At 45.8% G+C, this 56,015-nt stretch carries 37 protein-coding genes; 31 read left to right on the top strand and 6 right to left on the bottom strand.

Annotated elements, in window-relative coordinates:
• The 9 genes from JAO78_RS15495 to JAO78_RS15460 form a co-directional block, all read left to right on the top strand.
• Positions 1–1,008 (top strand): HNH endonuclease (locus JAO78_RS15495; RefSeq protein WP_226752277.1); only part of this gene is annotated, 1,008 nt, incomplete at its 5' end.
• Positions 1,009–1,227: 219 nt separating this feature from the next.
• Positions 1,228–1,953 (top strand): hypothetical protein, encoded by a 726-nt coding sequence (locus JAO78_RS15490; RefSeq protein WP_226752276.1) that lies wholly within the window; start codon positions 1,228–1,230, stop codon positions 1,951–1,953.
• 179 nt (positions 1,954–2,132) lie between these two features.
• The gene (locus tag JAO78_RS15485; RefSeq protein WP_226752275.1) at positions 2,133–2,369 is read left to right on the top strand and encodes a class I SAM-dependent methyltransferase; all 237 of its coding nucleotides are present in this window, start codon (positions 2,133–2,135) and stop codon (positions 2,367–2,369) included.
• Between the two features lie 391 nt (positions 2,370–2,760).
• Positions 2,761–3,312 carry a demethoxyubiquinone hydroxylase family protein gene (locus JAO78_RS15480; RefSeq protein ID WP_226752274.1) on the top strand — a complete coding sequence of 184 codons (552 nt, stop codon included), beginning with the start codon at positions 2,761–2,763 and terminating at the stop codon, positions 3,310–3,312.
• On the top strand, positions 3,282–3,518 hold the full coding sequence (locus tag JAO78_RS16895) for a DUF8622 domain-containing protein (protein ID WP_500786070.1): 237 nt from the start codon (positions 3,282–3,284) through the stop codon (positions 3,516–3,518). The genes JAO78_RS15480 and JAO78_RS16895 overlap by 31 nt, the downstream gene beginning before the upstream one ends.
• Positions 3,494–3,859, top strand: coding sequence for a hypothetical protein (locus tag JAO78_RS15475; RefSeq protein WP_226752273.1), 366 nt, complete (start codon positions 3,494–3,496; stop codon positions 3,857–3,859). The genes JAO78_RS16895 and JAO78_RS15475 overlap by 25 nt, the downstream gene beginning before the upstream one ends.
• Before the next feature lie 19 nt (positions 3,860–3,878).
• On the top strand, positions 3,879–4,070 hold the full coding sequence (locus JAO78_RS15470) for a hypothetical protein (RefSeq protein WP_226752272.1): 192 nt from the start codon (positions 3,879–3,881) through the stop codon (positions 4,068–4,070).
• 231 nt (positions 4,071–4,301) lie between these two features.
• Positions 4,302–4,958, top strand: a complete 657-nt coding sequence (locus JAO78_RS15465) for a GDSL-type esterase/lipase family protein (RefSeq protein WP_226752271.1) — start codon at positions 4,302–4,304, stop codon at positions 4,956–4,958.
• Between the two features lie 280 nt (positions 4,959–5,238).
• Complete coding sequence (locus JAO78_RS15460; protein WP_226752270.1) at positions 5,239–6,141, top strand: hypothetical protein; 903 nt, start codon at positions 5,239–5,241, stop codon at positions 6,139–6,141.
• Between the two features lie 76 nt (positions 6,142–6,217).
• Here JAO78_RS15460 and JAO78_RS15455 read toward each other — a convergent pair whose 3' ends face one another.
• Complete coding sequence (locus JAO78_RS15455) at positions 6,218–7,411, bottom strand: glycosyltransferase (RefSeq protein WP_226752269.1); 1,194 nt, start codon at positions 7,409–7,411, stop codon at positions 6,218–6,220.
• Positions 7,412–7,840: 429 nt separating this feature from the next.
• Between JAO78_RS15455 and JAO78_RS15450 the strand changes: the two genes are divergently transcribed.
• The 14 genes from JAO78_RS15450 (at position 7,841) to JAO78_RS15385 (ending at position 31,165) form a co-directional block, all read left to right on the top strand.
• Positions 7,841–9,889, top strand: a complete 2,049-nt coding sequence (locus tag JAO78_RS15450; RefSeq protein ID WP_226752268.1) for a TonB-dependent receptor — start codon at positions 7,841–7,843, stop codon at positions 9,887–9,889.
• Positions 9,890–10,208: 319 nt separating this feature from the next.
• Complete coding sequence (locus JAO78_RS15445; RefSeq protein ID WP_226752267.1) at positions 10,209–10,406, top strand: hypothetical protein; 198 nt, start codon at positions 10,209–10,211, stop codon at positions 10,404–10,406.
• Between the two features lie 96 nt (positions 10,407–10,502).
• Positions 10,503–11,084 carry a class I SAM-dependent methyltransferase gene (locus JAO78_RS15440; protein WP_226752266.1) on the top strand — a complete coding sequence of 194 codons (582 nt, stop codon included), beginning with the start codon at positions 10,503–10,505 and terminating at the stop codon, positions 11,082–11,084.
• Positions 11,084–13,492 carry a DEAD/DEAH box helicase family protein gene (locus tag JAO78_RS15435; protein ID WP_226752265.1) on the top strand — a complete coding sequence of 803 codons (2,409 nt, stop codon included), beginning with the start codon at positions 11,084–11,086 and terminating at the stop codon, positions 13,490–13,492. Before JAO78_RS15440 ends, JAO78_RS15435 begins: the two co-directional genes overlap by 1 nt.
• A gap of 691 nt (positions 13,493–14,183) precedes the next feature.
• Positions 14,184–15,062, top strand: a complete 879-nt coding sequence (locus JAO78_RS15430; protein WP_226752264.1) for an NAD(P)-dependent oxidoreductase — start codon at positions 14,184–14,186, stop codon at positions 15,060–15,062.
• Between the two features lie 192 nt (positions 15,063–15,254).
• Entirely contained in the window at positions 15,255–17,525 is a 2,271-nt protein-coding gene (locus JAO78_RS15425; protein ID WP_226752263.1) for a chondroitinase-B domain-containing protein, read from the top strand.
• A gap of 45 nt (positions 17,526–17,570) precedes the next feature.
• On the top strand, positions 17,571–19,745 hold the full coding sequence (locus tag JAO78_RS15420) for a heparinase II/III domain-containing protein (RefSeq protein ID WP_226752278.1): 2,175 nt from the start codon (positions 17,571–17,573) through the stop codon (positions 19,743–19,745).
• A 5-nt stretch (positions 19,746–19,750) separates the two neighbouring features.
• Positions 19,751–20,095, top strand: a complete 345-nt coding sequence (locus JAO78_RS15415; RefSeq protein ID WP_226752262.1) for a cupin domain-containing protein — start codon at positions 19,751–19,753, stop codon at positions 20,093–20,095.
• Positions 20,096–20,097: 2 nt separating this feature from the next.
• The gene (locus JAO78_RS15410; RefSeq protein WP_226752261.1) at positions 20,098–21,405 is read left to right on the top strand and encodes an MFS transporter; all 1,308 of its coding nucleotides are present in this window, start codon (positions 20,098–20,100) and stop codon (positions 21,403–21,405) included.
• Positions 21,406–21,409: 4 nt separating this feature from the next.
• Positions 21,410–22,342, top strand: coding sequence for a sugar kinase (locus JAO78_RS15405; protein WP_226752260.1), 933 nt, complete (start codon positions 21,410–21,412; stop codon positions 22,340–22,342).
• A 48-nt stretch (positions 22,343–22,390) separates the two neighbouring features.
• On the top strand, positions 22,391–23,041 hold the full coding sequence (gene eda, locus JAO78_RS15400; RefSeq protein WP_226752259.1) for a bifunctional 4-hydroxy-2-oxoglutarate aldolase/2-dehydro-3-deoxy-phosphogluconate aldolase: 651 nt from the start codon (positions 22,391–22,393) through the stop codon (positions 23,039–23,041).
• Positions 23,042–23,181: 140 nt separating this feature from the next.
• Positions 23,182–24,075, top strand: a complete 894-nt coding sequence (locus JAO78_RS15395) for a polysaccharide lyase family 7 protein (RefSeq protein ID WP_439647516.1) — start codon at positions 23,182–23,184, stop codon at positions 24,073–24,075.
• 277 nt (positions 24,076–24,352) lie between these two features.
• On the top strand, positions 24,353–27,391 hold the full coding sequence (locus JAO78_RS15390; protein ID WP_226752257.1) for a TonB-dependent receptor: 3,039 nt from the start codon (positions 24,353–24,355) through the stop codon (positions 27,389–27,391).
• A 123-nt stretch (positions 27,392–27,514) separates the two neighbouring features.
• Complete coding sequence (locus JAO78_RS15385) at positions 27,515–31,165, top strand: VCBS domain-containing protein (RefSeq protein WP_226752256.1); 3,651 nt, start codon at positions 27,515–27,517, stop codon at positions 31,163–31,165.
• Between the two features lie 133 nt (positions 31,166–31,298).
• Here the strand turns inward: JAO78_RS15385 and JAO78_RS15380 are convergent, their stop codons facing one another.
• Positions 31,299–32,741, bottom strand: coding sequence for a polysaccharide lyase family 7 protein (locus JAO78_RS15380; protein WP_226752255.1), 1,443 nt, complete (start codon positions 32,739–32,741; stop codon positions 31,299–31,301).
• A gap of 493 nt (positions 32,742–33,234) precedes the next feature.
• On the opposite strand from JAO78_RS15380, the gene JAO78_RS15375 reads away from it, so the two are divergent.
• Positions 33,235–36,171 carry a TonB-dependent receptor gene (locus JAO78_RS15375; protein WP_226752254.1) on the top strand — a complete coding sequence of 979 codons (2,937 nt, stop codon included), beginning with the start codon at positions 33,235–33,237 and terminating at the stop codon, positions 36,169–36,171.
• A gap of 187 nt (positions 36,172–36,358) precedes the next feature.
• Here JAO78_RS15375 and JAO78_RS15370 read toward each other — a convergent pair whose 3' ends face one another.
• The 3 genes from JAO78_RS15370 to JAO78_RS15360 form a co-directional block, all read right to left on the bottom strand.
• Entirely contained in the window at positions 36,359–37,099 is a 741-nt protein-coding gene (locus JAO78_RS15370) for a FadR/GntR family transcriptional regulator (protein ID WP_226752253.1), read from the bottom strand.
• 161 nt (positions 37,100–37,260) lie between these two features.
• Positions 37,261–38,340, bottom strand: coding sequence for a transglycosylase SLT domain-containing protein (locus tag JAO78_RS15365; protein WP_226752252.1), 1,080 nt, complete (start codon positions 38,338–38,340; stop codon positions 37,261–37,263).
• 206 nt (positions 38,341–38,546) lie between these two features.
• Complete coding sequence (locus JAO78_RS15360) at positions 38,547–38,897, bottom strand: hypothetical protein (RefSeq protein ID WP_226752251.1); 351 nt, start codon at positions 38,895–38,897, stop codon at positions 38,547–38,549.
• Positions 38,898–39,039: 142 nt separating this feature from the next.
• Here JAO78_RS15360 and JAO78_RS15355 point away from each other — a divergent pair, with 142 nt between their 5' ends.
• From JAO78_RS15355 to JAO78_RS15325, 7 genes are all read left to right on the top strand, one after another.
• Positions 39,040–40,173 (top strand): EAL domain-containing protein, encoded by a 1,134-nt coding sequence (locus JAO78_RS15355; protein WP_226752250.1) that lies wholly within the window; start codon positions 39,040–39,042, stop codon positions 40,171–40,173.
• 65 nt (positions 40,174–40,238) lie between these two features.
• Positions 40,239–40,901: an ABC transporter ATP-binding protein gene (locus JAO78_RS15350; protein WP_226752249.1), complete on the top strand. Its 663-nt coding sequence runs from the start codon at positions 40,239–40,241 to the stop codon at positions 40,899–40,901.
• Complete coding sequence (locus JAO78_RS15345; protein WP_226752248.1) at positions 40,876–43,278, top strand: FtsX-like permease family protein; 2,403 nt, start codon at positions 40,876–40,878, stop codon at positions 43,276–43,278. The genes JAO78_RS15350 and JAO78_RS15345 overlap by 26 nt, the downstream gene beginning before the upstream one ends.
• Positions 43,279–43,284: 6 nt before the next feature.
• Positions 43,285–44,328, top strand: a complete 1,044-nt coding sequence (locus tag JAO78_RS15340) for a lipocalin-like domain-containing protein (protein ID WP_226752247.1) — start codon at positions 43,285–43,287, stop codon at positions 44,326–44,328.
• Positions 44,329–44,639: 311 nt separating this feature from the next.
• Positions 44,640–45,734 carry an efflux RND transporter periplasmic adaptor subunit gene (locus JAO78_RS15335; RefSeq protein ID WP_226752246.1) on the top strand — a complete coding sequence of 365 codons (1,095 nt, stop codon included), beginning with the start codon at positions 44,640–44,642 and terminating at the stop codon, positions 45,732–45,734.
• Positions 45,734–48,835, top strand: a complete 3,102-nt coding sequence (locus JAO78_RS15330; protein ID WP_226752245.1) for an efflux RND transporter permease subunit — start codon at positions 45,734–45,736, stop codon at positions 48,833–48,835. The genes JAO78_RS15335 and JAO78_RS15330 overlap by 1 nt, the downstream gene beginning before the upstream one ends.
• Positions 48,836–49,147: 312 nt before the next feature.
• Positions 49,148–50,407 carry an OmpP1/FadL family transporter gene (locus JAO78_RS15325; RefSeq protein WP_226752244.1) on the top strand — a complete coding sequence of 420 codons (1,260 nt, stop codon included), beginning with the start codon at positions 49,148–49,150 and terminating at the stop codon, positions 50,405–50,407.
• A gap of 292 nt (positions 50,408–50,699) precedes the next feature.
• On the opposite strand, the gene JAO78_RS15320 is transcribed toward JAO78_RS15325, so the two are convergent.
• Positions 50,700–56,015 (bottom strand): type I secretion C-terminal target domain-containing protein (locus JAO78_RS15320; protein ID WP_226752243.1); only part of this gene is annotated, 5,316 nt, incomplete at its 5' end.

Genomic DNA, 56,015 nt, shown 5'->3' with positions numbered 1-56,015 from the left:
AAAACCGGAACAGGTGGCCGGACAAACCGAAATACGCAAAAACTGATATTCACCAAGTATTTTGACCGTTTACGTTCAGAAAACGATAAAAACTCACCCGAAATTCCCTTCTTCTATTTAACCTCTGAAGGATTTTGGCACTTAAAGCCAAAATCTGGAATAGCTTTACATGAAATTAAAGCATTCAGTTACGGTAAGGTTGCTTTTGCCTTTTTTGATACCGAATTGTTCGAACTTATGAAAAGTAGTGTTGTGCGATCCGATCTAAGATTAGCTCTAACACAGAACTTAACGCGCTTACCAGAACTCTATCAGCGTTGGCTTTTGGGTATGGGTAAATCAGAGAAAACGGCGAAAAGTTACTTGGGTGCTGTTGGCGGCGTATTAAATGAGATGGCGTTTCGGCATCAACTTACCTTAACAGAATTAACGAAAATTAATTCGTTTCATGAATATCAGTTGGTGACTACACCTTTATATATCCTTGAAGAATTCAGAGAAAAAGATCAGCGTGGTAACAAAATGTACAGTTGCGCGTTGAGATCTTATGGTGAATTTTTGGCTGAACTTGGTCAGATCGATGTTACCGTTGATGTTGAAGAGATTTTAAAAAGCGAAGAGTTAAATTCAACGCAAAAATCAGTTTTAGTCAGTGCCAGAGTGGGCCAAGGACAGTTTAGACAAAGCCTTTTGTTAGAATGGGAAGGCTGTGCGGTAACCGGTTACCCTATGCCAGAAATGCTTGTTGCCTCGCATATTAAGCCATGGCGAGCATCGAATAACACCGAACGGCTAGATCCCGCTAATGGCCTTTTATTAATGGCTAACTTAGATAAAGCATTTGATCGAGGTTTTATATCGTTTGCAGATAACGGCCTGATCATGATTGCCCAAGCTTTGGAGCAGCCAGAAGTTCTGGGTGTTAGGCCTGACATGCGTTTAACGTTGCGACCAGCAAATCGCAAGTACCTTCACTATCATCGAGAGCTTTACCAAGAACGTTTCTAAATTAGTAATAGCTCAAGCCTAATATAACGTCCTCCATGCTTGTAATAAACAGTTTATTTTTAAAAAATAGCGAAGCCACTAAATGGGTACAGCTTGCTTGATTTTCATTGCAATTAATCGCAAACAGCAGGGCCGTCTTTTAGCTGAATTGTTACGGCGTGTTATAATTAGCGCCGATGTAAATAAGCGTTGAATTGATCGAAGGCAAGGAGCCCGAACATGAAATGGATATTGGTTGCAGTACTCATGCTTATTCATAATCCCCTAATCGCTTCAACTAAGTATTCCCAAGCGCAATGTAATGAGTTAAAAAAACAAAGAGAATACATTCGTAAGCGCATGAATGCAGGCTATGGTGTTGCTGAAGGTAATTGGTTAAATGAGCGAGACCGCGAGTTATTTCAGACCATCGGCCTGCGTTGCAATCAAGCATCTTCGCCTGTAAGTCATTCACCGCAAAACACTTCAGAAAATATCTACACACCTATGAGTACGATGTTGTCTGAACCGGCAAAGTCAGCACTGAAGGATATGCCCGATTGGTCGGCACAAAATGCTATTTTTAGTGGAAGCAAAGCGGCTGCTTGGGCTGATTTCTACCAAGTGCCAACGCATTGTCGGCAAAAAAACTTGTCTGAAACTGACTTTGTAAAATGTGCAGACCATAAAGCGGAACAACGCCAGCAATTCATCACAAAATGGGAAAAACAACAACACACTGTCGTTAACATTACCCCTGCAATTGAACAAAACGATCAGCAGATACAACAAGCCACTTTTGCAATTCTCGAGGCCTATATAGCTGAAAATAAAAATTTAGAATTGCCATCAAGCCTAACCCTAAGTGTGCAAGCTGAAAGCGATTATCAGCGGCACTTTAGATGGTTTGGCTTATCTTTTGTTGTGCTGCTGGCGGCGGGTGGATGGTTGATATGGCGAAAGTGATGTTGATGAAAGCAGGCTAAGCACGTGTCAAAATTGCTTTAGTGCGCATATTTATACGTTGCTCAAATCACACTTTATTGATAATACTAAACAACATCATGGATTGAGACGGTTTTATGTCGGTGAGTTATTACGATCAGTAAGCTGCGAGCTTTGCGCATGACACCCTCAGTGTCGATATGACGTTGCTTTATGACGAGTTTTTGCCGCTGCTGGCGCCGGGTAGTGTTATCGTCGATGCCGGTTGCGGTGCAGGTAGGGATAGTCGCTTTTTCCTGTCTAAAGGGTTTCAGGTATTGGCCTTTGATGCCAGTAAGGCGCTGGTCGACATCGCTGAACAAGTTACCGGTATCGCGGTGGCACATAGTACCTTTCTTCGCTTTACCCCTCCGATCAACGTTGATGTGGTAGCTTAAGTAAAGTGCGACACACAGGTATTTATTCTCAACACTGTGTGTCATAACAATGTTACTGATTAGCATCATGACAATAGGTGAATTTTGTTGAATGTTCAGTTTATAACCTCACAGATCTTACGAGTACTTTCTGAATTCCAGTCATGATGGATGATCTTACTTCCTCCCGCACGCATAAAAACAAATAGCTAACAATGAATCGCTTAAATAAACAAGTGTGTAATTGCATCCGCGATATCGCGTTTATAAGCTGCAAAAGGGGTCTCGTGATTGAAGCAAGGCAAAAAGAGTTAGCGTTTAGTAATGGTAACTCGGGATCATCCAAAATGCGGATAATCTAAACTTGGGAAGCTATTCATTGGGCAAAATTGTAAACATGGGTGAAGAGTGTATGGGAAAAGTCTCGACATCGCGTTTACCTAAGCATATTCGGTCAGAGCTTCGCGCCAGTCACGCTGGCGAGTTTGGGGCAGTCTGGATTTATCGCGGTATTCTGTGCGCGAATTTAATTCGTCAAGACGCGCAGATAAAATCATTTGCTTTGCAGCACTTGGCCACTGAAAAGTCCCATCTGGCAGGTTTTGCAGCTAATATCCAAAGGTATCGCGGTAGTTTGTTGCTGTTTTTCTGGGGGATAGCGGGCTTTGTTACGGGTGCTCTGCCAACGCTCTTGGGAAGAAACTGGATGTTTTATACTATTTTTTGCGTTGAGTCTTTTGTCGATGAACATTATCGCGAGCAGCTTAAATTATTTGATCATGAATGCAATTCATTCGTTAGGGGATTTTCTCAGCAGATGGCGGCGTTTCATGCTGATGAAACAAAGCACCGAGATGAAGCTCTGCACGCAATGACAAAACAACCAAGTAAAGCAATGCGTTGTTGGGGCCGTTTAATTGCCTACGGTTCTCAATGGGCGGTGAAAGCCGCCAGACTTATTTAGGCCGAAACATGGGTAAAGTGTCTCGTGAAAGAGCATCAAAGGCTTGCGGTATCTGTGAGTCAATGGCTCATAGCGTGTTATACCGAGTGAAGGCCATGCAAAGCCAGACTTGGATCTTGGTCTGCAAACAGTGTCAAGAGCGACTGAAGCAAACCAGTGAAGGTTATCACTATGGCGGTACGTGGAAGCAAAAGAAGCGAAATTGATACTCATGCTAAAAAACAAAACCATCAATCACACTCGCGAGCAATGGGTAGATCAGTACCGCTATTTAACTCAGTTTATTATGCCCAAAGAAGCGCTTGATAAACGACACGATTGGCCGATTAAGCACGACCATTGTTTTCAACGCGTTGTGCTTGATAATGTCTGCAACGGCGCTTGGTATGACTACATTAAGCAACCTGCATATCGGCATTTAAGTGCTGCGCAGGCGCAGGCTGCCGTCAAGCTATGTGAAGACATTCTTGCGGGTGAAGTGGATTTACATTGCTTAAATAAACGGTCTTTGAGATGGAGACAAAAGCAAAGCAGCTTTGCTTTTTAGTGATGACAACGACGAGAATATGAGTAAAAGAACCTCCCCTAGAGATGCTAAGCACGTGATCACGGCCGACGATGTGGACGACATTGTGTCTGACAAACGCAGCAACTGGCGAGCAAGCGCTGCAAAAGCACGACGCCGGCAGAGACGTTACAAGCGTATGCTTACGCAAGAGTTATTACTAGATGCACAAGCCGACTTATCCAAAACCTAAGCAAGTTGTAATGTCATGCTATGTGTAATGCAAACTCAGCACACCACACATCACCTGCGCCAGCGGTGACAATCTCTTTATCCAAATTCACTATTTCACCATGAAAAACGGAATGACTTGGCACAGTACCAACATTTCTGGATACCATAGCTTATAAGAGGAATAATAAAAAATGATCTGTACGGTCTGCTACTCTGTGCTCTGTTGCCAATTGCTGCTGCGGAGATTAGCTTGAACATTACCACTTATGTCAATTACGAAAAGTATCAGCAGGCTAACCAGCAATTTATAGCGAATTACCCGCAGGGCGCACTGGTGGTATTTATGGGCGACTCCATCACTGAGTTCTGGCCATACCAACGCCCGACGTTTTTTGCGCAAAATAACTTTATCGGTCGAGGCATAGGCGGCCAAGTTAGCCATCAGATGTTGCTGCGTTTTCGAGAAGATGTGCTTAATCTGAAACCGCAGGTAGTAGTGATCCTCGCTGGCACCAATGATATTGCGCAAAACAGCGGCGCCATTGATTTACCCCGCGTAGCCGACAATATTTTCAGTATGGCCGAATTAGCGTGCGCTCACGGTGTTAGTGTCATTCTGTGCTCGGTATTACCGGCCAGTGATTTTCCGTGGCGCAGCGGTTTGCAGCCGGTGCACCGTATTGTTGAGCTTAATCAGCTGATTAAGCAGTACGCAGTGCAACACCAAATTCCTTATGTAGACTATTACGCAGCCATGAATGATGGCAAAGGTGGCTTGCGGGTGCCTGATTTCACCAATGCAAAAGATCTTGTGCATCCCAACGCCGCAGGTTATGTGATGATGGAGTCGTTAATTGCGCCAGTGATTGCAAGTGTGCTTGAAGCCCGCAGTAACGAGTTAATCTAGGAGCCTTAATGATCAGTTATTATTGCAATATTAAAAAAAGACTGTCAGTTTATTTTACAATAAAAACTCTTTTCTTTTTAATGTCCATATAAGCAATTGAAAAGTAAGAGTAAAAAAATATGGTACAAATATTGAAGATAAATTCTGCGGAAAAAGTGTTTTAAATGCACTAACTGCTCTAATCAATTCACCAGTCTAGATAGCATGCCTAGTATTAATGGCGCTCATACCATTTGATGTTACAGGTTGAAACTAGCGTTTTTAGTATGAGGGTTTCTTTATGTTTAAACGAAGTAAGATAGCTTGTGCAATAGGTTTTGCTTTCTGTGTAGTTGGTCCGAATGCCAACGCAGGCATCATAAGTGTTGCGTTAGACGCAGATGTTAAAGTAGAAGTGCCATTAGGTACATCACCAGAATCAAATTCTGATACCAACGCAGTTGAAGTTGATACATTTATACGTCGAGAAAGTGGCTCTTCTTATGCGCAGTCAACCGCTCGTGCATTGAGTACGGGATGGTTTTATGCAACCTCTCGAGCTATACAAAATGCTTCGAGTAGCGCGACTATTCTTCAAAAATACGTTTTTCAGAATGACGGGGATGATGGCTTTTTCGATTTTAACTTTACCGTCGAGAATGGTGGACTAGATATTTATTGCCAAGGCGATGGTTATGGGGAGGGCTACGGTGACGGATATGGCGATGGCTACGGTGACGGATATGGCGTTGGCACCAATAGTTGCGATACGACCCTTGCTAGCACCGCCGGCTACAATGCCAATATCACTGTTGGATCGACTAGTCTTTGGAGCAGCGCTGCAACCCTTATCTGGGATGTGAATGGGTACACTTTAAATACTTCCGGCACCTTATTAAGTGATGCCTTTTCGCCAGGAGATTCTTACTTTGGCTGGGGCGAGCGCAGCTTTAATGTTGACCTTGGATTTATCGGTGCCAATCAAACTATTGAGATAATCTACTCAATATCGACGATATCGTTGGCAAGTGATGGTTTGAACGCTTATGCGCAGTTCAATGACCCGTTTAGTTTTAATCGCTCGCCGAGTGCTGTTCAGCGTTCTACTACCACAAGCGTAGGTGAACCAGGTTCCATTGCTTTACTGAGTCTGTCACTGCTCGGCTTGGCCGTACACCGCAGGAAATTACGCAACCAGAAATAGCGAATAAACGAATCGCTCTCGCCAGCAAACACTGTTAACTCAGCGAGAAGGCAGTTGCGTTCTCAGTGTTTGCTGTTCATTTTAGCAAGCGTGAACATTGATCAAGAATGCTCGCGATTGCCTCTTCATGAAGGTAGTGACTGTATTTTTGTTTAACCCGATTAAGCCTATCGGCTAAGTCTTTATTGTTAAGCGCAAAATGAATCGCACTATCAATATCAATTTTTGAATCTGCGTTTAAAGCAATGCTAAGTTTTTGGCTACTGGTTTTTCGTGCCAATATATTTTGTTCCAACTGGTAAGGTAACAACAGATTGGGTTTGCCGTGCAGTATTGCTTCACCGACTAATCCGTGACTCGCGTTGTTAATCAACAATGCCGTTTGTTCAAAGATTTTCGATATGTTGACCGGGCGATCATATAACTCAATATTTGTTGATTCCTGAATACTGCTGGCCAGTTCCGCTGGGGCCTTAGGAATGAATAGAACACTTTTTATTGACAGTTTTGCCAGTGACTTTATTAAAGGTACTAGCAGTTGTGTTCTAGGCTGCAAATAAGCGAAAACCACTTTTTGAGAAGGCTTTAAAGGTACAGTGATCCCCGTATTAGTTGTGTTTCTTGGTCCATAGTATTCGCTATCGCCAGATCGTTGGTAATGATCTATCTCACTGAATGTACATAGAAAATGCGTTGAATCTCGAAATAGGTCATACAAAACATTAATTGAGTTTCTTCCATATGCCTTTAACACAAGGTTAATGTTTTCAACAACGGTCAAATACCGCTGATTTACATCTTGCGTAGTAATAGCGTCGGTTTGTTGAAATAAAACGGGTCCTTTGGTGTCCGGGGGTAAGAAAAAACCATTGCCGAAAGTACAGCTTTGAATATCTAAGCATTTACACACCAACAAGGCTGTAGGGCTATGATCACAAATGACCAGATCCGGTTTTATTAGTTCAAACAAGTTGCTCCAGCCTTTCGTCAAACCAAGTAAGCTCTGATCTGATTCATAACCTAAATCGTGAATGATATCGCTGTAACTGTAAGTGGCTGTTAATCGCTCGCGTCGTTCTGATAGTGATATCGGACTTTGATAAAAAGTCACATCAAGTTCGCTCAATACTTGTTGTACAGACGCAAGGTTTCTGCCAACGATAGATACCTTCATGTTTTGAGCCAATAAACCGATGGCTAAAGCTCTGAATCCCATAACGTGGCCTAGCGCAGCGCCAAGCTCCCAAGCAATGACAATGTGCTTTTTCAATGGTTAGCCTCCGATAAACGACACTTACAACGCATGGTCTTAGCATAATCGATTCTTGTGAAAAGAATCATTTTTATGTTTTCTTGCTTCGGTATAAGTAAGCTTAACGGTATATTCCACATCTTGTCTGATCGAACAAGTAATCTGCGTAGTGTTAAAGCGAGTATAAAGTTTGTAATTAAATTTAGTGCTGCCGTGGGTATTGTCATGCAATACCTTAATTTACGGAGTTTTCGTGTTTGAGTACTGACTGATAAAAATCTCATTTACGATCTGAGGTTATGCTTACTGGCATTTTTCGAGATGATTGTTTAGTAAGTTAAGCGAGTTTATCGCTAGCTTGTCTACTCACTTATAGCGCTTATTACTTCAGTATCATCCCTTAATAAATTATACGTATTACCATTACTCCACGGTTAAGGGCAAACCATGCATAAACCCGTTATTCTTATTTTTAGTGTTTGCAGCCTGTTTTCATACTCTAAGAGCCTACAAGCTGATCCTTTGTCATCACATGCCATTGAGAATATTTTAATTAAAGGTCGGCAGATAGACTTACTTGGTCACAGCAGTAGCGCATCTGAAGGCATTATTGGTAATGCCGAGATTTTAGATCGGCCTTTATTGCGTACTGGGGAAATTTTAGAATTTATACCAGGCATGGTTGTGACACAGCATAGTGGTAGCGGCAAATCTAACCAATATTTTTTAAGGGGCTTTAATTTAGATCATGGTACCGATTTCTCGAATTTTGTAGATGGTATGCCAGTCAATATGCGCAGCCATGGTCATGGCCAAGGTTATACCGATTTAAACTTTATTATCCCCGAGATTATCAGCCAAATTGATTATCAAAAAGGTACCTACCTTGCCAACAGCGGGGATTTTTCTGCCGCAGGCACAGCACGTTTTGGTCTGCAAAATACTACCCCGAACGAAATCTCATTTACTCTTGGAGAGAATGCCTATCAACGTGTTTTAGCAAAAGGCAGCTTAAATACCGCGCAGGGCAATTTGTTATTAGCGTCAGAGCTGCAAGGCTATGATGGCCCATGGCAAGATATTTCTGAAGACACGCGTAAAGTAAACCTGCTAAGTCGCTACAGTCAACGCCTTGAAAACGGCCAGTTTGCACTCACCGTTATGGCGTATGACAATAGCTGGAACGCGGCTGACCAAGTGCCCCAACGGGCCATTAACGACGGCTTGATTGATCGTTTTGGTTCGCTAGATACTACCTTAGGGGGAGAAAGCTCACGCTACAGCGTGTCTGGCAGTTGGCTTAACGATAACTGGCAGGCGAACGCTTATATTATCCGCTCAGAACTCGATTTATGGTCAAACTTTACTTATTTTCTATCTGATCCGCTAAATGGCGATCAATTTGAGCAAACAGATTCTCGGACGATTTACGGTGGGGAAATAAGCCGTAATTGGCATCAACATGTCGGCAGTATGGCTGCAGAGTATGTTGTAGGTGTGCAAACCCGTATTGATGATATTGCCGAGGTAGGTCTTTACAACACGCAAGCCCGCCAAAGACGGAATACCGTGCGTGAAGATGCCGTATTACAGCGTAGCATTGGTTTGTTTAACCAAAACACCTTTACGTTAACCGAACAATGGCTTCTGCATATTGGTGCCCGATATGATGTGATGCGCGCCCGTGTAGAAAGTAATGAAGAGGTAAATAGTGGTAAGTCATCCGAAGGCATTGTTTCGTTTAAAGGCGGCCTTAGTTATCAAATGAGCCACAATTGGCAAAGCTATTTTAATGTGGGGCAAGGTTTTCATTCTAATGATGCTCGTGGCACTACTGCAACTCGCGTACCCCAGACGGATGAAGCCGTTGAGCCTGTTGATTTTTTAGTGCGTAGCAATGGCGCCGAGCTAGGTATTCGTTATTTTGATAGCGTTACCTTCAATGCTTCAGCAGCACTATGGTACTTAGATATGGACTCAGAATTATTATATGTGGGTGATGCGGGTACCAACGAGCCTAGCCGTGCATCACGACGCTATGGTTTAGAGATTGCAGCATATTATTGGTTGAATAACCGCTGGAGTATAGATACTGAACTCGCACTTACTCGCTCACGGTTTACCGAAGAGGCAACTGATGAAGGTGAGTATATTGATGGTTCATTACCGATGGTATTCAGCATGGGGCTTATCTATAAAGCGGATGACGTTTGGCAAACGAGCTTACGGCTGCGCCATTTTGGTAAGCGCACACTAGACAGTTTTAATGAACAACGTTCTGCATCGTCTACCGTGCTAAATGGTAATCTAAAATACAACTTGTCAAAATGGCGTGTTTCAATTGATCTCCTTAACATACTAAACAGCAAAGCCAGTGATATAGAATACTTTTATGCGTCAAGATTAAACAATGAAGCTGCAGAAGGCATTGAAGATCGTCATATACACCCTATGGAGCCAAGAACCTTAAGGATTAGTGCAACTTATGCTTTTTAAAACTACCACAATAACGAAAATAAAAAGCACGAATGACCAAAATCACAGGATGTTTTGGTCAATTTACGCTACAGCGTAACAAAGAATTGAGTTTGGTTCATGGCGTGAATAGAGTGGGTATTTAGAGTAGTGCTAATACCTAAAGCCATCTAAGAAGTGTTGAAAAATTCGACACTAGAACTCATCGGTTACGACTGTTGAATTCCCGATTTTGTAACATATTTGTCGGGCTCTAAATCACAAAAGCGCAATGGTGAACTGATCGAGCCCCATTCAATAATTAAGAGTGTTGAATTGACTGAAGGCAAGGAGCCCGAATATGAAATGGATATTGGTTGCAGTACTCATGCTTATTCATAATCCCCTAATCGCTTCTACTCAGTATTCTCAATCACAATGTAAAGAGTTAAAAGATCAAAGAGAATACATTCGTAAGCGCATGAATGCAGGCTATGGTGTTGCTGGCGGCGGGTGGGTGGTTGATATGGCGAAAGTGATGTTGATGAAAGCAGGCTAAGCACCTGTCAAAATTGCTTTAGTGCGCATATTTATACGTTGCTCAAATCACACTTTATTGATACTACTAAACAACATCATGGATTGAGACGGTTTTATGTCGGTGAGTTATTACGATCAGCAAGCTGCGAGCTTTGCGCATGACACCCTCAGTGTCGATATGACGTTGCTTTATGACGAGTTCTTGCCGCTGCTGGCGCCGGGTAGTGTTATCGTCGATGCCGGTTGCGGTGCAGGTAGGGATAGTCGCTTTTTCCTGTCTAAAGGGTTTCAGGTATTGGCCTTTGATGCCAGTAAGGCGCTGGTCGACATCGCTGAACATGTTACCGGTATCGCGGTGGCACATAGTACCTTTCTTCGCTTTACCCCTCCGATCAACGTTGATGCTATTTGGGCGTGTGCTTCGCTGTTGCATGTGCCTAAAGTTGAGCAGCAAGCTACGTTTCAGCATTTAGCGCAATGGTTAAAACCCGAAGGGATCCTGTACTGCTCTTACAAGTATGGTGACAACGACTATGCCAAAGCAGGGCGGCAATTTACTAACGCCAATGAGGCGCGCCTAGCTGCGTTCTTAGATGGTTCTGGTTTGCGTATAAAAAAAGTTTGGATCACCGCCGATGCGCGCCCTGGTCGCGCTGACGAACAATGGTTAAACGCGATTTTGGAGAAAACTGCCTGATGGTGCAGCAGTTATTCCAAGGCAAGGTGCTTACTACAGGTGGCGCAAATGACCCGCTATTACCCAAGTTATTAACGGCAATTAATCACGCCACAGAAGTGGAAATCAGTGTGTCGTTTATTCAGCCATCGGGGTTGCAGTTGCTGTTGCCAGCGTTAACCGATGCGTTAAGCGCTGGCGCTAAAATCAAAATACTGACCTCTGATTATTTGCATATCACCTCGCCAGAGGCATTACGCCAGCTGTTGCTGCTTTGCGAGCAAGGCGCCCAAGTGAAGCTGTTTTGTTGCCAAGCTAACACGCCGTTTCATATGAAAGCCTATATCTTTGTCAAAGGCTATGAGGGGGTGATGGAAGAGGGCTGCGCTTATATTGGCTCCAATAACATTAGCCGTACAGCACTGTTAAATTCTCATGAGTGGACATTACGCCATGATTTTCAGCAGAAATATGCTGTTGAGTGCCAGTTTAATGATATTCGCCAACAATTTGCTGCCATATTTAGCCACCCACAAAGTCAGCCACTGACAGAAGCACTGTGGGCGGCTTATTTGCAGCGCTACCAACAAAATAAACAACAACGCTTACAGTTAGTGGATGCGGTTATTGAAGAAGAGCCGCGTTTTACGCCCAATGAGGCGCAGTTGTTGGCATTAGCGGCGTTAAGCGAAAGTCGGCAACAAGGGTATAAGCGCGGCTTAGTGGTACTTGCAACCGGCATGGGGAAAACCTGGCTGGCAGCGTTTGATGCCAAGCAATTGGCCGCAAAACGTGTGCTTTTTGTAGCCCATCGTGAAGAAATTTTATTGCAAGCGCAGCAAAGCTTTAGCCAGTTAAACCCGAATAAAAGTAGTGGTCTATATCTCGGTTCAGAAAAAGCACCCGAGGCTGACTTGTTATTTGCGTCTATCCAAACGTTAAGTAAAGTAGCGCACTTGCAGCAGTTTAAACCTGATCACTTTGATTATGTGGTTGTCGATGAATTTCATCATGCTGCCAGCCCTAGTTATCAGGCATTGTTACATTATTTTACCCCTGAATTTCTATTGGGGCTAACCGCCACGCCTGAGCGTAGTGATCAGGCGGATATTCTGGCGCTGTGTGATAACAATTTGGTGTTTGAACGCAATCTTGTGCATGGCATCGAAAGCCGTATTTTGGTGTCATTTCATTATTATGGTGTTTACGATCAGTTTGTTGATTACCAAGAGATCCCCTGGCGCAGCGGTAAGTTTGATCCCAAAGCTTTAGACAACGCTTTTGCTACGCGTAAGCGGGCTGCACACATTTTTGAGCACTGGCAAAAACACAAACAACAGCGCACCTTGGCCTTTTGTGTGTCACGCCGACATGCCGATTACATGGCCGAGTATTTTAATGCGCAGGGCATCGCCGCGGCTGCGGTTTACCAAGGTAGTGCATTACGGCGCAATGAAGCATTAAGCCAATTGCAGCAAGCGCAGTTGAGTGTGCTGTTTTCGGTTGATTTATTTAACGAGGGAACTGACTTACCCGCTATTGATACTGTGTTGATGTTACGGCCAACAGAGTCAAAGATTTTGTTTTTACAACAATTAGGTCGTGGGTTACGCCAAGCTGAACACGTCGGCAAAACGCATTTGGTGGTGCTTGATTTTATTGGTAACCATCAGTCATTTTTAAATAAACCGGCAGCGCTGTATAACGTGAGTGGTGTTAAAGCCATTATTAGCACATTGGCAAAGCAGCCGGTGATTGCGCCAGGTTGTTATATTAATTTTGCACCTGAGGTTGTCAACTTTTGGCAGCAGCTAGTGCGTAAAGTGAAAAACACGGCGGCTGAAGATTTTCAACAATTGCAGTTAGAGCTTGGGCATCGCCCCTCTGCGGCAGAGTTTGTGCTAGCAGGGTTCGATATCAAAAAAGTGCGGGATAAACACGGTAGCTGGTTTAACTTAGTGGCAGAGCAAACTGAAGATGCCGAAATGGCGTTGCTGCTTGAACGTTATGGCAGTTGGTTACGCGAGGGGGTCGAAACGACCGGCATGACCAAATGTTTTAAAATGATCTTGCTGCGGGCTTTTTTAGCGTTAGATGGGTTTAGTGCGCCTGTTAGTACTCACCAATTAGCTAAACAAAGCCGGCAACAAATTTGGCGGCGGCCAGATTTAGTAAAGAAAGACGTTCCCGCTGCACTTAGGCAAGACAATAACAGTGAAAAATGGCATCAGTATTGGTATAAGAACCCGATCCATTTTTATGCCAAGCAAGATAAAGCGGCTAGCAAGCCTTGGTTTGTTTTGAATGCAGGGCGGTTTGCCGCTAACTTTGAGGTTCGTCCTGCTGATATTGAAGCGCTCACGGCGTTAACACATGAGTTAATTGACCTGCGATTAGCGCAATATTTATTGCGTGATGCCCTGGTTTGATAAGTCTTAAACACCTTAGTAGGCAAAATCGAGTTGGCTAAAAAGCAGTTCGCTGGGTTAAATCGACATGTTGCCACCAAAATTGCACTTCCTCGAACCACCGCAATGTCTCTTATTGTGTTATGCCGGGTTGAAATGGTGTTCGCTTGGCAATAGCTGCCGCATTAAACCGACATGCGGCGGCCACATCTTGGTATTTTGCATGAATGTCGTCGCTAGATGTACACAACTATCTTACCAATATCTGAATTTAGTTATTACCAAAAAGTTCGCGCTCGCCGCATGGCAGTGTTTTGGTGGTTACCTTGCTCCCTATCTCACTAATTAAAATAATTTATCTTAACTTCCCTTTAAAATCGTGTGTTAGCGGAGAGGGGGCAGACTTTTTTGCATTAATTGAAAAGGGGTTTTTGTGTCTTTACTCCGCTCATTTTTACTTTTGGTAAGCTATGCTTAAGTGCTTTCACCATAATTTAACCAAGAAATTGGTTGACAAATTGGCAAGAAGTAAATAGCTTTGCTGTCATACCGGGTGGTAAGATTATGACTTTAGACAAGCAATTTACGGTCGGTACCTGTTAGTTCTACAACAGCATTTACGCGTTGCAACAATGCAACAATACAGTTTTTTGTGGTGTACAAACGTTTCTTTGCACCATTGTCAGTGCAGCAAAAAAATTAGGGGTGAACAATGTCAAAACCAACGATCGGCTTCATCGGCCTTGGCCTTATGGGCGGCAACATGGTCGAAAATCTACAGAAAAAAGGTTATCAGCTGACGGTAATGGATCTTAACAAAGACGCAGTTGCAGCCTGTGTTGCCAGAGGTGCATCTACAGCCAGCACGGCAAAGGAACTGGCCGCATCAGTTGATATCGTCATGCTTTGTCTCACCACCTCAGCTATTGTTGAAAAAGTGGTTTACGGTGACGAGGGTATTCTCGCAGGCATTAAACCTGGAGCGGTACTGGTAGACTTTGGTACCTCTATTCCAGCGTCGACGCGCAAAATCGGTGCTGACCTCGCCAAAAAAGGCGCGGGTATGATCGACGCCCCCCTAGGTCGTACACCGGCACACGCTAAAGATGGCTTACTGAATATTATGGCTGCCGGTGATCAGGAAACCTTCAACAAAGTGCAGCCGGTGTTGCAAGATCAAGGCGAAAACGTGTTTTATTTGGGCGAATTGGGTGCAGGCCACACCACAAAACTTATCAACAACTTCGTTGGTATGACGACCGTTTGCGCCATGTCTCAGGCATTTGCTATTGCTGATCGTGCTGGTGTTAATCGGCAACAACTGTTCGACATTATGTCGACCGGGCCTTCCAGCTCACCCTTTATGAAGTTCTGTAAGCACTATGCAGTAGACAATGTGAGTGATCTTGGGTTTTCACTGGCTAATGCTAACAAAGACCTTGGCTATTTCCTGCAAATGGTTGAAGACCTTGGTACCGAATCAAAGATTGCCAAGGGCTCATCAAGTGATTTGCAAGCCGCATTCGATGCTGGCATGGGCAACGGCAACGTGCCAGAGATCTTCGATTACTACCGCGAACTTAACAAATAGCGCGATTTGTCAGCCTGTCGACGCTATTCGAGCTATCCATTCCTCGAAGAGGACAGCTGCTCAGTTTTACAAAAGCATCGACGGTGGATCAGGCGCTAATAAGATGGAATTTATTAGCGCAGGAAGTAACTCCCTTACTTCATGCTCTTACAGTAATGAAGCGAGTCTCAGTATTGAGGTGCAAAAACCATAATGCGTTTATTCAAAGATTATCTGCTAAACATGTGCCTGGCTCTGGTATTAGTCCCAGTATCAGTTGCTGCATTCGCTACTGAATATTTTGTCGCGAGCAAAGACGACTACCAGGCGATTTCATCGAAACTGGTTGCAGGTGACAAGATCATCTTGAAAAACGGGGTGTGGACAGACTTTGAGATCCTGCTGGAAGGGCAAGGTGAGGCTGATGCGCCCATAACGTTAACGGCAGAAACCAAGGGCCAAGTGATCCTGTCTGGCCTGTCTAATCTTCGGTTAGCCGGCCAGCATCTAGCCGTTTCTGGTTTGGTGTTTAAAAACGGTTATACCCCCAGCAGTGCCGTTATTGAGTTTCGCAAAAACAGTAATGCGTTAGCCTTCCACTCACGGGTGACGGAAGTCGTTATCGATAACTATAACAACCCGGATAAGCAGGAATCGGATTATTGGGTAGCCTTGTATGGGCAGCATAATCGGTTAGACCACAGTCATTTCGTGGGTAAACGTAATAGAGGCGTTACCATTGCTGTCCGATTAAACAGCGAACAGAGTCAGCAAAACTATCACCAGATTGATCACAACTACTTTGGTTATCGTCCTACCTTTGGCTCTAATGGTGGCGAAACACTGCGTATTGGCACCAGCCATTATTCCCTTACCGATTCTTATACCTTGGTTGAAAACAATTACTTCGAACACACCAATGGTGAAGTAGAAATTATTTCGATCAAGTCCGGCAAAAATACCCTACGTGGCAACGTGTTCTTTGAGGCCCGCGGCACGCTGACCCTGCGCCATGGTAACGGTAATATTGTTGAGCAGAATATATTTTTGGGTAATGGCGTGGAGCACACTGGTGGTATACGTGTTATCAACAAAGATCAGGTGATCCGTAACAATTATCTGCAAGGTTTAAAAGGCTATCGATTTGGCAGTGGCTTTACGGTGCTAAATGGCGTCCCGAACTCGTCAATCAACCGCTATCATCAGGTCGAAAACGCCCTTATCGTTAACAACAGCTTTATAGACGTTGATCATATGCACTTGGCGGCCGGTAGCGATGCCGAACGCACCGCGGTGCCTATTAACTCCGTGATGAAAGATAACCTGATTATCAATACCAATAAACAGCAGCCTTTCAGCCTGTTTGATGATGTAAGCGGCATAAAACTCTCCGGTAATATTGCCAATACCGAGCTGCCAGCCGCGCTGAGCTATGGTGTAAAACGCCAGAACGTCGCTCTTAAAAAAGCTGAAAACGGCCTGCTTTATCCCGTGTCAGGCAAGCTAAACGCTGGGGCGAAGCGCGACTTAAAGGTACTGTCTAAACAAGATACCGGGGCAAGTTGGTATCCGAAATCGCCTGGGTTTGTCACATTTGATTCAGGTCAAACACATCAAGTGGCACAGGGTGCAACGGCTTTATTAGCGGCAATAGACCAAGCCGGTGAAGGTGACGTTATTGTGCTGGCTAATGGTCAATATGATGTCTCAAAACTGATCAAAATTAATAAAACGTTAACCATCAAAGCGGCACAAGCAGGTCAAGCCACGTTAACCTTTGAACGTTCCGCCTTGTTTGAAATTCAGAACGGCGGCAGTTTGAAACTTGAGGGCTTAGTGATCTCTGGGGCAAATAGTCCTGACTCGGCGGGTAATTCTGTGGTTCGAACCCAAAAATGGGGCATGGTTGATAACTACCGCTTTGTGCTGCTGAACTCACACATCTTAGCGCTGGATATCAATCATACCTTTGATTTTTTCGTCACGGGCAAGGGCGCCTTTGCCGATGAGATCAGCCTGATGGGTAACACTTTTGACAATGTGACCGGCGATATTCTGGTTCTTAATACTGAAATTGAAGATTTGGGCATTTATAACGCCGAGTATGTCACGGTAAAAAACAATACCTTTAACAATGTGCAGGGTGCGGTGGTGAAGCTTTATCGTGGTGGTACCGATGAAAGCACATTTGGGCCGCTTTTGCATATGGCAGATAACACGTTAAACCAAGTGGGTTATGGCAAGCGCAACAAAAATAAATCCAGCTTGTATTTGCACGGTGTGCAGGTTGCCAACATTCTGCAAAACACGCTAGTTAAGTCTGCGCCAATAGTGGTAGAGCATACGGTAGGTGAGCCCATAACGGTTATTAAGAACAATCTTTTTGATGCCACACAAGCACCCACTATCACTGAACTCAGAGTTGAAGGGCCGCACACGGCAGTCATTGACGATAACAAAACCCCAAATACTGACAAGAGGTAGCTGCAGATGAACATGTCAAAATTACTGTTAAAAGTAACGTCGCTGATGCTGGTTACCTTGGCCTTTATACTGCCATTTGCTGTGCAAGCGGCTCATCCTAATTTGGTGATTACACCCGCTGATGTGTCTGAGATGCGCAAGGCCATTTCTAAGCCAGGACGATTCTCTAAAGCGTATAGCGATCTAAAAAGCCAAGTTGATCTGCAATTGGCTCAGCCTATCAATGTTCCTGTACCGAAGGACGGTGGTGGCGGTTTTACCCATGAACAGCATAAGAAAAATTATCAGTTAATGTACAACGCCGGCATTGTTTATCAGCTTAGCCAAGATAAAACTTATGCCAATTATGTACGTGATATGTTGCTGGCTTATGCAAAGTTGTATCCAACATTAGATGTGCACCCCGCACGAAAAGTGGAGTCACAAAATCCCGGCAAGCTGTTTTGGCAAAGTTTAAATGAGGCCGTTTGGTTGGTACATACCATCCAGGCTTACGATTTTGTTCATAGTGCGCTCAGTGCACAAGACAGAAAGCGCATTGAAACCAAGCTGCTTAAGCCTGTTGCGCTGTTTTTGTCAGAGGGGCAGCCATCTACCTTTAACAAAGTGCATAACCATGGTACCTGGGCAACCGCCGGGGTGGGGATGGCCGGTTATGTGATGAACGAGCCAGAGTGGGTTGAAAAAGCGCTTTACGATTTGGAAAAATCAGGCAAAGGCGGGTTTTTAAAGCAACTGGAAGAATTATTTTCCCCTCAGGGTTACTACAATGAAGGGCCATATTACCAGCGTTACGCCTTATTGCCTTTCGTTACCTTTGCCAAAGCGATTGAAAATAACGAACCGCAAAGAAAGATCTTTCAGTATCGTGATGGGATTGTATTAAAAGCTATAGATACCACTGTTCAATTAAGTTATGACGGTTTGTTCTTCCCCATCAACGATGCGATAAAAAGTAAGGGTATCGACACCATCGAGTTGGTGCATGGCGTTGCGCTGGCCTACAGCCTAACAGAGGCGCCAGGCTATCTGGATATCGCTAAGCAACAGGATCAGATTATTCTCTCTGGCGATGGCCTAAAGGTGGCGCAAGCGCTGGATAAAGGTTTGGCTGAAGCCTATCAATTTGACGCCGTTGCCTTTGGCGATGGCAGTGATGGCAAGCAAGGCGCGCTAGTGATTATGCGCAGCCAGTTAGCGGGTGATCAGGCCGTACTGTTTAAACCTGCAGCGCAAGGTCTTGGCCATGGCCACTTTGACAAGCTCACCTGGCAGTTTTATGACCTGGGTAAAGAAATTGTCTCTGATTATGGTGCGGCGCGTTTTCTCAATGTGGAAGCCAAATTTGGTGGCCGTTACCTGCCTGAAAACGAGAGTTACGCTAAGCAAACGGTGTCGCACAATACGGTGGTGGTGGATGAAACCAGCCACTTTAATGGCGACGTTGAGGTAGGCAACCAGCACTCGCCTGTACTTAATTACTTTGAAACCAGCCCGTTTGGCTCTGTTACCCGCGCGCATATTGATACGGCTTACCAAGGTGTTCAGTTAAAGCGGACTATGGCGTTGGTTAATTTACCAGAACTTAAAAAATCCATAGTGCTGGATGTGTTTGATGTTGTTGCAGAAAAAGCCCATCAACTTGATCTGCCGCTACATTACCAAGGCCAACTTATTGACACGAACTTTGAATTGTCGGTGAGTACCCAACAGCTTTCGGCGCTAGGCACTAAAAATGGTTATCAGCATCTGTGGCTTAAAGGCCGTGGTTTACCCAAGCAGGGGCTGGCTAAGGTTTCCTGGTTGAATGAGAATGGACGCTTCTATACCCACACTAGTTTAGTCGATGGTCAGGAAGAATTTCTGTTCACCCAGATCGGGGCCAACGATCCTCACTTTAATCTACGCAATGAGCAAGCTTTTGTCCGCAGAGTAGAGAACAGCAAGCAACATCACTTCATTTCCGTACTTGAACCTCACGGCGAATACAATCCAAGCGAGGAATACACGCTAGATGCAGAAAGTCAGCTCACTGAGCTTGGCTACAGCCAACAAGATGAACTGCTGTTGGTCGATATCACTATCGCAGGTAAGTCATACCTGATTGCGATTAACCAAACGGCAGAGGGTTCAGTTAATCAACAATTTCAATATCAACACCAATCGTATGTCATTAACGGTCGACTGGCTGTTTTTGCACTGAACGATGATGAGGAGTAAGACATATGAGCAAGCAAAGTAACCATTTTATCTCTGGTGCTGAGGCCGAGATTGAAGATTTGGGCGGCGGCTTAAAACGTCAGCTACTGGGTTATAACCACGAGCTGATGATGGTGAAAGTGTGGTTTGCCAAGGGGGCCGAAGGTTATGTACACAAACATCGTCATTCACAGGTGACCTATGTGGAAGAAGGAGAATTTCAATTTAATGTTGGTGGGGAAATCAAAGTGATGAAACCCGGCGACAGTTGCCTGATCCCTCCTTTTGTAGAGCACGGTGCAGTATGTCCCAACGGCGGTATCTTAATTGACACCTTCAGTCCGCCCAGAGAAGACTTTCTAGAGGATTAATCATGAAAATTAAAGGTTTACGCTGGTGGGTGGTGATGTTGATCGCGCTGGCGACCATCATTAACTACATTGACCGTCAATCGCTCAGTGTGCTCTGGCCAGCTATTGTAGAGGATTTATTTCCTGAAAAATCGGCACTGGAACGCAAACAAATTTACGCAAACATCTCTGTGGTGTTCGTGTTCGCCTATGCCTTTGGTCAGGCAATCTTTGGCAAGATTTTTGACTGGGTGGGTACCCGCATCGGTTTCGTGCTGTCTATCGGTGTTTGGTCATTGGCGACCATTATGCATGCTCTTGCACAAGGCGTGCTGAGTTTCGCTATTTTCAGGGCGATCTTGGGGGTTGCCGAGGCGGGTAACTGGCCAGGGGCTACTAAGGGTAATGCTGAGTGGTTTCCAATCAAAGAGCGTGCATTAGCGCAGGGTATTTTTAACTCAGGTGCGGCCATTGGCGGCATTATCTCTATCCCATTGATTGCGTTTCTTACCGTTTATTTTAGTTGGCAAATGGTGTTTGTGATTATCGGTCTGGTGGGTTTTCTTTGGCTGGTACCTTGGCTGATTTTAGTTAAAGCGCCACCTGCCATGCATTCATGGATCACCGAAGAAGAACGCGACTATATCCTGACCGGTCAAAAACCGAAACTGACGCCGCAGCAGGCAGCTTTGCCAGAAGAGGCAGAATATAACCCTACTACCAAGGAGCTGCTTTCTCGCAAGGAAAGCTGGGGCGTCATTATTGCCTCGGCGGCCATCGATCCAATTTGGTGGTTGTTTGTGTTCTGGATCCCGATTTACCTGAATGAAGTCTACGGTATGGATGTGAAGTCTATCGGGATCTATGGCTGGGTACCTTATGTGGGCGCCATGTTTGGTGCCTGGTTTGGTGGTTTGCTGGCCCAGAACAGACTGAACGCGGGTTGGAGTGCGGATAAAACCCGTAAACTGACCATCACCTTGGGCTGCTTAATTATGTTGCCATCATTACTTGCGATGGCCGATCCAGGAGAGCCTGTTACTGCGGTGTTAATTATGGCTTTGATTTTATTTGGTTTCCAAACGGCTATCGGTAACGTGCAAACACTTCCTAGCGATCTTTACAGCAAGCGTGCAGTGGGTACCTTAGCCGGGTTTTCTGGCATGGCGGCTAAGTTAGGTGCAGTGGGGCTGACCTCTTTGGTGCCTTACCTTACAGCAGACGGCAATTACACTCCCGCGTTCGTGATAGGTGCAGCATTAGCTATAACCGCAGCTGCCGCGGTGTGGATTTTGATCCCCCGTATCGAACCTTTAAAGAAAGCTGAGTAAGAACATGACGAAGATATTTTTTCTTGGTGAGTGCATGGTTGAACTAAGAGAACTGGATGACTCGACGATGGGGCATTCGTTTGCTGGTGATGTCTATAACTCAGCGGTATATATGAAACGCTGTTTTCCAACAATAACCGTATCCATGATCACCGCCATTGGTCGTGACCGACTCAGTGAAAAAATGCTTAGCCGATTTAAAAGTGAGGATTTAGACACACAATTTGTGTTTCAACATCCAAGCAAAGTGGCGGGTATGTATTTCATTGAGACTGATAGCGCGGGTGAGCGGCGTTTCACCTACTGGCGTAACGATTCCGCCGCCAAAAAAGTGGTGCAGTTTCTAACCGATGATGTAGTTGAACAATTAACGGCAGCAGACATGTTCTTTTTTTCAGGCATTCCGCTGGCCATTATTGACGAAGACAGCCGAGACGCTTTTTGGCAAAAACTGGCTCGCTTAAAGCAAGCTGGCGTGAAGCTGGTGTTTGATCCCAATTATCGGGCGCAGCTTTGGGCGAGCAAAGATGCGGCAATTGAGCAGTTTAATAAAGCCTTTCAAATAAGTGATATCGCCTTACCTGGCGTTGAAGATCTTAGCGTGCTGTATGGCATTGCGTCTGCAGAAGAGGCGCTAGACTTTTGCCAGCAATATCAACTGGAGGAAATGGTGGTAAAAAATGGGCCGCAATCCGTTGTCACACAAATTGGCACAGAACGGCACAGTCACCAGATCACCCCTGTTACCAATGTGGTGGATACCACCTCTGCCGGAGATGCGTTCAATGGCGTTTATTTAGGGGCGCGTTTGTCAGGACGATCGGTCTTTGAAGCGGTACAACTAGGCGCTAAAGCCGCCGGTACGGTGATCCAGCACCCGGGCGCGATAGCTCCTTTGGCAGCATTCAAACAGGCCATGTCTGAAGTAGGCATATAGCTGTTACGGCAAAACAACATACATTATTAATTAAAGAGATATTCAGACATGACGCGTTTTTCTGAACTGATGGCAAAACAGACATTACTCCCTATTATTCAAGCGCAATCACCAAAACAGGGTGTGCAAATTGCCCAAGCTATGGCGGATGCCGGGCTTACTCTGGTCGAAGTAGTATTGAGAACAGAAGCCTCTCTTGCCGCTTTAACGGCGATTAAGCAAGAAGTGCCGCAACTGAAAGTCGGCGCAGGCACGGTGATCGATGCCCGGATCTTGAATCAGGCACTGCAAGCCGGTGCTGACTTCATTGTCACCCCAGCAACCTCAAAGACGCTATTGACTGAATTGGCAAGCTGTGGCGTGCCGGTGCTACCGGGTGTGTCTAATACCGGTGATATTTTGCTGGCGTATGAGCATGGCTACTCGGAAATGAAACTTTTTCCGGCTTCACTGTCGGGCGGGGTACCCTTCTTGCAGGCGGTATCGTCAGTATTCCGGTCGGTTCGTTTTTGTCCGACCGGTGGCGTCAATCAGCAAAATATGCAGGACTATTTGTCATTGAGCAATGTGTTTGCGGTAGGCGGTACCTGGGTTGCACCTGCTAAGTGGGTCGAACAGGGTAATTGGCAAGCCATTACCACCGCCTGCTATCAAGCGCTGAATAGACAAGGTGCAGAAATGACCCATTCAGTGACTTAGAAGCACTCGGGGATCGTCTTGGTAGAGCAAAAGGAACAACAATGAAAACAATAAACCGCATGTTGACGCTGAGCTTAATGTTATTGGCCGTTTTCGTCACTTACGCCAATGAAAATGACGAGAGTGACAGCAATATTGTAATGCCAGTATCCCACCAACAATTAGCGCAAGGGGTATTACTGGGAAATTTTACGCATTTGGATCCTGCGAAAAAACCCAGTGAAAACTTTGATCTGCTGGATTGGAGTTTAACGCTGCCAACGGATCTGAACAAAGATAAAAAAGCCGACATTGTTTACGAGCGGGCATTAGCTGATGGCTTTGAACTGAAACCGTTGTTTTACACCGCCGAGGATGGCGGTATGGTGTTCGCTTGTCCAAATGAAGGTGCCAAAACTTCAAGCAATACCAAGTATGCCAGAACAGAGTTGCGCGAAATGCTCAGGCGCGGCAATACTCAGATCAAGACGCAAGGTATAACCAAGAATAACTGGGTTTTTAGCCAAGCGCACGGTTCAGTTAAACGCAATGCTGGCGCTGTTGAAGGCAGCCTAGAAGCAACACTTGCCGTTAATAGGGTATCGATAACGGGCGATGAGAAACAAGTCGGCAGAGTGATCATTGGCCAGATCCATGCAACAGACGATGAGCCCATTCGCCTTTATTACCGAAAACTCCCTAATAATGAAAAGGGCTCTATTTATTTTGCGCATGAGATCAATGGCGGCGATGACGTCTGGGTTCATATTATCGGCTCGCGCTCCCACACCTTAGTCAATCCCGAAGATGGCATCGGATTGAATGAGAAGTTCAGCTATAAAATTACAGTGGAAAACAGTGTGTTGTTTGTCACTATCATTCGTCCTGGCAAAGCCAATATCACTAAATCCATCGATATGAGTAAAAGTGGTTATAACAGGAATAATCAATATATGTACTTTAAAGCGGGTGTTTATAACCAAAACAATAGCGGCGATCCTCGAGACTATGTACAGGCGACGTTCTATCACCTTGAAAATCAGCACGATAATTAGCCATTTTTGTTGAATGTAACGCTAAATACATAGCCATAAAAAAAGCGCAAGCTGGTTAACCAGTTTGCGCTTTTTTTATGGCGTTTTAGCTGTTTCTCTTTATGGTGTTTTACCTGTTGCATCTTTCAAATTCTCATTGGTAATTATCATTGGTAATATATGTGTTTAATAATTGGTTGATATGATGCTTTGATTTGGTTATATTTCGAACGTTAAATAAATTTCTTACAGGTAACAGGTAAACCTAACCGCACAAAATAATAACGGAGAACAGGATATGTCGCTGATATTTGATAATGATGCAGACAGATGTAAACAAGAGAAACACTTCAGGCTTTCGCCTGTCGCCACAGTGGTAAAAATGGCACTGGTTGTCTCTCTTACCAGTTTTATTGCGATGTCTGCCAAAGCGCAAGAAGCGAACGCTGAACCGAAAAAAGAAGCTGAAAATATTGAAGTTGAGGTGATTGAGGTTATAGGTACCCGTAAAACCATCCAAGACCAAATTGCCATAAAGCGTGAGGCGACTTCGGTGGTTGATGGTTTATCGGCTGAAGATATCGGTGATTTACCTGCACTGTCAATTGGTGAAGCCTTAGAGTCAATAACAGGTGCCGCCTCTCACCGTGAAAATGGCGGTGCGACAGAAATTACGATTCGCGGTTTAGGCCCCTTCTTGAGTGCCACGCACATTAATGGTCGTGAAGCGACAAATGGTAGTGGTGACCGCTCAGTTAACTTTTCACAATTTCCGTCTGAGTTAATGCAAAAAGTGGCGATTTATAAAACTCAGGACGCATCACTGATCGAAGGGGGTGTGGCCGGTGTCATTACCTTAGAAACGCTAAAGCCTTTAGATTACGGTAAACAGCAAATTCAGGGGGAGGTAAAAGTAAATTATAACCCTGATGAAGCTAATATTGACAACTCATTACACGGCAATCTAGGTGGTCGGGTAACATTCAGCCTTGTTGACCAATTTGAGTTTGACAATGGTCAGGCCTTAGGGGTTTCGTTTGGTGTGCAACGTCAGGATATCAGCCAACCTGAAGCGGAATATCGCAGTTCAGGCCCTACTGGCGCTTCTTTGTGGGCATGTTTAAACGATCCCACTAACACCAATGAAGGTTTTTTCCGCAGTACGGCCGGTGATTGCGAAGATCGGGTGGTGGGTAGTAGTAATCAAGGTTATCAAACCGCGATTAACCCCGTGACGGGTGATGCACAAAGTGCGGGTACGCCTTACGCTTGGACGGGTAGTAGCCGTAGTTACCGCCAAAATGAAACGTCTGATGAGCGTGATGCTGTGTTTCTTGCGTTACAATATCGCCCTTCCGATGCGTGGGATATCAACTTTGACGCGCAAATCTCGGATCGTAATCAAGCGGAAGCACGTCATGACTTACTGTTCTTACAAAAGCGCGTTACGCCGGGTGTCACTGGTGAAAATCTGATTGTTAATGATGTAGGCGGCATTCTGCAATGGCAAGGCGAAGAGCGTTTTGAGTCCGCCGGCGAGCAGTTTTCTCGTGAAGAAAATTATGTTGGTTACGGCCTGAATGTTGAACACTTTTTCAGTGACCGCTTAACGATCACGGCTGATTTTGGTTACTCGCAAACCAAACGTGAAGAGTTGCAAATTTCTAACCGGGGTAGAACGATTGACCGGCCCTTTTTAACGTGGGAAATGGGCAAGTATATCCCGCATATTACCGTCACTGATTTTGATGTGACCGACATCTCGAATTTCACAGATAGCTTACGCACCCGTCTTGATAGAGAAGGTGTGCGTGAAAACGAGATTGTTTCTGCACGCTTGGATTTCAAATATGCGCTGGAAAGCAATGTGTTTTCCAGTGTGCAAGGTGGGGTGAGAGCGTCAGAGCTCAGTTTTGTGCAGCTTGGTGGTAACCAAGGTAGTGGTTCACGTACGGAAATATTGCTGGATGAAAGTGCCATATCCGCATTAGACGTATTGCAGCAATGTCAGATCAATTTCCCTGAAACCGACTTATTATCCTCTGTGTCTGATGGCAATCTGATTACCCACATCGACAGTAACGGTAACGTCGTGGCCAGTGGTACGGGTTCATCATGGGCAACTTACGATAATGTCTGTTTCTCACAAGCACTTGTGAATTCAGTTGGTGGGAGCTTTGCCTACCCGGAAGTTGAGTATCAAAACTCGGGAACTCAGGATGTTACTGAAAAAACCCTGTCGGCTTATCTGATGGCCAACTACGATACTGAAATGTTCGGTAAGTTTATTCGCGGTAATTTTGGTGTGCGGCTGGTTGATACCGACGTTACTTCAATTGGTTTTAGAAACAGCTTTGATGTTGTTACCAATGAATTAGGGGTGCTGAGCCTGGTTACCGGCGATTCGTTAGAGTCGATTACTGGCGGCGGCGGTTATACCGAAATACTCCCTAGCTTTAACCTGGTCGTCGATTACAGTGACAACATTTTGCTGCGGGCCGGTATTTACCGGGGCATGTCACGAGCGAACCCCAGTGATATGAGTTATAGCCGCACATTCCAAACGGATGATGATGTAGCGCCAACGTCCTTGGCAGACTTATTTGTCGGCGTGAATGGTTCAGGTAACCCCAATATCAAGCCTCTGATGTCATGGAATTACGACGTCGCATTTGAATGGTATCCTAACGAAGATTCCATCTTCGCGCTAAGCCTCTATTACAAACAATTCCAGGGTGGGTTCCAACAACGCACCGTATTGGAAGACTTTCTTGTTGACGGTCAGACGGTAACCTTGCCGATTACCAATTCGGTCACTACGGACAATGAAAGTGACCTGTATGGCTTAGAGGCGTCAATAGCCTATCGTTGGGACAATGGCCTTGGCGTTAAGCTGGGTTACAACTACGCCGATACGGACTTCGAGTTTGAAGACAGCTTATACGGAAATACCTTTATTACCGATTTAGATGGCACCACGCGTCAATTGACGGCAGGTATTGTGCCACCTGGCTCGGTCCCTGGCTTTTCTGAACATGTATTCAGTGGTCAGATCTACTATCAAATCGGCGATTTTGATACGGCACTTATTTACAAGTATCGCAGTGAATACTTCCAGCCCTATACCACTGACGGAACCCGACTGCGTTATGTTGATGAAGTGGGCGTATGGGAAGCCCGCGCCTCTTACCGCATTAATAAAAATATTCGGGTAAAAGTGGAAGCGATTAACCTGTTCAGTGCACCCAAATCACAGGATTTCTTTGTGCAGGGTAACTTGGGCGAAGTTAACGACTACGGTCCGCGATTCTTTGCCGGTATTAGTTTGAAGTACTAATCGATTCACTAGAGATCTGAATCAGAATGCGGGAGAAAGTCGAAGCCCGCGAGTATTGACTTATATTACTTTTGTTCAGTCACTAAGCCACTTGTTAGTACTGAACCATTAGGAGCAGAAAGCATGTTTAAACAGTCTCTGATAGCCATCATCTTGGCAACCGCTTTGGTCGGTTGTGGTGGTGGTGATAATAACGAACTGGCTGGCAATAGCAGAGGAAGTATCAGTATCAGTGGTGGCGCATTAATCGCAGGCACCACCCTCTCGGCATCGGTAACGGATGCCGACGGCATTAAAAGCGACACCCTAGTTTACCAGTGGTCAACGGGGACGACGGGATCGTCATACACAATCACTGAAGCGGATGAAGGTTCTATCATCTCTGTGTCGGCCAGATATACTGATGAAAAAGGCATTACAGAAGGCGTAGGGGCATCGACGTCTGTGATACTGCCTACCCTGGATGTCAATGCCAATGTGGTAAAAGGGCCAATAGACGCCGCAAATTGCGAAATATTTGCTGTGACTGACACGGGTGTTGCAGCAACACCGGCTCAGGCCACGGCAATCTCCAATAGTATGGGTCGCGTCACTTTTACTAATGTGCATTTTGAAGGTACGGGCTTAATTTCGTGTTCAGGCGGTACCTACAAAGATGAGTCAACCGGCTTAATGCTGGAAGCGCCTACCTTAAGATCGGTGGTGAATGTGGTGGAAGGCACTGCAGATACGCCTGCACCTTCTTATGTTGTGTCGCCTTTAACGGAAATGGCGGTTCAGGCAGCAGGTGCCAACTTAAACACCTTTGCTGAGCGTGCTCGAGTCATCAATGCACGTTTTGGTATTCGTTTTGATACTACAACTGTGTTACCGACCGAGATTGGCGTTGTAGATCTGGGCGCTGCTGGTGCAGCAGATGCTGACCGCTATGGCTCGGTATTAGCACTGTTGTCGCAACTCGATGCCGACAACGTTGACAAAAATATGGCAACGTTAATCGCCGACATCGCGGCTGATTTGGCTGATGGTGCCTTTTCAGAGGGGCTGTTAGCTGCCCTTGAAACGGCCCAGCTTAATTTACAAACTATGTCAGTCATCGCAAATAAAGTGGATGTCTCTTTACTTAATATTATTGGTTCTGCGATTGGCTACAACAACACCCCTGTTGCTGCAATCATTGAAGGGACCTTAAATGGCACCATTCAACATACTGCCACCGAGCCGTTAACGGGTTCTGTTATTGTGATTGACCCGAACTTTGGCGAAGATGAAATTCTGGTACAAAGTAACGAACTGCTTGACTATGGTTCTTTCAGTATCAGTGCCCAAGGCAATTGGTCATACACTGTCGATGTGAACAACGAAACGGTTGCCAGCCTAGAACTTGGCAACTCTGTGAATGATACGGTGACCATCACCTCGATTGACGGAACGACTGCTGAAATCAAGATCCGCATTGCAGCGTTAACGCAGTTAGTGAAGATTTCGGATACGGGTAATGACACTGGTGAAATTCGCTTTAGTGTCAACAGTTTACGTAAAGGTAAACTCAGTGCGTCTTTTGCTAAAGATGAAACCCTGGGCAGTGATGGCAATATAAAAGATGCCTATATTACACTGTATGGTTCTTCTGGTAGTTCCAGTGAGGCGTTGATTGATTTGCGTATTCAGGGTTCGCAAACGGGCAGTGATGGTATGCCCATTGCACCCCGCTTCTTGGTTAGAAACACAGAAAGTGCCGCTTATCCGGGTGTCATCGTTACCGCCCCCTTTGTGGAAGGCGAATTCTATAACGTTGACATTACCTGGGATTTAGATGCCGCTGAGCAATTAACCCTTACGATTAACGATGAAGTGATTGGTGGTGGGGCGTTCTCCACTGCGGCGGTAGTTGATCCTGATTTTGTTAATCTGGAACAGTGGTTCGCCGATGGCGTTAAAGCGGTACAATTTAGATTGGGTGACAATGATCGAACCATCCCTTTTGGTTCTTTTTATGTAGATGATATTGAGGTTTATTCAGACGTTGCAGGTACCACCCGCGTATTCGTAGATGATTTTGAAAGCTACGCCGAGGGTGACACCCTGGATGGTGTCGGCAGTCTTTATAACTTAGCGATCTACTCTGAAGTTGTGGTATTTGATGTTGGGGATGGCACTGTTGAGCCAACGCCAGCCGTTTTCTTTGACTTAACGGCGTCTATTGCAAGCAATGCTACTGCAGCCTTGACCGGAACCGTTACTGTGGTTGACCCAGATGAAGGTGAAGCCTTTATTATGCCAGCCTCGCTCCGCAGCCGATTTGGCGACTTTGCTATTCTGGAAGACGGTTCTTGGAGCTACTTGCTTGATACGACCAACGCTACCATTGCGGCTTTAGTGAGCGGTGAACGCGAAACCGATACGATCACCATTGAATCTTTCGATGGCACCACCGCAGAACTGGTGATTACCATCAATGGTGTGGGTGGCGAAACCGCAGGCGCCAATAAGGTTGCAGTGATTATTGATACCGATCCAACGGATACTGGCGAGCTACGTTATGCGCTTGGCAGTAATGGCCCACTGGCACAAGGTCGAATTACCGCATCGGTTAAGCGTTTAGATGATGAATTAGGTGATGGTGATGCGTTTATCACGCTATTTAACTCTGCCACCAATAACAATGGTGCGATCTTAGATCTACGTATCACAGACGATAGCTTTGCGGTTCGTAGCCCAAGCAATGTTGATACGTCGGCAGCCACCGTGTTGTTAGATACCTTTATGGACATTGTTATCACATGGGAATATCCAAATGGTAACTTAGAGGTTAATCCGCTGGTAACGGTTGAAGTAGACGGCGTCAGTTTTGTGGCTGAAGGCTTTACACCAGATAACAGTTCTACCGGTGGTGTCACGCACGTTGCATTCCGGTTCGGTGACAATAGTGGCGTACGACCAGAGACGGCTAAATTTACGGTGGATGACTTAGTCATTTACTCGGATAAGGCCGGCAATAATGTGGTATTTTCTGACGATTTTGAGTCATATAACAATGGTGATTCTCTTGGCACAGATAACCCGGCATCACCCTATAACTCAGCAACCTCTGAGGCAAGTATTGAAACTATTGGTGAAGCGAGTGGCCCTGGCACACCGGGCAATAAAATTGCTGAAATACGGGATACCGATCCGACTGACACCGGCGAGTTAAGATATGCGCTTGCCGACAAAGGCCCGCTGGCTGAAGGTCGCTTTGTGCTTGCCATCAAACGTTTAGACGATGAAATGGGTGATGGCGATGCCTATATTACGCTGTTTAATTCTGCCACCAATAACGATGGGGCGATTTTAGATCTGCGTATCACTGACGATAGCTTTGCGGTTCGCAGCCCGGCAGGTGTCGACACCTCCGCAGCCAACGTCTTGCTGGATGAATTTATGCATGTGGTGATTACCTGGAAGTACCCAGGTGGCAATCTTGAAGTGAATCCGGTGGTCACGGTTGAGGTTGACGGTGTGCGGTTTACGGCCGATGGCTTTACGCCAGACAATAACTCCTTCGGTGGTGTCACTCACATTGCGGTAAGATTTGGTAGCAACAGCGGCACCATACCTGCAACCGGTGTGGTATCGGTAGATAATATTGCTATTTATGCCGATGCGGAGGGCAGAACCCTATTGTTCTCAGACGATTTTGAATCTTATGCCGTGGGTGACTCGCTGGATACAGACAATTCTGCGTCACCTTATAACTCAGCCACTAATGAGGCGGTTGTCGCGGTGGAATAACACCTTTACTATACTGCTGGGTGAGCGCTCAGAGATTAAACGTGTAGTGTAAATAGTAAGGCGGGAATTATCCCGCCTTCTTTTTACTGTAACTCAAACCCTTAGTGTTTACGTTACTCGTACAGCGCTTATGTTATTCGCTAGCCGAATATCCGGTGTGACTGTTTTTAATTTCATAGAAGGTGGCTTGAACAAACTCTGCTGGATTGCTTGAATTGTTAACGTTATACACACCCACTTTAAAATAGTGGTACTGACCCGCCTGATCATACAAACTTTCAGCCATATCATACTGGGCCACAACATCGGCCTTGCCTGCACGGCTAATCGTCACGGTGAGTAAGTTGAAATTAACGCTGATGTGATAACTAAACACCTCATTCAGGGCGATTCCCTCCACCGGGTTTGCGGCGGTATTGCTGCGTGAGCCAATCATGTCAACATAGGTTTCAATGTTTCTACCTTGGCTGTCTTTCACCCGGCTCTCATGCGCGAAATAGATAGCACCGCGTTCATTTCCTGGCAGTTTGCGATAGTATAAGCGAACCGGCTCATCATCATTAGCGTGGATCTGACCAATGATTACCCGGCCAATCTGAAAATTTTCGCCAGTGGTGGTAACCTGATTAACCGCCATCTTTACCCGCAAATCGCCGTCATAGCCGCCTGCATTCTGCCGCCCTTGTGCTGAGGCACTGCCAAACACCCAGTTATTTTTATTCACGCCCTGCGTGCTGATACTACGGTCGCCACGGCGTAACATTTCTCTTAGTTCAACCCGCACATAGCTAGTATTGGCAGAGGTTTTAAAGCCATAACTGGGTGAGCGCATCACAATGCCGCCATCAGCTGAGGCATAAAAGAATTCAGAATTGGTATAACCGTTTGCAAGGTCTGTTTCAAAAATGGAGTCAGCGGTGCCACTGTTGTCCTCATCGGTAGGGATGCTCAGGTACCAGTCGATTAACTCGATACCCAATTCATTAGGAAAACGTTCGCTGAAGTTGCCGCCGGCATCTTGGCAATAATGCGCCTGAACTTCAACAATGGCATTATTTTGGTTTTCGTTATTACCAAGCCCGATTAGCTTGATATAGCGGGCTGATGTTGGCTCGATTTTTACTAGTTCAAAACCACTATGTCTGCCGCTGGAATCTGCTTGCGTTAATACGGTGGTCCAACTCGTGTTATCGCTCGAAGTTTCCACAGAAAATCTTGCGATACGTTTATTCCCTTCAAACCATTTAATGGTCAGTGCACCCAGTGTTTTAACGCTTCCCAAATCTAATATTAGCGCGGCATTTCTACCATCGTTTGACCATCTGGATTGGGATGATGTGTTGCCATCAATGGCACTGGATGCTGGATATGCCGAGCTCTCCATGGCGTCAGTGGCAGAGCGTATTGGGTACACCTGATTGATGCATTGCTCAGGTGTGACTATCACAGGGGGTGGGGATGTAATATTGGTGGTATTAGTGTCACTACTGCCACCGCAGGCTGTGACAGCTAGAGCTAAATTTATGGCAATAACGAGTTTGCCGAATTGATGGACTCTTTTTGACCGATAAGACATGCCCTTATCTCCTACTAGAACGATGAATAGAACTTGGTATAAATCTGGCGTTGTGGTGATGTTTGGTATTGCTGGTTATGCCATCAATAATTACCGGTTTATCTTTACTGGTCAACCAATTAATTTGGGTGATGGATGCTGGTGTCACATTTAAACCAATATTTCATCGGTAGCTTGGATATGTTCTTCAGTCGCATAGTCTCTTTAAGGTACCTTAAAAAGTAATTTTACTCATTATGAAACAATATAAATATATGATTTTTATATATTTTTTATGTTGTTTTTAGTTTTTCGCTTATTGGGTGTGAGAGTTTTTTACCAAATAGGTTAACCTTTTGGTTGACCAATATTCTAATAAGGTGTAAACATAAAGCATAATAATAAAATTGCCAGTAGTTGTTCTTTTAAGAATGTTGGCATAAAGGTTCGCGATTAACTTAAGGTCGCAGTTGCGACCCCAAAATATAATTATAATTTTAGACGGGGAACAAAAATGAGACATATGCTATCAAAAATTACCTTAGCGATACTGTCGACAACGGCACTCGGTATCGCGTCTACCGCCAACGCCCAAGAGTCAGAGGTAGAACAAAGCGATATCGAAGTGATACAGGTGACGGGGATCAGAAGCTCCTTAACAAGTGCTTTGGCAGAAAAGCGTAATGCCGGCAGCTTAGTTGAAGTTATTCAAGCAGAAGATATTGGTAAACTACCCGATCAAAATTTAGCGGAAGTGCTGGAAAATATTACTGGTATTCAGATTACCCGCTCAGCGGGTGTCGGTACGGGAGTACAAATTCGCGGTACTGATGCAAACCGCACTGAAATTAATGGTGTATCTACGGTAGGATCGGGTGCAGGGCGCAGTGGTATTGATTTTGAAGATGTTTCTGCATCGATTATTGCAGGTGTCGAAGTCATAAAAGCGCCACAAGCAAAAACGATTGAAGGCTCTGTTGGTGGCACTATTAACTTAAGAACCATTCGCCCACTTGAGTTAAGTGAAACGCTAGCCGCATTTAGAGTGCAAGGTGAAGAAAGCAGTTTATCTACCGATGGCGTTAAACCGCGCTTATCAGGAACCTTTGGTGATAATTGGGAAAATGACAATGGTGAGTTTGGTTTTGTCATTAGTGGCAGTTATGCAGAGCAGGATGTAACCGCATTTCGCCCCCGAGCTGACCGTGATAATCTGGTTCGCTCTGACAGTGGTTTAGCCAGCGCACAAAGTTTCCATTATCTACCCATTCAGTTTCTGATCCAGGATTACGATAACTTTGAATATGAGACAAAAAATTTTGCTGGTTCTTTTGAGTGGGCGCCAAACAGCAACAACAAATTTTGGTTTGATGCGATTATAAATGATCAAGACCGTCGGGAAGAAAGTTCCAGGGTTCAGGCGTCAGGGGTAAGTGATCTTATTGGTGTATCGGTTCCAACTGAATTTGAAACAATTAATTTTGGCTCTTTAGATGGTGTCGAGCTTGGCAGCATTCAAGCCGCACTTAAAGGTATTATTCCGGTTCAGTCTGACGGTTCGGACGGTAATTTACGCTTATCCAGTGACACCAGTTCCCGGGCCACCAAGAGCAAAATATTCCGGCTAGGTGGGGAACACCAGGGGGATAATTTTAAAATAAGTGCCGAGATATCCTCATCTTCATCTGACTCTGCGACCCCCCGAATTGATACTACACTCAATTTTGTCAATCCCAATGCGGCAATTGGGTCAGCTAACGATAATGGTGTCCCGTTTGAGTATGACTTAAGTGGTGGTGCCTTGGCCTTCGGCATTGCATTTGGTGCAGAAAATGCGCCTGCTCCTGCTGATTTGCTTGACCCAGCCAACTACAGGTTGCAAGCGGTAGCAATAGCAAATAATACCAATGAAAATACCGAAGATGCTATGCGTGTTGATTTTAGCTACGACTTGAATATGTCGATTTTTACTACGCTTGACGCAGGTTATCGTTATAACAAGACATCCAGTGTGTCCAACGTTGTGGGCTCGAATCTTAGTTTGTCCAGAATGGTGGATTCTCCCAGTGGCGATTTGTTTGCTGATATTCTGACAACTGGCCCTAATAACTTTAATGCCGCAGATGGCAGAGCGCTTTATATTAAAGATTTTCTGCTGGTGAACTCGGCATTGGTAGGCTCTGATCCTGATCGGGTATTTACTGCGTTAGCTAACGCCATTACTGCCCATGGGGGGACAAGACCACTGAATGCCCCAACGTCATCAGTTGCAGGTTTTTATGATATCAGTGAATCCACTAATGCACTGTATGCTCAGGCAAATTTTGAAACTGGCATGCTTCGCGGTAATCTTGGCGTACGTTATTTAAAAACGGATCTTGATTCAACCGGCAACCGCAGTGTTAACGGAGGTGTCGTCGCAGAAACTAGCTCAAGTGATTACAGTTTTGTGCTGCCGCGGATTAATCTGGCCGCCGATGTAACCGACGATCTGGTGCTGCGCGCTGCTTTTGGGAAGGATATTCGCCGTCCGAATTTTAGTGATCTTTCAACTTCTTATACATTTAGTACTAGCCCTAATCCACCGGTAGCTGGTGGTAATCCTAACTTAAAACCTGAAGTGGTTACATCCTTTGATATTTCTGCAGATTGGTATTTTGCTCAGGCCGCAGTTGTCAGTATCGGCTATTTCCACAAGATACGTAAAGATGTGCATGTGGGGCAACAAGATGATCCTTATTCAGAGCCTGTCACAGGTTATCGTGACATTATTGGTCCAGAGTGTGAGCAAGGTGGTATCTGGAACCCCATTGCGCTGATCAACGTGTTTGGTCCGGTGAGTTCTAACGTAGGTGTTTGTGTACCATTCTCCACTATTATTAATGACACTAAAGAGACTACGCAAAAAGGCATCGAAATGGCATTCCAGTATGATCTTTCTGCTTTCGAAGATCAGCTGGGCTGGGCATCTGGTTTTGGTGTGGTGGCAAACTATACTATTCAGGAATTCTCTGGTGGTGAAGCGGTCAATACCTCGGCCAGTCGTCCTAGTCAGGTCTTTGCTGCGTCAACAGGTGGTACAGGTTCATTGGAGGTGACTGCCGTGCAAGGCTTACTCAACTTATCTGAAAATGCCTACAACTTGACCTTGTATTACGAAAAATATGGCTTGTCTGCCCGGATGCGTTACACCTGGCGAGAAGCGTTTCGTTCAAACGATTTTGGCAGTACATCAAGTTATCCTTGGGGCTTTCCGGTCATTCAGGAAGACCGAGGTCAGCTTAATGCCAGTATCAGTTATGAGGTGAACGATCAACTCAATATTGGCATTGAAGCCGTCAACCTGACGGAATCTGAGGTTCGCCAATCTTGCGTTAATGAAGGCGCGCTACTTTGCTTTCAGGGCTTAACAGACCGTCGAATTACCTTGGGTGCCAGTTACAGATTTTAATTCTACTATCTAGGGCTGGTTGTCTAAGATAACCGGCTCGAGCAAAATCAAAGCAAAAGCACTTGTTAAAGCAAACCAAAAGGTTTGCTTTTTTGCGTGTGGCAAGAAAAATATAAGCTCTGTGTCAGAGCCTATTATGAAGGATAAAAAATAGTGCCAGATGTGAAATGGGTTACGCTAACCGTTACTACTTATTTAAGTGAGAGATAGAATACAAACCGCGGCTTTCATCCGTTTTACGTTTGATCTCTTCCAAGGCTTTAGCTTCACTCGCCTCAAATAAAGCATTGATCAAACGGTCGAAGTGATTGTGCATCGCCGTTCTTGCCGCTGAAGCGTCACGTTTGGCTATGGCGTCATAAATAGCAGTATGTTCTTTGATACGCTGCGCTATACCTTTCGAGCATACATCCTGATAAGCGGCAACGACTTGCGGCTCATTGAGTCTGACTTTCCAAAGGTTGTAAATGGACAGGACAATGGCATTGTTACGTGTTGCACTAGAAATGATCTCGTGGAATTGTTGATCGGCTTCATCAGCCTTATCCAAATCTTCTGAAGATGCCATATCATCCAGAGCCTGCTTGAGCGCTGCAAGCTCGGTGTCGCGGATTTTAACTGCGGCTAACGCTGCTGCTTCTCCTTCTACTAATGCCCGAGCTTGGGTGAGCTCAAATGCGCTGATAGATTCAAGTGAAGGTGCTGAGCCAGCAGAATCAGTGACATAAACGCCTGAACCTGTTTTTACCTCTACTCTGTCTCTCACTTCTAGCGCGATAATCGCTTCGCGTATCGTCGGACGGCTAACATGATAAATTTCAACCAGCTCTCTTTCAGCGGGCAGGCGGCTTCCTGCAGGGTAAACGCCTTTGTCGATCAACGCTTCTAACTTTTCAACAACTGTCCAGAAACGTCTACGTTTCTTCATGATAGGTATCCCTTTAAGTCTTGCCATTGGCCGAACAGGTAATAACGCCGATTATACCCCGAACCTATCAAAAATTCTCAAAATGCCGGCATCTTATTCAGCTAGGGTTACCCTCCACATTAGAAAGTTCTAATTGGCTTTACTAAACGCTGTGGTCTTGTTTAAATCGGTTTTAGCTTTTTGGAGCGCTGCCAAGAAAACAGTTGGGTACTGCTTTGTGACTCTAACAGTTGCAGCGCAATTCTGATGTCGGCAGTGTAATACAGAGACGCGAAGCCAAGCCGATTGCGGCCAAGGTTATGGAATACCATACCAAAAGCAATATCACCGGCACTAAAGTCTTGATGATGTTCAGCAAAATAGGTCGCTGGTTTACTAAGCTCTTCATCGATAAGCAGCGATCTTACTCTGCCGGGGCCGCCGTGATAAGCCTGGATCAGCAGCAGCCGATAAACCTGTTCTCGTTTTTCTTCTGGTAGGTGGCCGAAGCGGGCCATGAATACGGGATGCAACATGCGATGGTTACGTTCAAATAACCAGAGCGCGCAATCGACCTGAGCGATGCGGTGTAACTGCTTATTTTTGGGAACGCCGCAGTCTTTTAATACTTGTGGGGTCAGTTGTAGAATACCTCTAGCATTGGCTTTTGAATGGGCCTCGCGCACGCCACCACTTTCGATAATCAACATACCGGCCAGATCGGCTAGAAGATCTTCTGGCAGGCTAATACGCTTTTGCTGCGCGCGACGGGCATACACCAAGCGCAGGGTGTCATGCAGTGAAGCTTGGTTTTTAGGTGTGCCTACTTTTATACCATCCCAGTTGCCAGACAGCCTACCTTCCGGATGCTTGCCCAGATAACGCGCAATGGCCAACGATAAATCGACATAAGGTTGGTGGCAACGAATCGCGAAAGGATAGCCAAGGGTCTGGGTATTACCTTCCACCCAGGCATGCACCCGCCCTTGTTGTGCCATACCCTGACGAGTTTGATTCAGGATTAACTGGGTTTGCGGCGAATCTGAGGCATCTTCGATAAATTCTAGAAAGTTGCCGCGCATATCAAATAGCAAATGGCGATTGCGCTCGGTACAGTATCCTGAACGCGTCAGGATCCAACGTCTAACGTTCATTACGTTGTCATACACACCTTGGCTTTCGGCATAAGGCTTGCTGCGCACAACGTCAGTCCAGTTCTGGTAAGGTTGCACGAGTTGTTGCCCCAGAGCACTTGCGGACAATAGGCATCCAAATAGTATAGCGGCGGTAACGGGCCAATAGCTGCTAGGTCGCATGGAACCCATATTTTCTCCGGTGTTGCAAAAGCTGGTGCAACGGTTGTTAGCTGAGGTTCAATAGCCAGAATGATGTATACCAGCAACAGTGGGCACTTTGCTAAGTACTGTTACTGACACTGAGTATAATCTACGGCGCCTTTATTTAAACACTAATTAGAGGTTGTGACCTGTAAGCTCACCGAACTGTATTTAGACCATTTGCCTGTCATCCTAGAGGTAAATGGCAGCCCAGAGCGTTCAACTTGATTCAATAAATACTGCTGGTAGCTTTCATCATCGCCATAACGGATCACTGAGGCAGCAATGGTGCTGCTTATATTATCATCAAATTTATTCTCTATGCCGTAATCTGCAGGTACTATTTCGTCAGGATAAAAGCCCTGCAATGGGCTAATAAAGCTTTGGAAAAAACGTGTGCCATCATTAAGCCGAAAGTGTTCAACTCGGGGCGCGAGAGTTAGCGAATGGCCAATCGTTTTGATATTGCTCGAGTTTATCATTAACGCCTTATCTTATGTTGTCAGCAAATATAAAGCCGTTTTGTGCTGGTGCTGCTTTAAGAGCAGCAGAGCAGCATTGTCATGGTCTGAAGTTTTACCTTGCGCGTAAAAAAGCCAATAACGCTTAACTCAAGGGTATGAAATGTATTGTGCAGATTGCGAGTCGGTTGATGACTATTTTTTTGACGACGCCACTTTTTTTTGGATATTCGTGCCCACCACGGAAACCTTCGCCAAACTTGCCAGATACGTTGGCAGTCAAAATTACACGGCAAAACAGATAAGTACACACTGCATCGCCGTTGAAATTAAAGCCGGTTCCATTTCTGCTTTCTTAACGGGTGTTAATGGTGCATTAGAGCAAGCCGAATTAGCCGGCACTAAGTTAACGACGATGGCTGAAGATGCTTTACCGGATATTTCTGCTATGTCGCGCATGACCACCTTTAGTGTGCTGATCAATCGCTTTAAGGCAAAGTGGCTAATCAATAGTATTGAACATGAGAATTATGAAACATGGTTTCAGCCTATCGTTTATGCGCAGTCGGCATTAGAAGATCCCAAAATCTACTCTTATGAAGGGCTGTTTAGGATGCGCGACGAGACCAACAGTATCGTGCCGCCGCAATTAGCCTTTTTGCTTGCCGAACAAGCCGATTTATTGTTTTCATTGGACCTAGTAGCAAGGCGTGCTGCGGTTGAATACTTTGCTGCAGCTAAATTAAAAGGTAAGTTATTTATTAATTTTAATCCCTCCAGCATCTATGACCCTTCATATTGTTTGCGCTCTACCGCCGCTGCCATTTATGAGCTTGGGTTGACGCCTGCCGATATTGTGTTTGAAGTCACTGAAACACACCAAAGTAGCGATTTAAATCACTTAAAAGGCATTCTGGCGTTTTATCGCAATGCCGGCTTTCAAGTGGCAATGGATGATATTGGATCGGGTTGGTCTGGCTTGAATCTTCTGCAAAAAATACGTCCAGATTACGTGAAAATAGATATGGAACTGGTGCGTGATGTGCATCAAGATGTATTTAAGCAAAATATCGTTTCCAGCCTAGTGAATATCGCCAAAACCAGCGGAATCACAACTGTGGCTGAGGGTATTGAAACGGAAGACGAGGCCAGATGGCTTATTGATAATAAAATTGATTTATTGCAGGGGTATTTATTTGGCCGGCCTAAATTTTATAATCAGAAAGTTAGCCAAGAAAAACGTGAAAATATAAAAAGCTCAGTGTCGCCACTTAAGAATGCGGCAAAAAGATTTTAGTGGCTAGGGCTTGTTGATACATATGAACTCAACAGCCTTGCTGCTGATTTAGAAGGGAAATTATCGTGATCAGTGTCACAGACCTATGCTTTCATCGGCAGGATGGCGAGCAAGTTCACCAAGTATTCGACGGCCTCAGTTTTGAGATCAAATCGCAAGAGCAAGTTGTGCTTCTTGGAGACAGTGGCTCGGGTAAAACTACCTTACTTAATTTATTATCTGGCTTACTGTCACCTCACAGCGGCCAAATTGTCATTAATGGCGAACAGATTTCCTCATACAACGCTTTGCAGCTTGCCTACTACCGCCGCAAAATAGGTTTGATTTTTCAGCGTTATCAACTGCTCGATTGTCTTAGTGTAAAACAAAATATCTTGTTTCAGTATAAGTTAAATTTTCCAAGGCAACGACCTATAGAATTTGAATGCTTAACCGAGCAGCTGGGTTTAACGGATAAACTGCACAAGTTGCCTAATCAGCTGTCTGGTGGCGAGCAACAACGGGTAGGCATTGCCCGTGCTTTACTGAATCAACCTCAGCTTGTGTTAGCCGATGAGCCCACTGGAAACCTCGACCAGGCGCGCTCGCAGCAAGTGGTAGAACTGCTGACCAGCCTGTGTAAGACTCGGCGAATCAACTTGGTTATGGTGACACATTCTCAGCAATTAACGCGGTATTTCGATAGTGTGAAAGTGCTTGCTAATGGCCAGCTTAATGAACGAAATTAAGCTTATTTTACGAACCCATATGGCGTATTTTAAGCACCATCCGTGGTTGTTGTTACTGTTTATTGTGGGGTTAAGTTTAGGCAGCGCCTTACTAACAGCCATCGCTGGATTAAACCAAGAAGCGAAAAACCGGCACCAAATTTCCGCTGCGCTTATCGATAATACCGTTAGCCATATGGTGAAACCGCCAATAGGTCAAGCGTTTTTGGACGGTGCTTTATGGCTTAAATTAAGAGCCAATGGTTATACCAATGCGCAGCCGGTGTTGCGAGGGCAGTTGCAGCTGTCATCTGGTCACACCCTTTATCTGCAAGGTGTCGACAGCCTCATGTGGTTAACTCAGTCAGCAGCGCTAAGTACGCAGCAACATGCCGAGACCACAGAGGCCAGCTTTCGCTTCGATAACATCATCATTGATAGCAATAATGCTGCAAAGTTGATGCTGGATAGCGAAAGTCGGCAACTTACCCTACAAGACTCGGTTATCAAACCAAGCTTCACCTTAGCGGTTGATATAGGTGTGTGGTCAGTTACCGATCTTGCCTATGCAGATATGCTGCTAAACGCGAACGGTCAACTGAGCTTTATTGAGCTGATTGACTTAGCGCCCGAGCAGGCCCCATTAGTTGAGGCGATACTTGGAAATGATGCTCGTTTAGTGGCAGCACAAGAGCAAGACTTTGATGCTTTATCCGAGGCATTCTTTTTTAATTTGGGTGCGCTGGCGTTACTCGGCTACATTGTGGCGGCCTTTTTAAGTTTTAATGCCATCAAGCTATCAATCGCGGGGCGCAGAAACTTACTAATACAATTTCATGTTTTAGGTTTTTCGCAGCAGGCAATTTTTATTGCCATCGCTATCGAGTTTATCGTTATGGGCTTTTTAACGGCACTATTGGGTAGTTTGGCAGGCTATATTATTGCCAACACGTTATTAATGGACATTAACAGTACGCTGATGGGCTTATATCAATTAGAAAAAGCGCTCACCATTAGCTGGCAGTGGCAAACTTTGTTATTGGGCTTTTTGTTAAACATCGTGACCCTCGGCCTCATGTTACTCACGCAAAAAAAGGTGCTGCATAGCCACCGTAAAGGGCTGTTTTATATTGTACTAGGCGGTGTGCTAGCGGCCCTTAGCTATGGTTATTTTTACGCAAGCACCGAGTTTGATGCTCTGTTGATGTGTTTTTTAATCTTGGTAGTTTTTGTGCTGATTACCCCAAGTTGTTTGCAAGGCTTTCTTAGCGTTAAAAACCCGTTTAGCCAGCCACTTTGGCAGTGGCTTTATGCCGACAGTAAATTCCAGTTAGCAGAACTGCGAATTGCCATCGTCGCCATTTTAGTAGCTCTTGGCAGTGCCATTGGCATGCAAATCATGGTTAAAAGTTTCAGCGATACGCTAAATGCGCATCTTGAAACACAACTGAATGCCGATATTTACCTGCAAGTAGACGATGACGATCCAGCATTACGCCAGCGCTTAGCAATGGATACGCAGGTAGCGCGTGTGGGTATTTACATGGCCGCAGCTGGTTATATCGATAAAACACCTACACGCCTTATTAGCTATGGAGATGGCGATTCAGCGTTTTCGCACATCAGCCTTACGTCAAATCAGCCGGTCAGTGCCGAGAATTTTGCCGAACAAGGCTGTATTGCCAATGAGCAGGCGGCTATAAAAGAAGGCTATAAAATTAATGACCGTGTGCGCTTTGTGCAAAACCAACATGAATTTGCGTGCCGGATCAGTGCCTTTGCCTATGATTATGGCAATACCGCATTAAGCCTGATTATCCAAGAGCAGACTTTGCGCGCGAGCCCATTTCACTGGCAAGTTTTTGGTTTGTCGTTAACTTTAGCTGAGCAAGTCAGTGTTGAGCAAATCACTGAACGACTGATCAATGTTTACCAGCTAGACAGTGCCACTATCGCCGCCAATAAGCACTTTAAAGCAGTGGCAAATAAGATGTTTAACGAAACGTTTCAAGTAACTAAGTTACTTAATGGCTTTATTTTAGCTATTGCTTTACTGAGTTTATGTATCAGCTTATTGAGCCTGAGTGCGTTGCATGTAAGTCAATTAGCGGTGCTGCATAGCTTAGGTGTTGATGCGTCCCAGCTGCAAAAGCTTAAGCTGTTACAAACCACCTTATTGGTATTTTTTACCTGTGCTTTTGCGATCCCATTAGGCTTTGCACTTGGGTTCACGCTGTTGGAATTTGTGATGCCCATCGCCTTTGGTTGGACTATCCATTTTAATTTAGATTTGCCGGCACTGCTCTATACCTGTCTGTTTATGCTATTAGCCGCAGTCCTCTGCGCGTATCTGCCGATTAAAAAGCTTACAGCTCATTTGCAGGTAAAGGGGCCTTAACTATTGATGAAGTATGTTCTCGTTTTTTTCAGCTTTTTATTACTCAGTTGCGAGCCTGCGCCGCACCTCGAAAACTTTCAGGCTTTGCAAACTGACAGTGGGCAACCCGTCGATAAACAGCGTGGTGTAATTTTCCCGCAGGATCATGGCCCGCACTTAGAGCAAGGTATTGAGTGGTGGTACGTGACGGCCAATCTTACCGCAGTAAGTGGCGAAACCTTTGGTGCACAGTGGACGTTGTTTAGAACACAAGCTCCCGTTAGCTTTGAGTCTACTTGGTGGGATAACCAACTTTATTTTGCGCATTTCGCTCTGCAGCACGAGCAAACACATATTGCTTTTGAACGCTTTGCCCGAGCGGGGCAGGCCAGTATTGTTGATAGCCCTTTTAGTGCGCAATTAGATGATTGGTCGCTTAAAAGCACTGAACAGTCGTTTTTACCGTTGCAGATGCAAGCAAAACAACAAGACTATGCCATTGCTGTATCACTGAGTAATAGCCCGTTAACGTTACACGGGGAAAATGGCTATAGCCAAAAAACCGAGAGTGGTCATGCATCTTACTATTTTAGCTATCCATTTCTTGAGGCAAGCGGCGTTATCACCTTCAAAGGTAAGCAATATAAGGTAACAGGTAACGCGTGGTACGATAGAGAATGGTCAGCAAGCTTATTAGATAAAAGCCAGTTTGGTTGGGATTGGTTTAGCCTGGTTAGCGATGAAAATGGCAAACAAGGTTTAATGCTCTTTTGTATTCGTGACGACAAAAATAACTATGATTATTGCAGCGGTAGCCGAATAGCGAAAAACGGGCAGGCCACGATGATTGCCAGAGAAGATATCAGCTTGTCGGTACTCGAGCGCATTACCCTTAACGACAGGCAATACCCCAGTAAGTGGCAGATTACCCTACCTAATTCAGCGCCGATTATGCTTGAAACTTTAACCAAAGACTCACGTAATCAATTGTCTGTGCCATATTGGGAAGGACGCGTGCGCGCTTCCGGTGGCTTTAATGGCTTAGGTTTTGCTGAGCTTACTGGGTATTAACGTTAAATATGGGGTTTTTAAGCGGCAGCTGCAACAGGTTTTGCTTGTCGAGGTATCCGCAAGTGATAGCAGCCTAGAGAGCTGCTATTTCTTAAGGGGTTCTTTGGACGATGCTTTGCATTAACTAAAATAACAATGCTTGAATAGTTAGTGGGTTATTAAAGGTATTTTAACTTGAGTTAATATGAACTATCGCTCCCTATTCACAGTAGAAATTTTAGGTTTGCGGCTTAACTTATGCAGGTTAATGATCTAAATAATCTCAATACAGTTAAACGTTATAGCCAAGACTATTTTTAAGAGGAAGAAAAATGCAATTTCGCCCCTGGATTGCCGCGGTTGCTGGTTGCCTCGTGCTGTTTATACTGTTGGCTTTTGTAAAGTTTACGCAAGTGCGGGCAGCGATTGCGTTTGGCGAGTCGTTTCCTGAGCCCAGCGAAACGGTGGCAGCAATAAAAGTTACCACCAGTCTTTGGCAAGACAGTTTGCAGGTGTTGGGTGAAGTTAAGGCAACACGCTCCCTAGAGGTACGCAATGAGCTTGAGGGGGTGATTACCGCTGTTGGTTTTTGCTCGGGTGGCTCGGTAGAAAAAGATCAGGTGTTATTGAGTTTAGATAGCGTTAATGAACAAGCGGCACTAGATGCTATTAACGCAGAAATTGCTTTAGCCACCCTGGATCTTTCTCGATTAACCCAACTGGTTAAAACGCAGGCGTCCAGCCGCGCGCAACTTGACCAAGTGAGCGCGCAACTTGCCATAAAACAAGCTAACGCCAGAGCAATACAGGCCACCATTGCAAAGAAAACCTTGATTGCGCCCTTTAGTGGCAGCACAGGTTTACATGAACTTGAGGTCGGAGGATTTTTAGCGGCGAACACATTAATCACCCGGTTAATTGGTAACTTAGACCAAGTTTGGATCGATTTTTCAGTACCACAAGCTGCTTATCAATTAAGCCTGTCGACCGCGCTTGAAATCAGTAGCGTGGCGTCTGCGGATATCAAACATCAGGCAAAGATCATTGCTATAGATCCGGTTATTTCTAGTATCTCTCGCAATTTACGAATTCGCGCCGAACTCGACAACCTTGATGCCCAGTTTAAACCCGGTGCCAGTGTGATGGTGAGTTTGCCCATTGCTGCGCCAATCAGCGTCATCCGCTTACCGAACACCGCGGTGCGTTATGATACGTTTGGTGCTTACGTGTATGTACTGGCGCAAGCTGCAGATGACAATTTACGCGCCAATCGTCGGGCAGTAGAAGTTGGCGCGCATGATGATAAGCACATAGTGATTTTGTCGGGGCTGAGCGAGAATGAACAAGTGGCTACGGTTGGTTCTTTTAAATTAAGTGATGGCATCTTAGTCAATCTTGCTACGGCTGATGATGCGGGGCCGTTGTAATGGCACAGTACACTTCTGATCCGCACGATATAAAAGAGGCCGCGTTGGATAACCGGCCCTCAATAATAGATATATTTTGTAAAAAACCGGTTCTGGCGATTGTACTTTCGCTGATCTTGGTACTGGTGGGGATCCGAGCTGCAATCGATATTCCGGTGCTACAATTTCCACAAATTACCAGCGCGTCGTTACAAATCACTACACCCTATATAGGCGCTTCCGCAGAGGTAGTGCAAGGCTTTATTAGTGAGCCAATTGAACGCGTTGCCAGTTCGGTTCCTGGGGTCGATTATGTTGAGTCGCGCAGCACCCCTGGGCTCAGTGCTGTAACGCTTTGGTTAAAGCTGAATCAAGATAGTACCAAGGCGTTGGCAGAGTTATCGGCCAAGCTGGATCAAATTCGTTTTGAATTACCAGAAGGCGCCGAAGATCCGTCGGTTGAGGTGGTAAGGGCTGACCGTCCTTTCGCGATTTTTTATTTGGTGGTGAATTACAACCAAGCAGACAGCCCGATGTCGCGTATGGAAGTCACTGACTATTTATCGCGCCGTGTTTCACCAGCTTTGGCTTCTATTCCGGGCGTACAGCGCATTGGCATCGAGGGCGGCAGGGCACCGGCGATGCGAATTTGGTTGAACCCTGCGAAGCTGGCTGCTTTTAATATTGCTGCGGACGAGGTGATGTTAGCACTACGAGCAAATAATTTGATCGCGACAGTTGGCCAAAGTGAAAACAATCAGCAACGCATTCCGCTGCTGACCGATACCTCATTATCAAATGTGACTGATTTTGAACAGCTGGTGTTAAGAAATATCGAAGGTGCGCAGGTGCGTCTAGCCGATGTTGCAGAAATCGAGATTGCTGAAGAAGAAAGCGAAACCAGTGCTCGGTTGAGCCACGATACTGTGTTGTTTATTTCTGTCTGGCCTTTACCAGGCGCCAACGAGATAGCTATTGGGGATAGTTTGTATGCCAAGCTGGAGGAAATAAACCCAACCTTGCCCAATGGCTTACGCATTACCGACGGTTACGATGGCACCTTGTATATGCGCAGTGCTTTAACCGAAATATTTATTACGCTGGCCGAAACCATTGTATTGGTGGGTATTGTTGTGGTGGCGATGATGGGATCGTTTCGCACGGCGTTAGTGCCTTTAGTGACTATCCCTATTTCGATTTTAGGCGCTATCGGTACTATGGCGCTGATGGGGTTTAGCCTGAATTTATTGACCGTGCTTGCCATCGTGTTATCCGTGGGTTTGGTGGTTGATGATGCCATCGTTGTGGTTGAGAATGTGGCTAGACATATGCGCAATGGCATGAGTCGACTCGACGCGGCCTTACTTAGTTCACGCCAGTTATTAGCGCCTATAATCAGCATGACCATTATCTTAGCTGCGGTATATGCTCCTATTGGTTTATTAAGTGGTTTAACAGGGGCTTTGTTTAAAGAGTTTGCCTTTACTTTAGCGATTGCCGTATTAATTTCCGGCTTTGTTGCAATAACCTTATCACCGATTATGAGCGCTTATGCCTCGCCAGAGGGGGGCAAAGAAAGCCGGTTAACTCAACGCATCAATCATGTTTTTGACCGTCTGCAGCTGGCTTACAGTAAAGTATTGATTGTGACGCTTAAGTATAAAGCGCAGGTGTTATTTATTGCGGTATTTTTAGCGTTACTGAATGTACCATTTTATCTGTTTTCATTAAAAGAGCTGGCGCCCACAGAAGATCAAAACAGCATTAATGTGGTGGTAGAGTCTGCTCCCGATGCCTCTTTAGCCTATACCATGCAGCATATGGATGGGGTAGTAGACACGATGCTGCAGTTGGATGGGGCGAAGTTTATGTGGCAAATTGTTAACCCTGCAGGAGCTTTTGGCGGCTTGGATTTAGTTGATCCGTCACAGCGTGCTGAAAAAACGCAGGATATGTTTTGGCAAGCCTTTGCTAATTTGTCGCAGGTGCCTGGCTTAAAAGCCTTTCCAGTGATGGAATCAGCCCTACCGACGTCCGGTAATTTTTCAGTAGAACTGGCCGTGCTTTCCACCGACTCTTACGTCGATATGAAACGCTACGCCGATCAGATGGTGGCGGCCGCTCAGGCTAGTGGTAAGTTCTTATTTGCCGAAACGGATTTGAAAATCGATTACCCGCAAGCGCGCTTCAAGCTTAATCGTCAGGCGATTGCGGATTTAGGCATGGATTTAGCCAGTGTTAGTGCCCAGCTTGAGGTATTGTTATCGGCTAATTTTGTCAATCGTTATAATCAAGATGGCCGCGCTTATCGCGTTATACCTATGCTAGATGAAAGCGCACGAGTGAATCCTGATGCCATATTGTCACTGTTGATCCGCACCCCCGCCGATCAGTTAATTCCTTTGCGTGCTATTGCCAGTTTAGAAACCGAAATTAGACCGCGTGTGTTAAGTAAGTTTCAGCAAAAAAATGCCTTTAGAATTTATGGCGAAGTGATCCCCGGCACCACCAAAGAGCAAGGCTTAAGTGCTTTAGAAGACGCCGCTGCGAAAATATTGCCAGCAGAATACAGTATTGATTATGCTGGCGAGTCACGACAAATTCGTTTAGAAGGCAACACCTTAGAAGGTGTACTAGTGGTCGCATTAGTCTTTGTATTTTTTGTGCTAGCGGTGCAGTTTAATAGCTTTCGTGATCCTTTGGTGGTGTTGTTGGGCTCTGTGCCTTTAGCGATGGCTGGCGCCTTGATGTTTGCCTTTTTAGACTTCACGACAATCAATATTTATTCACAAGTTGGCTTTATCACCTTGGTGGGGCTGATTGCGAAAAACGGCATTTTAATTGTTGAGTTTGCCAATAAAATGCAACAGCAAGGTAAAGCAAAATTCGATGCTATACAGCTTGCAGCACAAGCGCGTTTACGCCCAGTGTTAATGACAACCGCTGCAACTGTGCTGGGGCATTTTCCTTTGGTGTTAGTAGTGGGCGCCGGCGCTGAAGCACGCAATAGTATCGGCATTATTTTAGTTGCAGGCATGTTGGTAGGCACGCTGTTTACTTTATTGGTGTTGCCTAGTGTTTATATGGTGCTGGCGTCAAACCATCAGCCAACTAAAAAGTAGCGAAAGCTCGTACTCAACTTTCTGCACATGTGTGACTGACATCTCACTAAAATTAATGAATTGAAAGCATGGTTTTCTTCTCAGCATCAACTGAGAAAATGGTGATTTTAAGAAGTCTAATCGGTTAAATGGCTGCATTCTCATATGCTTAGGTTGAGTAATGCAGCTTCTCTCCACATTCAACATATCTGCTTAGCTAAAGTCACTACTGTTATATTTCTTTTGAGTATATCTAATGGTTTTAAATTATTTTTTGTTATATAAGAAAACCGTTATGGTGTATTCCTTTTATAGTCAGGGTAGGTAGTAACCATGAGAAAACGTGTAGTAGTGAGTGTAGTAGCGGCCAGTATTTTTATGAGTTCTCCCGCTTTCGCAACCAATGGTTATTTTACACACGGTTATGGCATGACGCACAAAGGTATGGCGGGTGCTGGGGTGGCGGTATCAGAAGAGCTGATGTCTGCGGCGAATAACCCAGCTAACTTGCTGGTAAAAGGCAGTGAATTTTCAGTTGGCTTAGAGCTGTTTGCGCCCGATCGCAACTATGCGGTGGCGGAGGTTAACGAGTTTTTCCCCGGTGCTTTTTACTTACAAAGTCCGGGTAAGCGAAGCGCAAAAACGTTATTTGCTATCCCCGAGTTTGCTTTTGGCCAGCAATTAAACGATCAAGTTAATGTGGGCATATTAATTTATGCTAACGGCGGCATGAATACGGAATACCAAGCCGACGCTATGCCCGAAGGCACTTTTTATGCGGGCACGACGGGGGTGGATTTAAAGCAATTATTTATCAGCCCAACGCTGAGTTATCAGTGGACTCAGCAATTACGCTTAGGTGTGGCACCGGTGCTGGTTGTTCAGCAGTTTTCAGCGCAAGGCCTGGCGAGTTTTGCACCGTTTTCTCAAGCACCAACTTCGTTGTCAGATAATGGCTCCGATTTCAGTAGCGGCATTGGCTTGCAATTAGGTTTAACCTATTTAATGTCGGATGCCATCAGTGTCGGAGCCAGTTATCGTTCTGCGGTAAGCATGGGCGAGTTTGATCAATATGCGGGTTTGTTTGCCGAACAAGGTGATTTTGATTTACCCAGCGCCTTACAAGTCGGTTTGGCGTGGCAAATTAATGGCGCTCATCAATTACTGTTAGATCTGCAGCATATCAATTACGGCGAAGTGAGCAGTGTAGCAAACCCAATCGGTAATATTATGTCAGCGCCTTTGGGTGCGTCGAATGGTGCAGGCTTTGGTTGGCAAGATATGACGGTATATAAACTGGGTTATCAATGGCAGCGAACCGAGCAGCAAAAGATCCGGTTTGGTGTTTCTTACGGTGAGCAACCTATTTCGTCATCGCAGGTGTTATTCAACATTTTAGCGCCCGGGGTACAGGAATGGCATTTCACTACCGGTTTAAGCCAGTCGTTAGCTGCGAATGTACAGATGAACCTAACAGCGTTTTATTCACCTACTAAAACAGTTACTGGGGCAAATTACCTTGCACCGAATCAACAACTCAGTATTGAAATGCAACAGCGTGGCATTGGTGCCTCAGTGGCTTGGGCATTTTAAGTTTTATTAAGTACTAATTACGCTGGCGCTAGCCGTAAGTGTTAGCTGTAGGCTTAATAGTTAACGCCTAAGCGTTTTAGTTTGGTACTTGTGCAGTGATGATTCTTTGTAAGGCTAAATTGATCTACCTTTGAAGCTACTTTGTTCAACTCAGGTGTGATAGGCCAAATCATGATGTGATGTATAAAATTGCTTTTAAATGGTGTTATCGTAATGGTGTGATTCCAACTTAATTGAATAAAAAAACAGGCGCTTAAAGCGCCTGTTTTATCTGGGTTAACAACAGTCAGGTTTAGCCATCAATTTTTAAATGACCACTACTAATCAAGCTATCAATAATGGCTTGTGTATCATTACCGAAGCTACTCAGGTCAACGTTTTCCAGCGTGATTTTTTGCGTTACGTTGCCGCTGCCAGTATGTTTAATATCTATCGTGGTATTACCATCGACAGTAGTAAAACTGAGGTAATTGGTAATGTTTTCGCTATTTTCGCCTTGAAGTAAGTCACGTAAATCGATGACATCGCCTTGTGCTGTGCTGAAGTCTTTAATGACATCAACAGCCGCTTTACCGCTACTTGATTGATCGCCTAATTGCCAAGCGAATACGTCGGCACCTTCACCACCGATAAGCGTATCGTCACCGACACCACCAAACAGCACATCGTTGCCGCTGCCTGCATTAATGGTGTCATTACCCTGTCCGCCATAGATGACATCATTGCCTGCACCCGCGTTGATCACGTCATTGCCACCGTAAGCATTGATCAGATCACCCTGATCCGTACCGATAATGGTTTGCGAGGCATCACTGCCGCTGTTCACTGTATTGGTCGTTTGCGACAGGTCGATAATAAGCGTATCGGATACTGCAGTAGTAGAAGTGCCATCAGTTGTGGTCGCCGTAACGGTTAAGTTAAGCTGGCCAACAAAATCAACTGGGGTTAGTAAGCTTAAACCTTCCAATTGTTCTTGGGTTAGGGTCCAGCTGCCGTCAGCATTTTTTATACCCGCGGTGAGCAAGGCGTTGCTGGGTATACCGGTGATGGTGATCAACATGCTTTCACTAGCATCAGTAAGCGCAGCATTAATGTTTAAATCAACCATATCGCCATAGGTAACACCATTGACCGTGATCGTACTCGACGATAAGTTGAGTTGTGAGTCTTTACCGCTATCTCTACCGTTGAGAATAACCCAGTCAAATTTATAATCACCATCTTGCGTTGCGGTAAAGTTAAAGGTGCCATTACCATTAACGCCTGCGCCCAAGAACTCTGAGGACGTAATGATTTGTGTGGTTTTACTGCCATCAGGTGCGGTAATAATAACTAAAACAAAGTCGCTGAAGCCTTGTCGGATTTCACTTGCGATGTTTTCACCGTTAATGAAATTCCAATTAAAGCCAACCGACATGCCGCTATTTAAACTAACTGTGCTAGACGTATAGTTTCCGTCGATGGCATTAGTGTTGCCTGATACATTGAGTGCCCCCGAGGGCGGGTTGAAGCCGTCTAAGAAGCCACTGCTTAAACCAAGAGCTTGTTCAATAGAGGCTTGGCTTAAACCAGATCCTATCAAGAGGCCGTTCGCGCCAGTAGTAATAGAGGTTGCGCCGACTTTAGTTGAAACGGCATCACCGACTTGCAGAATTGCTGCGTCTGCCACTCCTGCCAAAGTAATGTTTAATGCGGCAGTCGATGAACCACCTTGTCCATCTGTTAGGGTATAGGTTACAGAAGGCAGTGAACCACTCCAATTTGCTACAGGAGTAAAAGTAAAGTTACCTTCAGCGTCTAAGGTTAATTTACCTTGGTTTTCAATAATCACTTCTGCGCCGGCTAGATAAGTTTGCCCATTTATCACAAAGCTTTGTACGGTTAGGGCATTGCCATCTACATCGACGTCATTGGTGAGCACATTACCTGTAATAACTTCATCTTCGTTTCCGTTAACTACATTATTCTTAGCGACTGGCGCATTATTGATACTGGCTGAGTCGCCACTACCTTCATTACCCACGAGATCAGTGTAACTGCCATTTGCCACAGTAAATGAAATAGGTGCAGTGCCACTTGCCACGAAGGTGGCTGTCCATACATTCGGATTAGTTGGATCTTGTTTTAATCCGGACAGCACGCCACCGGTAACGGCAATATCAGTTAGATCAAAGCCTGAAATTTCCTCATTAAAGGTAAACGTGATCGTTGCAGATTGGCCACTTTCAAGCGTTGCTTGATCAGATGTGATATCAACACTTGGCGGTGTGAGATCTAAAGCGGCAATCGCTTTATCAATTAATGAGTTACCGTTGTTATCGACTGCCGTCGCGTCAATGGTTAATGGGCCATCGGCTAAGGCGCTGACATCGACACCTTCTAAAGCGTAGCTGCCATCGGCTAATACCGTGGCCTGAGCAATGACCGTTTTACCGTTTTGATCGGTGATGGTGATGTTAATCACGGTGCCTGGAGCAACGTCGGTGGTGGTGCCCGATAAATCGAGGGTGCCATCGGTGTTATCGACGGTCGCAGCGATATCTAATGAGCCGGCAATGGCATCGAGTGTAGCTGAAGTATCAGCAGCCAATGGATTGCCGTTGTTATCGACTGCCGTCGCATCAATGGTTAATGGGCCATCGGCTAAGGCGCTGACATCAACACCTTCTAAGGCATAGCTGCCATCGGCTAATACGGTGGCTTGAGCAATCACCGTTTTACCGTTTTGGTCGGTGATGGTGATGTTAACCACGGTGCCTGGAGCAACGTCGGTGGTGGTGCCCGATAAATCGATGGTGCCATCGGTGTTATCGACGGTCGCGGCGATGTCTAGGGTGCCTTCGACTGCATCCAATGTAGCATTGGTGTCTGCCACGAGTGGGTTACCGTTGTTATCGACTGCCGTGGCGTCAATGGTCAGTGGGCCATCGGCTAAAGTGCTGACGTCGACACCTTCTAAGGCATAGCTGCCATCGGCCAGCACTGTGGCTTGGGCGATGACCGTCTTACCGTTTTGATCGGTGATGGTGATGTTAATTACGGTACCTGGAGCAACGTCGGTAGTGGTGCCCGATAAATCGAGGGTGCCATCGGTGTTATCGACGCTCGCAGCGATATCTAATGAGCCTGCAACCGCATCGAGTGTGGCTGAGGTATCGGCCGCGAGTGGGTTACCGTTGTTATCGACTGCAGTCGCAGCAATGGTTAATGGGCCATCAGCTAAGGTGCTGACATCGATACCTTCTAAAGCGTAGCTGCCATCGGCCAGCACGGTGGCTTGGGCGATGACTGTCTTACCGTTTTGATCGGTGATGGTGATGTTAATCACGGTGCCTGGAGCAACGTCGGTGGTGGTGCCACTGAGGTCAAGTGTACCGTCGGTATTGTCCACCGTCGCAGCGATATCCAATGAACCGGCAATGGCATCGAGTGTTGCTGAGGTATCTGCAGCCAATGGATTGCCGTTGTTATCCACTGCCGTGGCGTCAATGGTCAGTGGGCCATCGACTAAGGTGCTGACATCGACACCTTCTAACTGGTAACTGCCATCGGCCAGCACGGTGGCTTGGGCGATGACCGTCTTACCGTTTTGATCGGTGATGGTGATGTTAATTACGGTGCCTGGAGCAACGTCGGTGGTGGTGCCAGTCAGGTCAAGCGTACCGTCGTTGTTATCTACGGTCGCAGCGATGTCTAGGGTGCCTTCGACTGCATCCAATATAGCATTGGTGTCTGCCGCGAGTGGGTTACCGTTGTTATCGACTGCCGTCGCGTCAATGGTTAATGGGCCATCGGCTAAGGTGCTGACATCGACACCTTCTAACTGGTAACTGCCATCGGCCAGCACGGTGGCTTGGGCGATGACCGTCTTACCGTTTTGATCGGTGATGGTGATGTTAACCACGGTGCCTGGAGCAACGTCGGTGGTGGTGCCACTGAGGTCAACCGTACCGTCGGTGTTATCGACGGTCGCGGCGATGTCTAGGGTGCCTTCGACTGCATCCAATATAGCATTGGTGTCTGCCGCGAGTGGGTTACCGTTGTTATCGACTGCCGTGGCGTCAATGGTCAGTGGGCCATCGGCTAAAGTGCTGACGTCGACACCTTCTAAGGTATAGCTGCCATCGGCCAGCACGGTGGCTTGGGCGATGACCGTCTTACCGTTTTGATCGGTGATGGTGATGTTAATTACGGTACCTGGAGCGACATCGGTAGTGGTGCCCGATAAATCGAGGGTGCCATCGGTGTTATCGACGCTCGCAGCGATATCCAATGAACCGGCAATGGCATCGAGTGTGGCTGAAGTATCAGCGGTCAATGGATTGCCGTTGTTATCGACCGCCGTGGCGTCAATGGTTAGTGGGCCATCGGCTAAGGCGCTGACATCGACACCTTCTAAAGCGTAGCTGCCATCGGCTAATACGGTGGCCTGGGCGATAACGGTCTTACCGTTTTGATCGGTGATGGTGATGTTAATCACGGTACCTGGAGCAACGTCGGTGGTGGTGCCGCTGAGGTCAACCGTACCGTCGGTATTGTCCACTGACGCCGCGATATCTAATGAGCCAGCAACCGCATCGAGCGTGGCTGAAGTATCTGCCGCGAGTGGGTTACCGTTGTTATCCACTGCCGTCGCATCAATGGTTAATGGGCCATCGGCTAAGGCGCTGACATCGACACCTTCTAACTGGTAGCTGCCATCGGCTAATACGGTGGCTTGAGCAATGACCGTCTTACCGTTTTGGTCGGTGATGGTGATGTTAATCACGATGCCTGGAGCAACGTCGGTAGTGGTGCCCGATACATCGAGGGTGCCATCGGTGTTATCGACGGTCGCAGCGATATCTAATGAACCTGCAACCGCATCAAGTGTGGCTGAAGTATCAGCGGCCAATGGATTGCCGTTGTTATCGACTGCCGTCGCATCAATGGTCAGTGGGCCATCGGCTAAGGTGCTGACATCGACACCTTCTAACTGGTAGCTGCCATCGGCCAGTACGGTAGCTTGAGCAATCACCGTTTTACCGTTTTGGTCGGTGATGGTGATGTTAATTACGGTACCTGGAGCGACATCGGTGGTGTTGCCAGTCAGGTCAAGCGTACCGTCGGTGTTATCGACGGTCGCAGCGATATCCAATGAGCCAGCAACCGCATCGAGTGTGGCTGAAGTATCAGCAGCCAATGGATTGCCGTTGTTATCGACTGCCGTCGCGTCAATGGTTAATGGTCCATCGGCTAACGCGCTGACATCGACACCTTCTAAAGCATAGCTGCCATCGGCCAGCACGGTGGCTTGGGCAATCACCGTCTTACCGTTTTGGTCGGTGATGGTGATGTTAATTACGGTGCCTGGAGCAACGTCGGTGGTGGTGCCCGATAAATCGATGGTGCCATCGGTGTTATCGACGGTCGCAGCGATATCTAATGAGCCAGCAACCGCATCAAGTGTGGCTGAAGTATCTGCCACGAGTGGGTTACCGTTGTTATCGACTGCCGTCGCGTCAATGGTCAGTGGGCCATCGGCTAACGCGCTGACATCGACACCTTCTAAAGCGTAGCTGCCATCAGCCAGCACGGTGGCCTGGGCAATGACCGTCTTACCGTTTTG

The sequence above is a fragment of the Alishewanella maricola genome (genome assembly GCF_016343785.1).
Classification (GTDB): Bacteria; Pseudomonadota; Gammaproteobacteria; order Enterobacterales; family Alteromonadaceae; genus Alishewanella; species Alishewanella maricola.
Note: the sequence above shows the minus strand (reverse complement) of the source record. Positions and strands in the feature narration are given on the sequence as shown.

Coding starts and splice junctions, on each gene's coding strand:
- JAO78_RS15490 (WP_226752276.1), top strand. CDS start 1,228: ATGAAATGGATATTGGTTGCAGTACTCATGCTTATTCATAATCCCCTA.
- JAO78_RS15485 (WP_226752275.1), top strand. CDS start 2,133: ATGACGTTGCTTTATGACGAGTTTTTGCCGCTGCTGGCGCCGGGTAGT.
- JAO78_RS15480 (WP_226752274.1), top strand. CDS start 2,761: ATGGGAAAAGTCTCGACATCGCGTTTACCTAAGCATATTCGGTCAGAG.
- JAO78_RS16895 (WP_500786070.1), top strand. CDS start 3,282: ATGGGCGGTGAAAGCCGCCAGACTTATTTAGGCCGAAACATGGGTAAA.
- JAO78_RS15470 (WP_226752272.1), top strand. CDS start 3,879: ATGAGTAAAAGAACCTCCCCTAGAGATGCTAAGCACGTGATCACGGCC.
- JAO78_RS15460 (WP_226752270.1), top strand. CDS start 5,239: ATGTTTAAACGAAGTAAGATAGCTTGTGCAATAGGTTTTGCTTTCTGT.
- JAO78_RS15450 (WP_226752268.1), top strand. CDS start 7,841: ATGCATAAACCCGTTATTCTTATTTTTAGTGTTTGCAGCCTGTTTTCA.
- JAO78_RS15445 (WP_226752267.1), top strand. CDS start 10,209: ATGAAATGGATATTGGTTGCAGTACTCATGCTTATTCATAATCCCCTA.
- JAO78_RS15440 (WP_226752266.1), top strand. CDS start 10,503: ATGTCGGTGAGTTATTACGATCAGCAAGCTGCGAGCTTTGCGCATGAC.
- JAO78_RS15435 (WP_226752265.1), top strand. CDS start 11,084: ATGGTGCAGCAGTTATTCCAAGGCAAGGTGCTTACTACAGGTGGCGCA.
- JAO78_RS15430 (WP_226752264.1), top strand. CDS start 14,184: ATGTCAAAACCAACGATCGGCTTCATCGGCCTTGGCCTTATGGGCGGC.
- JAO78_RS15425 (WP_226752263.1), top strand. CDS start 15,255: ATGCGTTTATTCAAAGATTATCTGCTAAACATGTGCCTGGCTCTGGTA.
- JAO78_RS15420 (WP_226752278.1), top strand. CDS start 17,571: ATGCTGGTTACCTTGGCCTTTATACTGCCATTTGCTGTGCAAGCGGCT.
- JAO78_RS15415 (WP_226752262.1), top strand. CDS start 19,751: ATGAGCAAGCAAAGTAACCATTTTATCTCTGGTGCTGAGGCCGAGATT.
- JAO78_RS15410 (WP_226752261.1), top strand. CDS start 20,098: ATGAAAATTAAAGGTTTACGCTGGTGGGTGGTGATGTTGATCGCGCTG.
- JAO78_RS15405 (WP_226752260.1), top strand. CDS start 21,410: ATGACGAAGATATTTTTTCTTGGTGAGTGCATGGTTGAACTAAGAGAA.
- eda (WP_226752259.1), top strand. CDS start 22,391: ATGACGCGTTTTTCTGAACTGATGGCAAAACAGACATTACTCCCTATT.
- JAO78_RS15395 (WP_439647516.1), top strand. CDS start 23,182: ATGCCAGTATCCCACCAACAATTAGCGCAAGGGGTATTACTGGGAAAT.
- JAO78_RS15390 (WP_226752257.1), top strand. CDS start 24,353: ATGTCGCTGATATTTGATAATGATGCAGACAGATGTAAACAAGAGAAA.
- JAO78_RS15385 (WP_226752256.1), top strand. CDS start 27,515: ATGTTTAAACAGTCTCTGATAGCCATCATCTTGGCAACCGCTTTGGTC.
- JAO78_RS15380 (WP_226752255.1), bottom strand. CDS start 32,741: ATGTCTTATCGGTCAAAAAGAGTCCATCAATTCGGCAAACTCGTTATT.
- JAO78_RS15375 (WP_226752254.1), top strand. CDS start 33,235: ATGAGACATATGCTATCAAAAATTACCTTAGCGATACTGTCGACAACG.
- JAO78_RS15370 (WP_226752253.1), bottom strand. CDS start 37,099: ATGAAGAAACGTAGACGTTTCTGGACAGTTGTTGAAAAGTTAGAAGCG.
- JAO78_RS15360 (WP_226752251.1), bottom strand. CDS start 38,897: ATGATAAACTCGAGCAATATCAAAACGATTGGCCATTCGCTAACTCTC.
- JAO78_RS15355 (WP_226752250.1), top strand. CDS start 39,040: ATGTATTGTGCAGATTGCGAGTCGGTTGATGACTATTTTTTTGACGAC.
- JAO78_RS15345 (WP_226752248.1), top strand. CDS start 40,876: ATGGCCAGCTTAATGAACGAAATTAAGCTTATTTTACGAACCCATATG.
- JAO78_RS15340 (WP_226752247.1), top strand. CDS start 43,285: ATGAAGTATGTTCTCGTTTTTTTCAGCTTTTTATTACTCAGTTGCGAG.
- JAO78_RS15335 (WP_226752246.1), top strand. CDS start 44,640: ATGCAATTTCGCCCCTGGATTGCCGCGGTTGCTGGTTGCCTCGTGCTG.
- JAO78_RS15330 (WP_226752245.1), top strand. CDS start 45,734: ATGGCACAGTACACTTCTGATCCGCACGATATAAAAGAGGCCGCGTTG.
- JAO78_RS15325 (WP_226752244.1), top strand. CDS start 49,148: ATGAGAAAACGTGTAGTAGTGAGTGTAGTAGCGGCCAGTATTTTTATG.